The following is a 56166-nucleotide window of genomic DNA, read 5'->3' on the forward strand; positions in this document are numbered from 1 at the left end:
TCACGGCTTGGAGAGTAGAATTGCTCATGGCGTATCCGTCCTATGTTGGTTGTGATCTGGCGAGATCAATCAACAGGATACGCCACCCTCTCTACTGCCCTCCATACACAAGAACTGAGCTTAACTCGGAAATCAGCGCGGCGAACAGCACGCGGGTTTCTCTTAGGGCTGAGACCATTTCAAGAGGGGCGTAGGCCATCGCCCATCCCCGCACTCGCCAGTATGCCCGGCAGCCCATAGCAGTGGTCGCCGTGTACGTGGGTAATCAAGATGGCCTTCAGCGAATGAAACGACAGCTTGGTGTGCAACACCTGATGCTGAGTGCCCTCCCCGCAATCGATCAGGTACCAACCCTTGCCTTTGCTTTCACGTAAAGCGACGCCAGAGACGTTTCTTGTTTTGGTTGGGACTCCGGCGGAGGTGCCGAGGAAGAGTAGGTTCATGGTGTTGCTCAGGTAGGTAGCGGTGACGCATATCGTCCACTTGAGGACGAGTGGGTACCATTATTATGGTTTATTATCTTGCTCTGCGGCATATTGAGCGTAAAGCAAATCAGCAAAATCTGACTCATCAATGGCTCCGATCACCAGATCTTTGACTGCGTCAGCAAATAACTCATTATCAGCAGTAAGCTCAAAATCATTAAGAGACAAATATTCCAAGCCAACTGCTAAACCAGTGCGCTTGTTTGCATCAGGCAAAGAGTGGGAAAGAGCAATGGAAGCTACATATTTTGCCGCAATCTCGAAAACATCATCCAGGCCAGAATATGCAATAGCATTGCCTACTCTGCCTAAAGCGCCTTGAAGCTTTTTTATATCGGCAGCTCCCTTCATTCCTGGCTCATGCTCCAGGATGAAGACATTTATCTCCACAACACGCTCGAAAGGAAAGTAAATAAGGTTCATCACATATCAGCTAGCTTTTTGAAAGTCTGCTTATGCGTTCTGAGGACCAATTTCGTTTCAGACTTGACGATCTGCTGCCCAGACTCACCAGAGAGGTCAAGCTGCTTGCTAGCAACAATTCTGGGACGTTTAACAGCCTTAACGCCATACACTTCAATCTTTGTGTTCATGAGCACCTCTGAGCAATTGATTCAGATTATACACCTGGCCCCGCATAAAAAAAGCGACGCCCTACCCTGCACCCGCTCTGCGCTGCCGCTTTGAAATCCCAGACGCGTCACAGCGTCATCACAGCCCATGACGCACCACAGAACCGCAGAAAGGGGATGAGCGCACTGGTCAGAATGCGCGGCTTTGGAATGGAGGCGCAACCGCAATGAAAAAGGTGTCGCATGACTGGCTTTGTTAGGACACTTCGGCACGCCGCTGAAAATTAAGACTTTCTTGCATCAAAAGCCCAAAAACAGCATGTCCAACGCTGCAGAGATTTCGTCCTGCTGCTCAGCAAGGTTACCAACACAAGAACGCAATTCGCCCTTGGGTACAGCCGCCATGTATTGAGTGGCTATGACGAAATCCTGACCTTCAATACTAAAGACAGGATTCAGCCGCTGGGCTGGGGACGGCGCAGAAGATTGGGGCAACAGAGGCACGACAACCCGGGTGTTCAAGCCGCCGAGAAGGTCTGATTGAACGTCCAGCAGATAGCCGCCCCCACCCTCATTGTCGACGATATCGAAGCGGGCCATCAGAATTGACGGTGCCGCGCGAGAGGCAAACCGTTAGCTTCAACGTATGCGTTCGAGCTTGCCAGAGCTTTGGCATTCTCTTTTAGCCACTTCTCCTATTTATGCCGTTTCACAGCCTCCGCGATCCCCGCCTCTGCGGACCGTGAGACATTGATACCCAGAGCTTTTGCCTCTTTCAGAAGCGCACTATCTAGCGATAGGTTCGTTGGCTTTCGGAGAGGTTTCGTCACTTCAGGAGCAGGCATGGCTCAGTCCTCGCGGGGAATGATGTGCCTAAAATATGCGCATGCTACTTGCACATCAATCCTGAGCGACGGTAAGACTTTTCGCGCTATAGACTCCATGATTCAGCGGCATAACGCGAAGCTAAGCGGTGCCCTGACAAGGGCATCCGGTGGACGGCCGTCAGGCCGGGAACGTACTTGAGCGACTGGTTAGCACTGCTCAACTAAATACCTGTGACCCAAATCAAAATGGTATTCCGTTCTCATCTTCTGTTTCACTTGATTCCGTAGACGGCTCAGAACCAAAAAGATCGTCTTCAATCGGCATCAGCTCCCATAGCTCGTTCTGGTGGAGCCATACCGGATCAGCATTCTCCTCAATGAACTGGTCTACAGGCATGCCATCCATGGTTGGTGGCCGCTTTATTCTGGCTTGCTTACCGTTCATAAAGACCCACTGGTACTTCCTTTGCCGATCTGCTTGCGCGGCTTTCTTTGCACTCTTTTGGGCCGGAGTGAGCTGTTTCTTAACTTTTGCCATAGCTAAACTTTTTGGTGCTAACTGTGCTTATACGGAACGCTGTATAACCCCAATAAACGCGCGCGCTCATTCATTGAGGTTATGTAGCCTGCTCCATTGACTCTATCCCAGTGATTCGCCTGAAAGCAAAGGAAAAATAGGCAGCACAGTCCAAGTCCAAAGTTGCATGCTGGCGCGTTTTGCTTTCCCCCCTGCGTACCGCAAGAAAAGCACTGCACGGTTGATTCTCTCAGCCAACCCCAGCCAAGAAGCAATCCGCTAACCAACCCCCACCGCCACCAATTCCCCCTCAAACCACTGCTGTTTGAGGCCGCGCTGTTTTTCCAGCAGCGTGAGGTAGGGCCTGAGCGGGTGTTGGGGTGGTAGGCTGACGTGGAGTTGACGCAGCCGCCGTTGGTAGGGGAGCTGCCCGGCGGGCTGGTGCAGGGGGGTGGCGTATTGGCTGAGCCACGCCATATCGGGGAGCAGCAGGTGCGTGGCGCCGCTGTCCAGCGCGAGGGTCACGCCCTTGGCGTCGAAGTCGCCTGCGTAGAGGTGCGGCCTGCGGGTTTTGCGCCATACCTCGGCCAGATGGGCGAAGCCGCCGCCGTAGTGGCTGTCGCCTCGGTAGGCGATGAGCGGCTGGGCGTAGCCGCTGAGGGCGCTGATGTTCGGGTTGAAAGTGTAGAAGCTGTCGAGGTTTTCCACCTGTACCAGCGCGCCGAAGGCTCCTAGCGTGAGGTGGCGAACGTCCACGTCGCGACTGCAGCGCGGCTCGCTTGCAAGCCCTGGGGTAGGTTGCGGCGGCAGGCTGAGCAGTATGCGCCAGGCGCGGGGGCTTTCGCGGGTGGCTTTGTCTTCCTCCATGCCCTCCTTCGCTTGGGCGCTGCTGGTTAGGCCGCTGAGCGAGCAGCCTAGCGGTGCTAGGCGGGCGCTATCTAACACGTCGTTGATCTGCGCCAGCAAGGCGGTGTCAAAGCGCAGCGCTTTACTGTTGATTCGTGTGGCCAGGTCAATATCGTGCTGGCGGCACCAGGCCACTACGTCGTCTACCCACTGGCGGCGGGGCTTCTCCACCGTGGGCTGGCGGAGTAGTTCGCGGGCGACGCCGTTAAGGCCGTTGCGTGCGCGGCTGGGCAGGTTCATACCGCCACCGCCAGGGCCACATCGTGAATCAGCCGCAGGTCATTAAAGGCGCTGGCCTTGCTCTCCTCTTGCTGCAGGCGGAAGGCCTGCTGTTCGCTGCGCGGCAGCCCTTGGTACTCGGCGATTACCTGGAACAGCCAGATTTCATCTGCCCACTCTAGGCCGCTCTGTTGTAGGTAGGCCAGGGCGCTGACCGGTTCGGCGGGCGGCTGGTCGAGCACCGCGAGGTAGAAGTGTTCGACGTCCAGCTTGAGCGCCTGCTGGCGGGCGGCGGCCAGGCTCTCTTCGGCGGGTTGAACGGGGTTGGCGACCGCGACGTTTTGTGCGGCGTGGCGTGGGGCGGGCAGCTCGTGCAACAGCTCGGCCAAAACGCGGGTATCCAGGGCGTGGTCCAGCGCGGGGGCGGCGGCGGGGTTGAGCGGTGCGGCGCGGTTGAACAGCGCGGGCACCTCGCTGCGCTGGGCGTAGTTGCCGGGCACGAAGCCCGGGTGTTCGCGCATGAAGGCGGCCATGCCGGTCATCAGGCGGCTGCGGGCCTGCTGCTTGCGGAAGCGGGCCATGAGTTCGATCAGCCGCCGCTGCACTTCCCGCAGGCTGGTGTAGTGGTGGCTCAGGCGGTTCTGGAGCTGGCTGATGAGCAGCTTGCGCAGGCTGCCGTCGCTGCCCACCAGGGCGATCAGCTCGTCGAAGTCGATCAGCGCGAGGCCATCGAGCAGGCGCACGATCTGCTTCTGGGCGCGGTCGTTCTCGCGGATCTTGTCGTTGAGCTGGCTGACGAAGCCGAAATCGCTGTTGAGCCGCTGCCACAGGCTGTCGATGGCGTCGGCAAAGCGGCCGTTGAGGTCGTCTACCTCCTGGCGCAGGCGCAGTAGCTGCTGCTCCTGGCGCCAGTGTTCGCCCTTGCTGCGGGCTTCCCGGTAGCTGTCTACCTGGGTGCGAATCAGCTCCAGGGTTTCGGCCACGTCGGCATTGACGTGGCGGCGGGTCTCGTCGGCGAGCATTTCGGCGATCAGGTCGCGCACCTTGGGCGAGAGTTTGACGCCACTCTGCTCGTCGGGCCGCCACAGCACCCTGGCGGCCAGCAGCTTGCGCAGCGCGCCGTCGCTCAGGCCTTCCAGCGGTACGTCGTCGCGGGTGTAGGCCTGCATCAGCCGTTCGGCGTGCTTGCCCAGCAGCGCCAGGCGTTCCGCGCCGGTCTTGAGCAGGCGGCTCTCCAGCTCGCCCACGCCACTGCCCGCCCCATTGCCTAAAGCACTGCCCTCACGCCGACTCACAGCAGGGCCTCCTGCGTGCCGGAGTCCTCGTCGGCATCGATGGGCAGGTTCTCTTCGTCGCGGATGAAGCGCACCACATCCACCAGGTAGTCCATCTTGCCGGTCACCACGAACACTTGGCGTTCGCTGTGGGGCTGCATCAGGTAGCCGTGCTCTTTCAGCCGTTTGAAGATCTGCTTCACCTGGGCATCCAGCTGGTCGCTCTGGGAGCCAAAGAAGCTGTCCGTGGCCAGCCGCTCCAGGCGCTCGCGCAGGCTCTGGTTGTCTTCGCACTTGGCGCTGAATTCGGCGGGCTTGAGCACGTCGCCAGGGGCGGCCAGGGCGTCGCGGCCCAGCGCTTCCTGCACCAGTTGCAGCCACTCCAGCATGGGCAGCAGGCTGTTGAGCGTATCGGCGAGCTGGCGAGAGAGCTGCTCCCGGGCGGTGTCGTTGAGCTGCCGCCAAGCCAGGAAGTAGACGCTGGCATCCTCGTTGCTGGCCAGCCGCCGGTTGAGCGGGCGCAGGTAGGCGTCGATGGCCTCGCGGGTCTCTTCGTTGGCCAGGTGGCGGTAGGCGTTCTCTTCACTGACGGCGCAGATGAAGTCGCCGGCCAGCAGGCGTTCGAGCAGGGGGCCGTGTTCGATCATGCGCTCACCTCCTGTTGGCGCTGCTTGATTTTCTGCGCCAGCGCGCTGAGACGCGGCTCGATACGCTTGAGCTGACGCTGTTGCTGGGCGTCCCGTTCGATGAGGTAGCGGTTGGCGAACAGCAGCAGTACGTCGGATTCCGGGTTGGGGAAGGCCCCGACGATATGAATGCGGTTGCTGTCGCAGGCATCGAACAGTTTTTCGACGTTGTGGTAGGCCAGGGTGCCGATCTCGTCGATGGGCCAGTGGATGGCGATCTGCGCATCGCCCCGCAGCAGGCGGGTAAACGCCAGCAGGAATTTGCACAGAATCAGATACGCCATGCCGTGGCTGGAGGACTCCAGCAACTGGCGGTCGTTCTTGATCACCAGGTCCGTGCCGCCTTCGTTCAGGTGCAGCTCCAGGCGCAGCAGGCTTTCGAAGCTGTACTGCTGGTCGCTGCGCAGCAAATCGACCACGTCGGCCAGGGCGTTGAGGTAGTCGTCGCTGGGCAGCGTTTGGCCGGACTCCCGCCACGCCTTGTAGCGCTGGGCGAACAGCTTGAGCGGTTCCCAGAAGCCCAGCTCGTCGATGGTGGATTGAATGCGCACTTCCGCCTTGGTGATGCCTTCCAGGCGCAGGTCGTCGGCGACCTCCTCCGAAAGCCGACGGCTCTGGGCGCTGATGCGCCGGTTCAGGTCGCGGAAGACGATGAAGAACTTGTCCAGGTCGTCACTGAGGTTGCGGCCCTCCTGAATCAGCTGCTGCTGTTGGTCTTCCAGCAGTTTGAGCATGCCGCGCAGCAGCGGCAGCAGTAGCCGGGGGCTGTCGCTGGGCAGCTTGTCGCGCTCGCTTTGCAGGGCATCGGCAAAGCCGCTGCTGGCGTCCTTGATCAGTTGGCTCTCGACGTCCAGGCAGCCTCGGCGCAGTTGCTCCAGCTGCTGGTGGCGGCTGGCCAAGGCCTGGCGGGTGCGCTCGATGCGTTCGTCCACATCGCCCAGGCTGGCTTCCAGCGGCGCGCCTTCGGCCACCAGCTCCAGGCTCTCCAGCTGGTTGAGCAGCGGTGTCAGGGCTTCCAGGGTGCCACGGGCGCTGTCGCGCTGGGCCTTCAGACCGTTCACCGCCTGCTGGTGGGCCTCTCTGGCGGCGTGGAAGGCGTTTTTCAGATGCGCTTTGTCGCGCTTGAGCTGCTGGTCGCGCTGGGCCAGCTCGGCCTCTTCCGCTACCAGCTGGGGTTTGTGCTGGCCCCACTCGATGCGCATGAAGCGCTGGTACTCGGCCAGCTCCTCCTGGCGGGCGGCGGTTTTGCGAATGCGCTCGTTCTGCGCTTCCAGGCGAGTTCGGGTGGCCTTGAGCTGGGCGGGGTCGACGCCCTGCTCGGCCAGCTCCTGGCTGAAGGCCTCTTCCAGCTCGGCGCGCTGGCGCTGGTGTTCGGCGTTGGCATCGCTGAGCTGCTGTTTGTAGGTGCGTAGCTGGGCATCGAGGCTATCGAGCTGGCTTTGGGCATCGGCCTTGAGTTCCAGCAGTTGGCCTTGATGGGTTTCGGCCAGCTCGGCCAGGGCGTCGCGCTTCTCGTCGCGCAGCTCGGTTTGGGCCTGCTCCTGGCGGGCCAGGGCGGCTTCGATGTGGGCACGGCGGGCTTTCTGGCTTTCCGCGTGGCGGGCCTGCTGCTGGCGGCGCGCTTCCAGGGCGTACTCCACCTCCTGCTCGGCGCGCTGGTGGGCCAGGCGGGCGGTGTCCTGGGCGTCATCGGCCTGCTGTACCCGCTCGTTGTGCTGCTTGAGGGTCTTTTCAGCGGCGGTGCAGGCGGTGTGGGCACGGGCCTTGGCGCTCTCGGCTTCCTCGATGGCGGCCAGTAGGCTGGCTTCGTCCTGGGCATAGTCGGGCAGCGCGATGGCGGAAAGATCCAGCGTCAGGCCGAACAGGTCGTCGCTGGCGTTGTCGGCCAGTTGGGGGGCGAGGTCGCGGCGCTCCAGCAGTTCCGGGGCGATCACCTTGCCAAGCTGCTGTTCCCAGCCGGGGCGGTGGTAGCGCAGGAAGTGGCGCAGGCTGCCCTGTTCGGGGGTCTGCTGCTGGTAAAGGGTGTAGCAGTGCTGCTCGGCGCGCTCCCGCTGCTGGCGGCACTGCACGAGATGCTGCTCAGCGATGTCGCGCTCGCGCTTGTGGGCTTCCAGCTCGCGGCGCAGCGCTTCCAGGGTGGCCCCGGCCGCGCTGCGGGCCTGCTGGGCGTCGTCCAGCCGCGCCTGGACCAGCTCAGCCTCCTGGGCTTCTTCGCGGGTTTGGCTGGGCATGGCCAGCTGGGCCTTCAGCTCGGCCAGTTGCTCGACGCCTAGCTCCAGCTGGGCCTGATACTCGCTCTCCAGCCGCTGGCGGGCCTGCTGGTAGCGCTCGTTATGCTGCTGCTCGGTTTGCCACTGCTGCTCGCGGCGCTCGGCTTTCTCCTCCACCAGCGCGTCGATCAGTTCCTGGCTCTCCTGGGTCTGGCGGGCAAGGTTTTCCGAGAGTTCGCGCAGTCGGCCATCCAGGCGCGCCTGGCTTTCCTTTACTGCGTCCTGCATCACTTGCAGGTGTTGCTGCAGCTGGTCGCGCTGCTCGCGCCACTGGGGCAGCGCGTTGATGTCCCGCTCCAGGCCGGGCATGTCGGCATCGGCGTACTGCTCGAAGCGGGTTTGCAGGTCGTTGAGGCGATGCTGGGTGTGCTGCAGCTGGCTTGCCACTTCGCTGTGCTGGTCGTTGAGCGCATCCCGCCGTTCACTGTAGGCCTGCTCTTCGGCCTGAAACTCCCGCTGGTGGCGGTTGAGCTCGCCTTCCAGGTCGGCGACCTGCCGCTGGGCCTGTTCGCGGTCGGCGGCCAGCTGGGGTTTGAGTTGCCACAGGGTAGTGTCGAGCTCGGCCAGCTCACGGTCGATACCGGAGAGTTTGGCCAACGCGGCCTGCAGCGGCTCCAGGCGCATAGATTGGCGCATCTGGTGAATCCACTCGCGGGCCTTGGCACTACGAATGCGAGTAACCGGCAGCTCGACACCGTCCTCTTCGAAAATCGCCGCCAGCATGGTCTTGAGGGTGTCCATCTTGCCCTCTTTGGCGTGCACCGCCGAGACCAGCTTTTCGATATGGCGAATGCGCCGCTCGGGATTGACCAGGCTGAACTGGGCGGCGATCTGGCGCAGCTTCAGGCCATCGCGGCTGTTGCCGTGGAGCTGGGTAAAGTCGTTCTGGATCACCGAGCGGAACTCGGAGGTGGCCCCCAGCTTGGGTGACACCGGCGTGCCGCTGCGGCGCAGCCCGCTGGCCCACTGGATGTAGTCCAGCGCCAGCGGGCCCTGCTCGGTCTCGACCAGGTAGTCTTCCGGGCGGTAAGGCGCGCCGACGAAGCGATACTCCACGCCGCCTTCCTGCTTGCGGGTCAGCACCGCCTGGCACACGTTGCCTGCTTCGCGGCGGTATTCGTATACCAGGTAGCTGTTGCGATGGGGCAAATAGAACGCATCGAATTTCATGCGGGTTTTCGGCACCACCTTGTTGGGCAGCTCGCCGTAAAACACCGGCACCAGCCGCTGGAGCGTGGTTTTACCCGACGCGTTGGTGCCGCAAATATTGGTGTGGCCGTCCACACTGAGTTCGACCACGCCGCTCAGGTGGCCGTGAATCATCACGATGCGTAGCAGATGCGCCATGCCGTGTCCTTGATCGTTTAACGTCCGAAAACGCTATCTTGCCAGACACCTCCAGCGCTTGTCTTACTCTTCTCGGTGAAGCGGCTGGAATGTGGCAGTACGATCAGCGGCGCATCAGCAATCCTTCAAAAAAGCTCACCGCGTTGGCTTCCAGCCCTTCCAGGTAGTAGCCGCCTTCCTGTACCACCAGGGTGGGCACGTTCAGCTCTGCTACCCGTCGGCCAAGTTCCGCAAACCCGGCGGTAGAGACGGCCACTTTGGCTTGAGGATCGCGCTCGTAAATATCGAATCCTAGCGCCAGCACCAGCGCGTCGGGCTCAAATAGACGGATGGCCTGGCAAGCGTCCGCCAAGCGCTCGAAGAACACCGCTTCTTTTGATCCGTGCGGCATGGGCAGGTTGAGGTTGTAACCCAGCCCGGCGCCTTCCCCGCGCTCCTCCTCGAAGCCGGAGACCCCCGGGTAGAAGTTGGTGGTATCACCATGGATGGAGATATAGAGCACATCGTCGCGCTGGTAGAAAATGTTTTGAATGCCCTGGCCGTGGTGCATGTCCGGGTCGAGCACGACGATGCGTGGAAACCGCGAGGTAAGATGTTGTGCTGCAATGGCGGCGTTATTGAGAAAGCAGAAACCACCCGCGGAATCGATGCTCGCGTGGTGACCCGGCGGGCGAGACAAGGCATAGGCGAAAGGCTCTCCGGCCAGTAACGCCTTGGCACCCGCTACGGCACTTTGCGCCGACCAGTACGCCGAGTGCCAGGTGTGCTGCCCCACCGGCGCGCTGCCATCGGCCAGGTAGCGCGCCGCTTCGGCCAGAATGCCGCGCAGTGCGTTGGGCGAACGCACGAAGATATTGGAGATCACCTCCTCCCCCCAATCCTCGCCCATCGCCTGCCAGCGCCGATGGGCGCTTTCCAGAAAACGCAGATAGGGCAGCGAGTGCACGGCCCTGATCGGCCCCGCGCCGTGATCCGCAGGACTCCGAATATCAAAGCCCAGCCGCTTGGCAGCGGCCAGCAAGTGCATGGCGCGTTCGGGCACTTCCTGGGGCGTGCGCATTTTGCCACGGGAGAAGTAGGTCTGCGGATGATGAAGCGCCTGGTCCGCGTGAAAGAACGTCTTCATGGTAAGGGGACTCCGCTGTCGCTCACCCCTTTCACCACGAAATCGCGGGCGACGCCGATGTGGTAATCGATGGCATCGCGGCACGTGGCCGCCTGGCCACTGGCTAGGGCATCCAGCAGCTTGAAATGACTGGTGGCGATGGTGTCGGGGGCTTCGTGGGTCTTGGTGATGAGCGTGATACAGAGCCGCAGCTCGTGGGTCAGGTTATCGAAGGCACGCAGCAGCCGCTCGTTGCCTGCGCAGTGCAACATGAGGCGGTGAAACTGCAGGTCTTCCTCGATACGGCGCGTCCCGTCGTTACTGGCGGCCGCCTCGCACAACACCTCTACTTGTTGCTTCAACGCGCGCTCAGCCTCGGCGCTGTAACGTTCGGCCAAACGCTGGATGGCGTGCCGCTCCAAGCACAGCCGCAGATCGAAGACGTCTTCCAGTTCAACGGCATTCAACGCCCGGACGAAAAACCCCCGCCGCGGTTTCGATATCAGCAGGCCGCGACTCTCCAGCAAACGTGCTGCTTCACGCACAGGTGCACGACTCACGCCCAGGTCCTTGGAAAGCTGGACTTCTGACAGGCGCTCGCCGGGTAAAAAGTGCTGCTGAATAATCGCTTGCGTTAAGTAATCGGCCACCTGCTCGACAAGGTTATGCTGCTGAATGTAGGTATTGGGTGCTGCTAGCGGAGGGGCCATAAAGTGCACTCTCGATCATTCATATACTGCTCAGTATGGCAAAAATGGGCTCTTTGTCGACGGCCGATTGACGACTGTCGACAGTTTAACCAAGCACTGCTATGGTCAAAGAGGACCCCAATAAACATCACAATCGGTCTCTACCGTCACGCCTCGCTCGCCTAACGACGACGTAAACACATTACGTGCTAATAACCGAGGAGCAGGAAACATGAAGACACCACTGGCTTTGGCCATTACCGCTGCAGCGCTTGCCCTTTCCACCGCCGCCACGGCACAAGAGCCCCAATCGGGCGGCACCATCGATACGATCATTCAGCCTGAGCCGCCGGGCCTGGTGCTGGGCATGATTCAAAACGCCCCTACCCGCACCGTCGCGGGCAATATCTATGAGGGGCTACTGCGTTACACCACGGATTTAGAACCCATGCCGCAGTTGGCCGAGTCGTGGGAGGTCAGTGACGATGGGCGAACTTACACGTTTCATCTTCGAGAAGACGTGACCTGGCACGACGGTGAACCCTTCACCGCCGATGACGTAGTGTTCTCCGCCAATGTTTTCCACCGTGAGTTGAATCCCAGCGCGCGGGCCGTGTTACAGCATGTGGAAAGCATCGAGGCCACCGACGACCACGCGGTGGTGTTCACACTGACGGAGCCGTTTGGGCCTTTCCTGATCTCGTTCGAGGCGGGCACATTCACCATGGTGCCCGAGCACCTCTACGCGGGCACCGACTTCCGTAATAACGAGCATAACGACCACCCGATTGGCACGGGCCCGTTCAAGTTTGCCAACTGGGAGCGCGGCACCGTCATCGAGCTGGTCAAAAATGACGACTACTACGAAGAGGGGCTGCCCTATCTGGATGGCGTCAACTGGCACGTGATTCCCGATGGCGGCTCCCGCGCGGTGGCGTTCGAAAACGGTACCATCGACGTCTTGCCCAGCGGCACCGTGGAAAACTTCGATATTCCGCGTCTGTCGGCCATGGATAACGTCTGTATGACCGAAGAGGGCAACGAATACTTCAGCCCCTTCGCCATGCTGTGGATGAATAACCGTGAAGGCCCGACCGCCGACAAACGCTTCCGCCAAGCGGTCATGTACGCCATGGATCGCGAGTTTGCCAAGGACGTGCTGTGGAACGGCCTGGGGAACGTACCGCTCTCAGCGTTTGGCTCTAACGCGCGTTTCCAACACGACGACCTGGAGCCCTACGATCACAACCCTGAGCGTGCCCGCGAGCTGCTCGACGAAATGGGCTACGACGGTGAAGAGATCACCATTTTACCGCTGCCCTACGGTGAGACCTGGACCCGCTGGGCCGAAGCCGTGCAGCAAAACCTGCGTGAAGTGGGTATCAACGTCAGCACCCAAGCCACCGACGTGGGCGGCTGGAACCAGCGCCTGGGCGATTGGGATTACGACCTGGCCTTTACCTACCTTTATCAGTATGGCGACCCGGCACTGGGGATTTCACGCACTTACCTGTCCGACAACATCGCCAAGGGCTCGCCCTGGAATAACGTCGAAGGCTATGAGAACGAGCGCGTCGACGAACTTTTCAACGCGGCCGCCACCGCCTTCCCCGATGAAGAGCGTGAAGCGCTCTACCTCGAAGTTCAGGAAATTTTACATGAGGACGTCCCGGTCGGCTGGTTGATGGAGCTGGGGTTTCCGACGCTGTACCGCTGTGATGTGAAAAACCTCGTCACTTCTGGCGTGGGGGTTAACGACGGCTTTAAAGATGCTTGGTTAGATCGCTAGGCCAGGCTACCCAGGTAGCGCGAGCTGCCTGGGTTTTTTTAGCTATCGCTCGTTAGCTATGTCTCGAAGGTATCCGTCAGGAAACGACTTATGGTTTATGCGCGCCTCGTTCTGATGCGGCTGTTCAAAGCCGTGATTGTGCTGTTTCTCATCGTCATTTTTAACTTTTTACTGATTCAAATGGCCCCCGGGGACCCGGCCGCCATTCTGGCGGGCGAAGCCGGTGCCGCCGACCAGGAGTTTCTCGACCAGCTGCGCGAGCGCTTCGGGCTCGACCAGCCGATGTACGTGCAGCTGTGGCGCTATGTGTCGGGTATCGCCATGCTCGATTTCGGCTACTCCTACCGGCTGGGCGTGCCGGTGTTCGATCTGATCATGGATCGCTTACCTGCCACCCTACTGCTGACCGGCACCGCCTTCGTACTCTCGCTGGTGTTGGGCATCGTGGCCGGCTCCATGGCGGCTGCCCGCGTCAAGAAACCGTCCGGCTCGCTGATCATGGCGTTAGCGCTGGTGTTCTACGCCACACCGCTGTTTTGGGTGGCGCTGATGTCGGTGGTGGTGTTCTCGGTTTACTTGGGCTGGCTGCCCGCCTACGGGCTGTATACCGTGGGCGCGGGCCACACAGGGTTTGCGCTGGTGCTCGATGTGGCTAAGCACTTGGTGCTCCCCGCCACCACGCTGGCGCTATTTTTCATGGCGATTTATACCCGTATGACGCGCACCTCCATGCTGGATGCCGCCCAGCAGGATTATGTCAAAACGGCGCGAGCCAAAGGGCTCAAGCCGGGCATCATTCAGCGCCGCCACGTGCTGCGTAACGCCCTACTGCCCATCATTACGCTGGCGGGCCTGCAGGCCGGGCAAATGGTAGGCGGGGCGATCCTGACCGAAACCGTGTTTGCCTGGCCCGGTATCGGCCGCCTGATGTTCGAAGCGCTTCAGCAGCGGGACTACAACCTGCTGCTGGGCATTTTCTTCTTCTCGGCGGCGCTGGTCATCGTCTTCAACATCATCACCGACGTGGTGTATCGCTTGGCCGATCCGCGTATCAAGGGGGCGTCATGAGCTTTTTCGCACGCTTTGCGCAGAACCGTGGGGCCCTCGTGGGGCTGGTCATTCTGCTGCTGATGATTGCCATGGCGGTGCTGGCCCCCGTGCTGTTTCCTGAATCGCCCTGGCGCATGGTACAGCGGCCTTTTTTGCCGCCGTTCTCCCAAGAGGGCTTTTTGCTGGGCACCGACACCATGGGCCGTAACGTGGCGGCGGGCCTGATGCACGGCGCATGGGTGTCGCTATTGATCGGGCTGGTATCCACCTGCGTTGCACTGTTGATTGGTGTGCCCCTGGGGGCCATTGCCGGTTACTACGGAGGCTTGGTCGATGACGCGTTGATGCGCTTTACCGAGTTCTTCCAGACGATTCCCAACTTTGCCCTGGCCATCGTGCTGGTGGCGATCATGCAGCCCAGCGTCACCTCGATCGTCCTGGCGATTGCGATTGTCAGCTGGCCGCCGGTGGCGCGCTTGGTGCGCGCGGAGTTCATGTCGCTGCGCAACCGCGAGTATGTCGAAGCCGCCCGCTTGGTGGGCCAGTCCAATAGCACGATCATCCTGCGCCAGATTCTGCCCAACACATTATCGCCGATTATCGTGCTGGCCTCGCTGATGGTGGCCACCGCGATCCTACTGGAGTCGGCGCTGTCGTTTCTCGGTTTGGGCGACCCCAACGTGATGTCCTGGGGCTACATGATTGGGGCGGCGCGCACGGTCATTCGTCAGGCGTGGTGGCTAAGCTTCTTCCCCGGTTTGGCCATCCTCCTGACGGTGCTCGCGCTCAACCTGGTGGGCGAAGGGCTCGACGACGCCCTTAACCCGAAACTTTCCCGCGAACGCTAGGAGCTCGCCATGACGGATGTCACTACAGAAACGGTTCTCAGCATTCGCGAACTGAGCATTGCCCTCCCAAAAGGGGCCGACCGCGCACTCGCGGTCGAGGGCGTGAGCTACGAGGTCATGCGCGGTGAAATCATGTGCGTGGTGGGTGAATCGGGCTCTGGAAAATCGATGGCGGCGAACGCCATCATGGGCCTGCTGCCCAAAGGCGTGAACGCCACTCAGGGCGAAGTGCTGTTCGAAGGGCAGGACCTGCTCACTATGACGGAAAAGCAGCACCGCACCCTGCGCGGGTTGAAAATCGGTATGATTTTCCAAGAACCGATGACCGCCCTGAACCCGCTAATGCGCGTCGGCGCACAGATTGCCGAAGTATTCGAAGCCCACGGTCAGCTTACCCCCAAGGAGCGCCAGGCCCGCGCACTGGAACTACTCATCGAAGTCGGTATTCCGCAGCCGGAGAAAGCCATTCGCGCCTACCCGTTCGAGCTTTCCGGCGGCCAGCGCCAGCGAGTGATGATCGCCATGGCGCTGGCGCTGGAGCCCACGCTGCTGATTGCCGATGAGCCCACCACGGCGCTGGATGTCACCACCCAGGCGCAGATTCTGGCGCTGATTCGCGACCTGCAGCAGCGGCGCGGCATGGCCGTTATGTTCATCACCCACGACTTTGGCGTGGTGGCCGAGATTGCCAGCCGCGTGTGTGTGATGCGCCACGGCAAGATCGTCGAGTTGGGCGACGCCCGCTCGGTGCTGGAGAACCCTCAAGACGCCTACACCCAGGCGCTGATTGCGGCCATTCCCAGTAATGCGGTACCGCCCCACCGCGACACCGATCAGGTCGCGCCGCTGCTGGAAATCAAGGGGCTGCAAAAAGTGTTCCGCTCGCGAGGCGGCTGGTTCAAGCCTGCCCGCGAGGTGCATGCGCTGAATGACGTATCGCTCACGCTCGCCCGGGGGGAAACCGTGGGCATCGTGGGGGAATCCGGCTCGGGGAAATCGACTCTGGGCCGCTGCGTGGTGCGCCTGGAGCATCCGGATAGCGGCGAACTGCTGTTGGACGGCGTCAACCTCTCGCAGCTAAAAGGCGACGCGCTGCGCCGCGAACGCCACCGGGTGCAGATGATCTTCCAAGACCCCTACGCCTCGCTCAATCCGCGTACCAAGGTGGGCATGGCGATTGCCCAAGGGCCGATTGCCAACGGCACGCCAAAGGCCGCCGCACTGAAACGGGCGGGCGAGTTGCTCGATATGGTGGGCCTGGGCGCCAGCGCCGTGGAGCGCTACCCCCACGAATTTTCCGGCGGCCAGCGCCAGCGAATCGGCATCGCCCGAGCGCTGGCGCTCGACCCGGAACTGATCGTCGCCGACGAAGCCGTCTCCGCCCTCGACGTCTCCATTCAAGCCCAGGTGCTGGAGCTGCTGGAGGAACTGAAACAGCGCCTGTCGCTTTCGCTGCTGTTCATCACCCACGACCTGCGCGTCGCTGCGCAGCTGTGTGACCGCATCGTGGTGATGCAACACGGCCGTATCATCGAGCAGGGCAGCGCCGAGCAGATTTTTCTCGCCCCGCGTGAGGCGTATACCCAAGACCTGCTCGACGCCATTCCAGGCCGCGAAGCGCCCGTAGCCGCCACCGCGTGATTGACGAAATGGACATGATAGGCGAAGGAACCCACATGCAAATACCCCTGGAAACGCTGCGCTCCATCGTTGGCGCGCCTCATGTATTGACCGGCGACGATGTGAGCAGTCGGCGTGAGGATTGGATGACCGGCGCCCCCTGCCAAGCAGGCGCCATCGTCCGTCCGGCGGATACCGAACAGCTCTCGGCGGTGATGCGCGCCTGCTATGAGGCAAGGCAGCCAATCGTGACTCACGGTGGTTTGACGGGGCTGGTGCATGGCGCCGAAGCTAGTCCTGACGAGCTGGTGATCTCCCTCGAACGCATGACGGCCATCGAAGAGATAGACCGCGTGGGCGGGACGCTGACCGTGCAAGCAGGAGCACCGCTGCAGCGGGTACAGGAAGCCGCCAGAGAGGTGGGCCTACAATTCCCGCTGGATTTGGGCGCGCGGGGCAGTTGCACCATCGGCGGCAATATCGCCACCAACGCTGGGGGCGTGCGGGTGATTCGTTACGGCATGATGCGCCAACAGGTGCTGGGGCTAGAGGCCGTGATGGCCGACGGCCGGGTGGTCAGCTCCATGAACCGGATGCTGAAGAACAACGCCGGGTTCGATTTAAAGCAGCTCTTCATCGGCAGCGAAGGCACGCTGGGTATCGTTACCCGCGCCGTGCTGCGCTTGCAGCCCCCGACGCCTTTTGAACAAACCGCCATGGTGGCCTGCCCCTCCTTCGACGCATTGACGGGGCTGCTCAGCCAGATGGGGAAAGCGCTGGGCGGCAGCTTGGGTGCTTTCGAAGTCATGTGGCAGAATCACTACCGCTTGCTGACGGAAACGCTTGGCCGCCACATGGCGCCGATTGCTCCTGAGCACCCTTTCTATGTGATCACCGAATCGCTAGGCAGCGATGCCGAGCGTAACGCTACCCAGTTCAGTGAAGCCCTGGAAAGCGCGCTAGAGAGCGGGCTGATCGTCGATGCTGTCTTGGCGCAGTCGAGCACCCAGCGCGACGGCCTATGGGCGATACGCGAGGATATCGAAGGCCTGGTCAAAGGCCTTGCCCCCGTATTGACCTTCGATATCAGCCTGCCGATTGCCGAGATGCAGCGCTATACCGATGCGCTGGAAGCGCAGTTAACCAAGCGCTGGCCTGACGCTCGGCTGGTAGTGTTTGGCCACTTAGGCGATGGCAACCTGCATATTTCCGTGAGTACAGGAAGTGCCGAGCTGTCGGTTCGCCGCGAAGTAGAAGCCATGGTTTATCAACCACTGGCCGCACTGGGCGGCTCGATCTCTGCCGAGCACGGTATCGGCCTGGAGAAGCGCCCCTGGCTAAGCACCTGCCGCTCTAGCGCGGAAATCGAACTGATGCAGACGCTAAAGCACGCGCTTGACCCACACCGACTACTGAATCGCGGTAAGATTTTAAGCTAACCACTTTTATATTTAGGATTCGCCCATGTCCTCGCATACAACGCCCCGCTACCCCGCGCACCTTACAGGCGAAGGCCCCGTAAACCCTTTTCCGGGGATCAAAGTGCTAGAGCGTAAACTGGGCCGGGAGCTTCCGCACCGGCTGGGCTCTAACGAGGGGTTAGATATGCCCCATCGCGCCCTGCGGGAGCACTTTGGCGATGCGGTGACGCAGCACGTTTACTGCTATGGCGATGCCGAGGCACTGGGGGTGCGCCAACGCTTGAGCGCACAGCAGAACATCCCCCTGGAGCACCTGCTGGTGGATGCCGGTGCCGATAGCCTGATTGCCCTGGCGCTGCGCACCACCTGCACGGCGGGCGATGCGGTGGTAAGCACCGCAGGCACCTACCCCACCTTCGGTTACTTCGCCCAAGGCCAGGGCTGCCGCTTGGTTGAACCCAGCTACCATGAAGCCCCCGGCGTACTCGCCCCGGATTTAGAAGCGCTGGCGGCGGCGGCTCATCAAGAAGATGCGCGGTTGGTGTACTTAGCGAACCCCGATAACCCCAGCGGCCACCTGCATAGCGATAGCGCGATTCTCAAGCTGCGCGAGGCGCTGCCGGAGGCGTGCTGGCTGCTGCTGGATGAGGCCTACGGCGATTTTCGTGACGACGCGGGCAGCGAGTTTCTCGGCAAAGCGCTGCCGGGGGTGATTCGCCTGCGTACGCTCTCCAAAGCCCACGGCCTTGCCGGGATGCGTATTGGCTACGCGATTGCCGAGGCTGACGTGCTGGCGATGATGATGAAAGTGCGTATTCACTACGCGGTGTCGTCGTTCACCCAGGCCGCGGCTGAAGTCGTGCTCGATCACCCTGAGGAAGTACAGCAGCACATTGAAGCGGTAAAAGCCCGCCGCGAACAGCTGGCGCTGCACTTTATCGGCTTGGGTGCCGACGTGCTCCCCAGCGCGACTAACTTCATCGGCATTCGGCTCTCCAGCGCGGAATTGGCAGCGGCGGTTCATCAAGAGCTGCTGGCTGAGGGCGTATTGGTTGCCCGCCTCGCCCACCCGGAACTGGCCAACGTAATTCGTATTACGGCAGTGGAAGCAGCGCTGGAACCTGGTAGGTTAGCCGCGCTGGAGAAGGCGATTCAGCAGCACGGCTAGCGACGCTTGCCCCGGGGCTATTTCAAGGTTATGCCGGGGTTAACCAGTGCTGGTAAGCCTTTAACTCGCCACGCACCGCTTTGCGGTAGAGATGCTGCAGCTGAGCCGTCACGCTATTAGCCGCAATCGGCTCGCTGGGTGGCGGTGCCCCGGCGCGAGTGCCAACTCTGCGCCCATCCAACTCCCTCAGCGGCAGAATTTCGGCGGCGGTGCCGGTTAAAAAGGCTTCATCAGCGGTGTAGAGCTCATCGCGAGTAATCCGCCGCTCTTTCACCTCAATGCCTAACACATCCCGAGCCAGTTGAATGACGCTATCGCGGGTGATGCCCTGCAGGCAGGAGGTCACTTCTGGGGTGTGTAGCACGCCGTCGCGCAGTAAAAAGACGTTCGCCGCCGAAGCCTCGGCCACATAGCCTTCGGGGTCAAGCATGATGGTTTCATCAAAACCCGCTTTGACTGCCGTGTTGAGCGCCAGCATCGAATTCACGTAGTGGCCGCTGGTTTTAGCGCGGCACAGGCTGATATTGACGTGGTGGCGCGCCCAGGAAGAAGTTAGAGCGCGCAGGCCATGGGACGCCGCGAGAGGGGAAATGTAGGGCCCTAAATCCCAGGCGGCAATCATCACATGGGTGGTTAGCCCTTGGGCGCGCAACCCCAGGCCTTCCGCACCTAGAAAAACGGTGGGCTTTAAATAAGCGCTGCTTAACTCGTTCTTAGTCAGGCTTTCGCGCTGGGCATCAATCAGTTCGGCTTCGCTAAACGGCAGTGGGATATCCAGCGCGTGGGCGCTCTCCACTAGCCTGCGGGTATGTTCCGCCACCCGAAACAGCTGCGAGCCTTGCGCCCCCGCGTAGGCACGCACGCCCTCAAAACAGCCCATGCCGTAGTGCAGCGTATGGGTGAATACATGTACCTTGGCATCCCGCCATGCTAGCCACTGGCCATCCTGCCAGATCCAGCCGTCACGATCATAAAGCGGTGTCATCGGGTTGTTTGCTCCCACTGTTGGTGCCAGCCATCGATTAACGCCTGCTGGTGGGGCTGCAGCGCTTGATAGCCCCAGGCGGCAATTTCGTCGTTTTGCGGATCGAATACAGCAGTGTTGCTGCCCGCGAGGGTTTGGATGACCGCATGGCCGCAGAGCGGCACATAGCCTTCGGAGTAGCCGCCTTCATGCACCACCACCAGCTTTCCGTTGCAGCAGCGCTCTGCCACGGCCTTGACTTGGGCGGTCATGGTGGCGAAGGCTTGGCTGTTGAGCAGCATCTTGCCTAGCGGGTCTTTGGCGCAGGCATCATAGCCACAGGCCACCACGATCAGGTCGGGCTTGAACGCTTCCAGCGCGGGCAGCACCACTGTTTCCATGGCATACGCGTAGGCCCCAAGGCCACAGCCTGGGGGCAGCGGCAGGTTAAGGTTAGCGCCTACCCCAGCCCCTTCGCCCTGCTCGTCGAAACCACCGGTTTCCAGCGGGTAGTTGGCCGCTTGGTGTATCGAAACGGTGAAGACATCGGGGTCGTGATAGAACGCCGCCTGCTGGCCATTGCCGTGGTGAACATCCCAATCGAGTATCGCCACCCGTTTGACTTGGCCTAGCGCGCGGGCACGCATCACCGCGACGGGGATATTGCCTAACAAGCAGAATCCTCGGCCCTGGTCGGCTTCGGCATGGTGGCCCGGCGGGCGGCATAGCGCATAGGCGTTATTCACGTCGCCCAGTGCCACGGCCTCCACAGCGGCGATGGCTAGCCCCGCTGAGTGAGTCGCCGCCGCCCAGCTGCCGGGCATGTATGGTGCGCAGTCGCCGCCGTTGCCGCCCCGTGCTTTATCCCCTGCTTGCAGTTCATCTAAATAACGCGGGGTGTGAAAGCGAAGCAGGTCTGGCGGCGTGGCGGCAGGCGGCTTCACTACGTGAAGCTCATCAATCAGCCCGCTCACTTCCAGAATATTCTTCAGCCGCCGCTTGCTCTCTGGGCTTTCGGAGGCGGCTTGGGGCTGCAAGAACTCGCCGGGCGCAGAAAACACGCCAATAGCCCCCTGGTCGTGCCAAAAGCAGCGTTCGTGCCAGTAAAAGCCGGTGCTGCTCATGCGGTAATCCCTTGCATAAAGGCCGCTAGGTTGGCGCTTAAATGCTCGGTGGGGTAGCCGCCTTCCTGCACAATCACCATGGGTAGCGAGAGCGCTGCCAAGCGTTTGCCTACCTCGATAAACGCCTCGGTTTCCACGTTAAGGCCCGCTAGTGGGTCCTCTTTATGGGCGTCTAGTCCGAGTGCCACCACTACCGCATCCGGCTCAAAGCGCTGCAGATGGTCGATCAGGATCGCCAGCGCATCTAAATAGACCTCGCCATCGCTGCCTACCGGCAGGGGGAGATTGACGTTGGCCCCCACACCTTCGTCACTGCCCTCTTCGTCGGCACCGCCCCAGAAAAACGGGTAAAAATCACTGGGGTCGGCGTGCAGCGAACCGGTCCATACATCGCTTCTGGCGTAGAAAATATCCTGAGTGCCGTTACCGTGGTGTAGGTCTACATCGATAATCGCCACCTTGGCAAAGCGTTCACGCAGCACGGTGGCGGCCAGCGCCGAATTGTTGAGCAAGCAAAAGCCGCCGGCGCGTTCTGGCCCGGCGTGGTGGCCCGGCGGGCGGCACAGCGCATAGGTAATCGCTTCTCCGTCTAGCACCGCTTCTGCTGCCGCCTCTGCGGTGGCGGCCGAGGCCAGCGCGCCTTGAAAACTGGTTGCGCTGAGCGGGCAGGCCATATCGTGCAGGTGCCAGCCCGCTTGCCCAATCGGGTGGCGGGGGTAGTGGTGGCCGCCGCCGCAGGGGTGAATGTTGGGTGCCACGAACTCTGCAGCATTGGGCAGCGCCTGCCAGCGGGTATAGATGGTCTCTAGAAATGTTAAATAACGCGGCGTGTGAATCTGCTCCAGGCGTTTACGCAGCCTGGGAGAGTCCACTTCCTCCGGGGCAGTGAGCACTAAGCCAGCCTTTGCTAACCCCTGCGTCAGTAGCTCGGCACGCACCGGGCCTTCTGGCGAGGCGGCGGGCTGGCCGCGTAGCAGAAACGTGGGGGGCGCATGCAACGCTTGGTCTGGGTGATAAAAACACTTCATGAGTCGCAGTCCTTAGCTGGTCACAGCAGTGACGGTATCCAGGTGGAGAGCGCCGGGAAGGCCGCCAGCAGCACAATCACTACCAAAAACGAGATGTAAAACGGCAGCGATGCTACGATGGCCCGTTCGTAGGGCACCTCCGCTATTCGCGCGGCGGTCATTAGCGTCATCCCCACCGGCGGTGTAACGTTAGAGATATTGAGCACCACAATCATCAGAATAGCGAAGTGAAGCGGATCAAAGCCAAGCTGAATCATCGCGGGCACCAGCACCGGCGCGATAACCACCAGCGCGGGCAGTACGTCCATCACCGTTCCCACCACTAGCAGCAGCAGGCAGACCAGCATTAGCTGCACAAAGGCCGCGTCGCTAAAGGTGGTGATGATACTGGCTGCATCCCGTGCGATGCCTGAACGGGTCACAAACCAGCCTAGCACCGCCGAGGTGGCCAGTAGGAAAAACACCACCCCGGAAAAGCGCACCGTCGTGACGAGCGCATCCCATATTTTTCGCCAGGTCAGGTTCCGGTAGAACACCACGCCGATCACGATGGCGTACACCGCCGCAAACCCCGACGCTTCGGTGATGGTGGTTAGGCCTGAGAGAATGCCGCCTAGAATAATCATCGGCACCACCAACGCGGGCAGCGCCAGCACAAACGACATGATCGCCATCTTAAACGGCGTGGGTGCTTGTTTTGGGTAGTTGCGCTTCCAGGCTAAAAAGAAGCTGACACCCAACAATGCTGCGGCCATCAGCAAGCCAGGAATAATGCCACCGGCAAACAGGTCGATGACCGAAATATCCCGCAGCAGCGTGGCGTAAACCACCATCACCACGCTGGGGGGAATAATCGGCCCAATGATCGAAGAGCACGCGGTCACCGCTGCGGCATACTCCGCATCGTAGCCCTGCTTTTTCATCTCGGGGATCATGATTTTGCCGATGGCCACCGTATCGGTCACCGCTGCCCCCGTTAGGCCCGCAAAAAACACCGACACCGAGATATTTACATGGGAGAGCGAGCCCCGCACCCGTCCAAACAGCGCATTGTTGAAGGCGATCAGTTTGTGGGTCAGCCCACCCTGGTTCATTAGCTCTGCGGTGAAAATAAAGTAGGGCACGGCAATCAGCAGAAAGCCGGAGACGCCAGAGAACATGCGGTCGGCGATGATGCCGAGCATGCGCTCGCCGCCAATCGCAAAACCGCCCGCCAACCCAGACATCGCCATCACAACCGCCACCGGCGCGCCAATAAACAGCAGTACAACAAACGCAATAATCGCAGGCGTCATGAGCGGTGCTCCCCATCAGCGGTGTCGATAAGCTCGCCAATCACGTCCTGCTCATCAATAAAATGTTCCAGCAGTGCAAACCCATGTACCAAGTGCAGCAGCATTATCACACCGCTTATTGGCACCACAATGGCAGTGACCTTGCTAGGAATGCGGATTTGGTCGGACACCATGTACACCTGGGTGGCGCTGGTAAAATAGTCCCAGCCGTACCAGGTGAGCATGAGCGCAAATAGGCCAATAACGCCCAAACTCAGCCCGGCGGCCACCTGTACCATCACTTTAGGCAGGCTGCGCACCAGCAGCGTCATGGCGACGTGTTCGCCGTAGCGCAGTGAAATCGTCATGGAAAGAAAACCAATCCAGGGCAAAAACAGCCGCGCCAGCGAGTAGGTCCAGCTCAGCGTACTGCCCGTGATCAGTTTGTACAAAAATGCGGTAAAAGAGATGCCTAGCATCGCCAAAATACAGCCTACACACACCACGATAGCGGCCTGATTCACCAGGTCGCTTAAGCGGCGCAAAGGAGTTAAAACGCCCATGGCTTTTTCCTCACGCTGGGGCGCATGACCCCAGCGTTGATCAATCGCTTACCGTTATTGTCCGTAAATCCGCAGGTCATCTTCCGCTAGCTGCTGGCCCACGCGCTCCACTTCATCCAACAGGCCCTGCACCCGCGCCTCGTCCATCCCGAAGTCATTCACGATCCACGCCTGCCAAGCGGGGCGGGCCACTTCGGCCATGCGCTCACGTTCGGCATCGGGCATCAGGTAGCAGGCTTCAAAGCGTTCGCAGGATTCGACCCAGCTTGCGGTGGCTAACGCGCCCGACATGCCGTGGCTGAGCTGAATGGCCTCACGCGCCGAGCTAATCACCGCCTGCTGATGCGTTTCCGGCAGCGATTGGTACCAGGACTCGCTCACCACCCAAGGCGCGCTGTTGTACACATGCCCGGTGAGGGTGGTGTAGTCGGTCACTGCATCGAAATTGAAGGTGGTATTAAGGACCGGCGCGTTGAACTGACCATCGGCTAAGCCGGTTTCCAGCGCGGTGATCAGCTCGCCCCAGGGCAGCGGCGTCGCGGAGGCCCCTAACGAGCGCATGATGGCGACGTGGGCCGGGTTCTCTTCGGTGCGGATATTGAGCCCTTCTAGATCTTCCAGGGTTTCGATCAAACGGACGTTATTGGTAAAGGCTACGAAGCCGCCGCCATCATCGAAGGTGCCTAGGTAGCGCATGCTCGCGGCATCCACGGTGCCCGACATAAAGTCAGCAAACCACTCACTATCAAAGAACGTCCACGCTTGCCGCCAGCTGGTAAATAGGAACGGTGCGGTCACCGCTTGGTAGTCGCCATAGAACGACGACATGGCCCCTGCGGACATGATGGTGGACTGCAACGTACGGCCGCCCTGCACTTCCGAGCCATTTTCTACTTCAGAGCCGAGCTGGCCGCCGCCGAAGATAGTGACTTCAAGATCCCCATCGGTACGGGCTTCGACGAGATTTTTAAAATGCACCAGCGCCGGATAGATTTCGTTATTGCTCATATCCTCCGGTAGCTGGGTGGCGATCACCATTTCATAGGATTGGGCTTGGGCTGTGGCGCTAGCCACTGCCAGCGGAAGTGCCGCGAGGGCAGTGAAGAGCAAAGAGCGATTAGCGTTCATAACACACCTCGTTTTGGTTATTAATGGTCTTCGTTATGACTGGCGTTGCAGTGCTACGGGCGTGGTGGCCTTTATTGTTGTTGTACGGCCAGACCTGTAGCGTGATTTATCAGTGATGTTTAGGCAGTGATTCCCATAGTTCAATCGCGGCTGCGAGATCCTCCAGGGAGGCCCCTACCGATTTAAACAGCGTGATAGCGTCTTTATCCGAGCGCCCAGGTTTAGCACCGGTTAACACCTCAGCAAGCTCCGCTTGGATGTGCTCAAACTGGAACTCACCCTCATCAATCGCTTGCAGAATATCTCCTGCCTCACCTTTTGCACCGGCGTAGGTATCCACAAATACTTGTGAGCGACGCAAGCAAAGCGCATCGGTTTCTCGCATTTGCGGCCGAAACGCGCCAATTAAATCGACGTGAGTTCCGGGGGTTAGCCACTCCCCTTTGATGATGGGTTGGGTGGAGAGCGTCACGCAACTGACAATATCTGCCTCCGCCACGGCGGCGGGTAATGCTTCTACTACTTGGGTATCAAAACGGCTTGCGTACTCCTCAGCAATCTCCGTTGCCTTGCTGGGGTTACGTCCCCAGATCAGCACGCGCTTGATCGGCCGCACGCTGGCGTGGGCTTCGATCACCATAGGGGCCAGCTTGCCTGTGCCCACGACCAACAGCGTTTCGGCGTCTTCATTGGCTAACGCTTGGGCGGCCAGCGCAGAGGCAGCGGCGGTACGGCGGCGGGTTAATTCACTGCCATCGATACAGGCCAGCGGCTGGCCGTGCTTGCCTTCACTGAGCAGGTAAAGCCCGGAAATAGCGGGAATACCGTGCTCGGCGTTTTGCGGAAACACGTTGACCATTTTCACACCAATATAGCCAGCGGCTTCCCAGGCGGGCATCAGCAGCATGGTGGCTTCACCATCTGGCCGGTACATGGCGTGATGGTGGCGAGGAGGCGACTCTACCCCGTTCACAAAGGTGTGCCGTAAGCGGTCAATGACTCCCTGCCAAGTTAAGTATTGCGCGACTTCCGCTGCCGAGACGACCTGCATATCAAGCCTCCAGCAGCGCAGCGATGACCATGATTTCCACCTTCCACTCAGGCTTGGCCAGCTTGGCTTCCACGGCGGCGCGCACCGGCGGGCGGCCAGGCACTACCCAGGCATCCCAAGCTTGGTTCATTTGATCGAACTCCGCCATGCTGGTGACCCACACTTGAGCAGAAATTAGGTGCTCTTTGGATGTCCCCGCTTGCACCAGCAGTTGGTCGATACGTGCAAGCACTTGCTCAGTTTGCCCACGCATATCGGCGGTGGTATCCGTTGGCACTTGGCCTGCGAGGTATACCGTGCCGTTATGAATCGCCACTTGGCTCATGCGAGTATTGCTGTCTTGATAGGTCACGCCCATGGGGTCTCTCCAAGGAAGGTGGGGATCCTCTTGAGACTACGACGATGCAAAAGGGTGTGCTTGCCCGAAACTCTGGCAAATTTGCCCGCAAGTCAGGCAGGCAGCGTGTTCAGGCGTTATCTGTCAGAAGAGGGGGAAATCTCAAAGTAACGACGATAGGCGCGGGAGAAGCTGCCTTGGTCGCGAAAGCCCACCAGCATGGCAATGTGGCCAAGACTCAGCGCGCTATGGCGAACCATCGTGCGCGCATGATCTAACCGCCTGCGCTGTACATAGGCCAGCGGCGTCACCCCGGTTAATTCACGAAAGCAGCTATAAAAGTGCCCAGGGCTTAATGCACACAGGGCCGCTAGCTGCTCAACGCGCACTTCATCCGCCAAATGTTGGTCTAGCCAGGCATCCAACCGCTCTAGATCAAGCCGCTCACTGATACAGCGCACCCCGAGCTGGTCGGCCGTCTGTTTTGGCGCGTCTTGCAGGTACATATAGAGCGCCCGCAGTAGCAACACAGCGATCTCATTTTGCAGTGCTGGGCATTGGTCAAGCTGATGCGCAAGCGCATGGGTGAGCTGATTTAAAGCAGGTGGAACGGTAAAGAAACGCGGCTTATCGAATAAGCGCTCAATCTCACTACCCTTTTCCAAGGTGGCTAAGTGCTGCACAGGGATATCCAGCACCAGCGTTCGATTGCTGCCATCGCCTTGATACTCGTGATGGCGCGACGAAGGGATCAAACAGCCACGGCGAGCGGTGACCCGCCCCCCTTGGCCTTCCATGGCAAGCTCGGTAACGCCACACGTCGCCAGGATTAGCTGGTGGAAATCGTGGGAGTGCGCCACCTGCTCTGGGGCCAAATTGCGGCTATGCAGCTCAAACTGGGCCATGGGCATACCGTTAAATGGATACTAGAAATAAGCCTTCACTATAAAACGGCTAAACGCATAATAACCAGCACCACACCAACTAAAAACTAACGCAAGGCGCTAGCAACCAAGCTCCTACCGCGACTAGCCTGTAGAAAAACAAGATCATCGCGCATAAAAAAAGGGCCTAGCGATAAACACTAGGCCCTTGAATTTGGTGCCGGTGGCCAGACTCGAACTGGCACACCCGTAAAGGCGGCGGATTTTGAATCCGCTGCGTCTACCAATTCCGCCACACCGGCAATGGAGGCGAATTATACGCAGATCGCCCGTCAAGTCAATCATATCGCTGACTTTATCGACCTAAAGCGCTATCCTAGGCGGCTTGTTTGACCACTGAAAAGAGCTTATTCACATGCAGCGTGCGGACTTCCATTTCGAGCTACCCGATGAGCTAATTGCCCGCTATCCGTCCGAGCAGCGCAGTGATTGCCGCTTACTGTGTGTGGATGGTCAAAGCGGCGCGCTGGCTCATCGCCGCTTTCCTGACCTGCTGGACCTACTTGAGCCGGGCGACCTGCTGGTGTTTAACGATACCCGCGTGATTCCCGCCCGCCTGCATGGCCATAAGGCCAGCGGCGGCAAGGTAGAAATGCTGCTGGAGCGCCCGCTGGATAGCCACCGGGGGCTGGCGCATATCCGCTCAAGCAAGTCGCCCAAGCCGGGCACTGAGCTGATTTTCGAAGGCGACATCCACGCCGTGGTCGAAGGCCGCCGCGACGCCCTATTCGAGCTGCGCTTTTTAGGCGACACGCCAATGATCGCGCTGCTGGAAAAGCACGGCCATATGCCGCTGCCGCCCTATATCACCCGGGAAGACGAGCTGAGCGACCGCGAGCGCTACCAAACCGTCTACGCCCGCCGCGATGGTGCCGTTGCGGCACCTACCGCTGGCCTTCACTTCGACCAGCCGCTGCTGGACGCCCTAGCCGAAAAAGGCATCAACAGTGCTTTCGTGACGCTGCACGTTGGTGCGGGCACCTTCCAGCCGGTGCGGGTGGACAACATCCTCGAACACCACATGCACAGCGAGTGGATCGAGGTGACCGACTCGACCTGCCAACAGATTCGCGAGACGCAAGCCGCCGGTAAACGCGTGATCGCCGTGGGAACGACGAGCGTTCGCTGCCTGGAGAGCGCTTGCATGAAAAGTAGCGATGGCCAGATAGCGCCGTTCAGTGGCGATACCGACATCTTCATTTACCCCGGCTACGAGTGGCGCTGCGTGGATGCTCTGATTACCAATTTCCATCTACCCGAATCCACCCTATTGATGCTGGTATCGGCGTTCGCGGGCTATGAGCACATCATGCAGGCCTACCGCACGGCAGTTGAAGAGCGCTACGCCTTCTTCAGCTACGGCGATGCGATGCTGCTGACCCGCTAACCGACGCGCTTACCGATTGAACAACGAGTTATTGTGATGCGAAACGAATGCTTTATGCGCTTTGAGCGCCTAGCCGAGGATGGCCGCGCGCGTCGTGGCCGTTTGCACTTCCCCCGTGGCACGGTGGAAACCCCTGCGTTCATGCCGGTCGGCACCTACGGCACGGTCAAGGGCATGACGCCCGAGTCGGTCAAAGAGATTGGCGCCGAGATCATCCTGGGCAACACCTTTCACCTCTGGCTGCGCCCCGGCACCGATGTGATCGAAGCCCACGGCGACCTCCACGACTTTGCCCAGTGGGATAAACCAATCCTCACCGACTCCGGCGGCTTCCAAGTGTTCTCACTGGGCGAAATGCGCAAGATTACCGAGCAGGGCGTGCATTTTCGCTCGCCGGTGGATGGCAGCAAAGTGTTCATGGGGCCGGAAGAGTCCATGGCGGTTCAGCGCTCGCTGGGCTCTGACGTGGTGATGATCTTTGACGAGTGCACCCCCTACCCGGCCACCTTTGAGGAGGCCGAAAAATCCATGGAGCTGTCGCTGCGCTGGGCCAAGCGCTCCCGCGATGCCCACGGCGACTCGCCCTCTGCCCTGTTCGGCATCATCCAGGGCGGCATGCACCCAGAGCTGCGTGAGCGCTCGCTCAAGGGGCTTTTGGAGATCGGCTTCGATGGCTTGGCCATTGGCGGCCTCTCGGTGGGCGAGCCCAAAGAGGAGATGATCAAGGTCCTCGACTACCTACCCACTTGGATGCCCGACGACACGCCCCGTTACTTGATGGGCGTGGGCAAGCCAGAAGACCTCGTCGAAGGCGTACGTCGCGGGGTGGACATGTTCGACTGTGTGATGCCCACGCGTAACGCGCGTAACGGCCACCTGTTCACCTCCGAAGGCACCGTCAAGATCCGCAACGCCAAGCACCGTTTCGATACCCGTCCGCTGGATGAAGAGTGCGATTGCCACACCTGTCAGAACTTCTCCCGTGGCTATCTGCACCACCTGGATCGCTGCAATGAAATGCTCGGTTCCATGCTCAATACCATCCATAACTTGCGCTACTACCAGCGGGTGATGGCTGATTTGCGCGCGGCAATCGAAGCGGGTACATTGACGACCTTTGTGGAAAGCTTCTACGCAAGGCGCGGCCTCCCGGTGCCACCCCTTGCGGGCGCTGAGTCCTAATCCTTTTATGGCCGCCCGCCGTTGCGGGTGGCATGACCCACTCACCCATTGAGTGTTCTAACCCAGGAGTTCCCTGCAATGCTGGATTTCTTCATCTCACCAGCCCATGCCCAAGAAGCCGCCGCTGGCGGTGGCATCGCGCAAATCGTCATGCTGGTCGGCTTCGTGCTGATCTTTTACTTCCTGCTGTGGCGTCCGCAAGCCAAACGTGCCAAGCAGCACAAGCAGTTGGTATCGGGTCTAGCCAAGGGCGATGAAGTCGTGATTGGCGGCGGTTTGGTTGGCCGCGTGACCAAAGTCAGCGACGAGTTCCTGACCCTGGAAGTCTCTGAAGGTACCGAAGTCAACGTGCAGAAGAACGCCGTGGCTGCCGTACTGCCTAAAGGCACCATTAAGTCCATCTAACGCTTGCACTCCCCCCCTGCCGACCCAGTGCCAGCCACCCCGGCAGGGGTGACATGGTAGCGTCGATGGTGAACGTTGCTGTGCCCAGCCTGTCTGTGCACAGCGATTCCGTTTGTAATTGAAGGCAGGGCTTGCATGCTCAACCGTTACCCCCTGTGGAAGTATCTGCTGATACTGGTCGTCCTGGTGGCTGGCCTTATCTACTCGCTTCCCAATCTATTCCCCGCAGATCCCGCCATTCAGGTTAGCGATGCCCAAGGCAACGCCCTGGATGAACGGCAAATTACCCGCGTTGAAGAAGCGCTCAGCGAGCGCGATATCGCCGTCAAAGCCGTTGAAGAGAACAATGGTCAATGGCTGATTCGTCTGCAAAGCGACGATGACCAGCTCGACGCGCGGGATATTGCCGCCGAAGTGCTTGGCCCCAACGCGACCGTGGCGCTCAACCTTGCCGATGCGACACCTGGCTGGCTGCAAGCTTTTTCTGCTTCCCCGATGACGCTGGGCCTTGATTTACGCGGTGGCGTTCACTTCCTACTGGAAGTGGATATGGACGCCGCGCTGGCCCAGCGCCTTGAGGTGAACGCCAGCGCCATCCGCGAACTGCTGCGCAGCGAGCGTATTCGCTACCGCAACACCACCATCGACGACCGCTCGCTGTCGATCGACTTCGCCAGCAGCGAAGACCGCGACGCCGCCCGCCGTTTGATCAGTCGCGACTTCCCCAACTTCGAATACACCAGCGAAGGGGATGGCCGCGCTTCGAGCCTGGTCATGACGCTGAGCGATGTCACGGTCAACGAAATTCAGGATTACGCGATCAACCAGAACTTGACCACGCTGCGCAACCGCGTGAACGAGCTAGGCGTGGCCGAGCCCATGGTACAGCGCCAAGGGCCGAGCCAAATCGTGGTCGAGCTACCCGGCGTACAGGACACCGTGGCCGCCAAGCGGATCGTCGGTGCGACGGCCAACCTCGAGTTTCGTCTCGAGGCGCGCCACGATACACCGGATGCCGAAACCGAACGCTTCGAGTTTCGTAACGACCCGGCCCGCTCAGCGGAGCTGATGCGCGATGTGATCATTACTGGTGACAGCGTTTCCAGCGCCAGCAACAGCTTCGACGAAAACGGTCGCCCTCAGGTCAACATCAACCTGGACGGCACCGGCGGTACGCTGATGAACCGCGCCACGCGCACCAACATTGGCCGCAATATGGCGGTGCTGTTTATCGAGCATAAGAGCGAAGACCGCATCGAAGTCGATCCGGAAACCGGCGAAGAGACCATTGTTCGCGAACCGTATACCGAGCGCGGCCTGATCAGCTTGGCGACCATTCAAAGTGCACTGGGCAACAGCTTCCGCATCACCGGCCTTGATTCCCCCACCGAAGCCGCCGAACTCGCTCTGCTGCTGCGTTCCGGCTCGCTCGCCGCGCCGATTTACTTCGTGCAAGAGCGCACCATTGGACCAAGCCTAGGCGCTGAAAACATCGAGCGCGGCTTGCTATCGGTGCAGATCGGCCTGCTGCTAGTCGTGCTGTTTATGCTGGTGCGCTACAAGGTATTCGGCGTTTTTGCCAACATCGCCCTGGCGCTCAACCTCACACTGCTAGTCGCCGTGATGTCGATGCTGGGCGCTACGCTCACGCTACCCGGTATTGCCGGTATCGTGTTGACGCTGGGCATGGCGGTGGACGCCAACGTGCTTATCTTTGAGCGGATACGCGAAGAACTGCGCAACGGCATGTCGATTCAGCAAGCTATTTACGCGGGTTATGAACGGGCGTTCACCTCGATTGTGGATGCCAACATCACCACGCTGCTGGTGGCGGTGATTCTGTTCTCGATTGGCACCGGCCCGGTAAAAGGCTTTGCCGTTACGCTCTCTATCGGCATTTTGACGTCGATGTTCACTGCGCTGCTGGTCACGCGCGCCATGGTCAATCTGGCCTACGGTGGCAAGCACGTCAAAAAGCTGTGGATCTGATATCGATGAGATCACAACACGCGCTCAGCACAGAATTTAAGAGGTGGTAATGAAACCCCTATCACAACTGCGCATCGACTTTATGGGACGGCGCAACCTTGCGTTTATCGTCTCGGCGGTGATGCTGATTGTCTCTATTGGCGCCATTGTTTTCCAACAGCTCAACCTGGGCCTGGACTTTACTGGCGGCACGCTGATTGAGGTACGCTATGGCGCGGCTCCGTCGCTGGACGCCATTCGCCAACTGCTGGAAAACAGTGGTTTCCAAGACGTATCGGTACAGACCTTTGGTGCCTCTACAGAAGTATTGATTCGCCTACAGCAAGCATTTGATGGCGATGTGGGTAATGAAGTCGTCAAACTACTACGTGCCAATGGTGACAGCGTTAACCTCGTGCGCGCTGAGTTTGTTGGCGCTCAGGTAGGCGACCAGCTTCGCGACCAGAGCGGTCTGGGGCTGCTCGTGGCACTGGGCGTGGTCATGCTCTATGTGGCCCTACGCTTCCAGTACAAGTTCGCCATCGGTGCCCTGCTTGCCCTGCTGCACGACGTAATCATCGTCGTAGGCGTGTTCGCGCTGTTCCAGCTCGACTTCGACCTAACGGTGCTGGCAGCCATTCTGGCGGTCATCGGCTACTCGCTGAACGACACCATCGTCGTGTATGACCGCATCCGCGAGACGATCCGCACCTCGCGTATCGACGATATGCCGCAGATTTTCAACGAGGCGATTAACGCTACGTTGTCGCGCACATTAGCCACCTCAGGCACAACCGTGCTGGTACTGCTAGCGCTGCTGCTGCTCGGTGGCGATATGATCGAGAACTTCGCGATTGCCCTGCTGGTGGGTATCGTGGTGGGTACGTTCTCGTCTATCTATATCTCCGGTGCCCTGTTGATTCCGCTGAAACTCTCTCGGGAAGACCTGATTCCCACCAAGAAAGAAGTGGATGAAGAGGAGGAAGAGCTGCCGTAAGCACGCAAAAGCAGCCAACGAAAAGGCCCTGCCGGGATTACCCGGCAGGGCCTTTTTACTACCATTTTAGTGACTACTCACCACTCACCACTCACCACTCACTACTCACTACGCAGCGCGACCGCGCCGCCAGTGATTAAAAGTGCGGCGCCAGCTGTTTAATCAGCGCTTTGTAGAGACGCGGGCCAGCGGCCATCAGTTGGCTTTCGGCATTCACGGTCGGCTTGCCGTCCGGGGTACCCATCAGCGCGCCCGCTTCTTTTAGCAGCAGCGTACCTACCTGCATATCCTGCTCTTCTAGGCCCAGCACAAAGACGCTGTCTACACGTCCTGCGGCCAGCTCGCACATATCCAGCAGGCCGCTGCCGGTCGCTACCAGGGTTTCTACCTGCGGCGCAAGCTGCTGGGTAATGGTTAAGTAAGCAGGCAGATGACTCGGGCGCAGCCAGGTTTCTGGCAGGCTCATCGCCATGCGTGTGGCAGGAATAGCGGTTGGTTTGCTAACCCGCATGCGCTTGTCGTTGTGCTGAGCGCCGCGGCCGCGACTGGCGATATATTCGTCATCACCAAAGGGAGAGATCACCACCGCGTGTTCGGGGCGACCTTTAACGAGACACACCACTGAGAGTGCAAAGCCCTTACCTGCTACCGCCAAGTTGGAGTAGCCGTGCAGCGGTTCAATTTTCCATACGGTATCTTCACCTTCGCCTTCACCCGCTTTATAGGGCGTATAGCGGCCAGAGAAGCCGTGCAGAGGGTAGCCACGCTGCAGTTGTTGAATGATGGTCGCCTCGGCTTTACGCGCTGTGTCTTCCAGCAAGCGGTCGAGGTTAAATTCTTCATGGGCGTTTTCGATACGTTCGCGAACGCGTAAAAAGTGTTCAACAGCGCCACGCGCGGCGCGCAGCGTAAATTGGACCATCGGATTCATGATCGGGCCTTGTCACAGTGATGTTAAAGAACGGTTCAGGCGCAATACGCCTTTTGGCGGGCAATTCTAACAGAGGCCCCTCGGGCATGCCATCGACTCATGCTAAACTGCGCGTTTTACGCACATGAACCGGGCCTACTATGCTTGAGCGCATCCGAATTGTTTTAATTGGCACCAGCCACCCTGGCAACATTGGCGGCGTGGCACGCGCCATGCACAACATGGGCTTAGCTGATTTAGCCCTGGTCGCTCCTCGCTGCGATGTGATCACCCAAGACAGTATTTCTCGCGCCTCAGGTGCCGACCATCTACTTCACCAAGCTACAGTGCATGCCACACTTGAAGAAGCCGTGGCCGATTGCACGCTAGCTGTTGGCGCCAGCGCCCGCTCGCGCACGCTGCCCTGGCCGATGATCTCGCCTCGGGAACTTGCCGAGCGCCTACCCGGCGAATGCCAGCCAGAAAATGCCCGTGTGGCGCTGGTGTTTGGCCGTGAAGACAGCGGCTTAACCAACGCCGAGCTGCAGCGCTGCCATGCCCATGTGCATATTCCGACCAACGCTGATTTTAGCTCGCTCAACCTTGCCGCGGCGGTTCAAGTGGTGGCCTACGAGTGTCGCATGGCGTGGCTAAGCCAGGCAGATGCCCCAACTGCTGCCGATGATAATGACGAGCTAGCAACCCACGAAGAGCTTGAGCGCTACTTCGAGCACTTAGAGCGCACGCTAATCGCCATCGAGTTTCACGACCCTGCCCTGCCGCGCCAGCTCATGGCACGCCTGCGACGCCTCTATTTACGGGCACGGCCTGAAAAGATGGAGATGAACATTCTGCGCGGCATCCTCTCGGCGACTGAAAAATCCGCTAAAAAGAGTGGAACCGGTAGTGTGAACCAAGAGAACGCCGACACATCCGCGTAGCACATAACGGCGTACTAATCACAAGAGGCGCCAGCAAAGCGGCAATGGCCTAAACTTGAAGTTACAACAACGCGCCCCAACATCGTCTTTTCGACTGCCGCTTTGCACTCACCATATTCCAATACTGTATTACTGCTGCCTCCCTTAACGCCCAAGGATCACCCATGTTTCAACGCCTGCGTGAAGACATCAATAGCGTATTTGACCGCGACCCGGCGGCACGTAATTTTCTTGAGGTGCTGACCAACTATCCCGGCCTGCACGCCCTGTTGCTGCACCGCTGCGGCCACTGGCTGTGGAAAAAGAACTTTAAGTGGCTAGCACGAACGCTATCGACCTTCTCCCGCTGGCTCACTGGCATTGAAATCCACCCAGGCGCAACCATTGGGCGGCGCTTTTTTATCGACCATGGCATGGGCGTGGTGATTGGTGAAACCGCACAGGTGGGCGATAACGTCACGCTCTACCAAGGCGTGACGCTAGGCGGCACCAGTTGGAACAAAGGCAAACGTCACCCTACGCTGGAAGATGGTGTGATTGTTGGTGCCGGCGCCAAGATACTGGGGCCGTTTACCGTGGGCGCAGGTGCCAAAATTGGCTCTAACGCGGTAGTTACAAAAGAGGTGCCAGCGGGAGCAACGGTGGTCGGCATCCCCGGCAAAATCGTCAAACGCGCCGCCCCGGATATGGAAGAGGCGCTGGATATCGACCCGGCCCGCCGGGAAGCCATCTGCCAGAAGTTTGGTTTCGATGCCTATGGCGTCAGCCAAGACATGCCCGACCCGGTGGCGCGTTCGATGCAGGCCATGCTCGATCACATGCACGCCGTGGACGAGCGTATCGAGCGCATGTGCTCAACGCTTCGCAAGCTCGATGCCAACTACCGCGATGGCCAGTTACCGGCTCTGCGAGATGAGGACTTTGCCGATATTCTGGATGAAAACGATACCGGCTGCCCTAGCCTTGGTCATACTGCCCAGGAACGCAGCAGCCCATCACCGGAAAGCAGCACCACGCGCAATAGTTGACCAAAGCACTCAGGATTTCCATAATGGCGCAACATTTGCTGCCAGCGCGCTGAAAGCTCAGCGACGAGGGGTACCTGCTATGCGCTTGACGACAAAAGGCCGTTACGCCGTTACGGCCATGCTGGATTTGGCGCTTAACGCCCCCAGCGGCCCTACCAGCCTGGGAGATATCTCCCTGCGACAGGAGATCTCGCTCTCTTACCTGGAGCAACTCTTCGCAAGGCTGCGCCGGGCGGGGCTAGTTAGCAGCGTGCGCGGGCCGGGTGGCGGTTACCTACTGGCCAAAGCACCCGAGGAGATCAGCGTCTCTCTGGTGATTGATGCAGTCAACGAAACCGTCGATGCGACCCGCTGCCAGGGGCTATCCGACTGCCAGCAGGGCGACACCTGTTTAACGCACCATTTATGGTGCGAGCTATCCGGGCAAATTCGCAGTTTTCTCGACGATATTACGCTGGCGCAGTTGATACAGCGCCCAGATGTGATCCGCATCGCTACCCGGCAAAAACAGCGGGTCGATGCTGGCATCCTCGCGTCTTCCCCCTGAAGGTATTTACTGCACGCTGGAATCTATGACGATGACCTCCACTCCCTCTCTGCCCATTTATCTCGATTATGCCGCCACGACGCCGGTCGATGGTCGTGTGGCTGAGGTGATGCAGCGCTACCTCACGGTAGACCAGCTGTTCGCCAACCCCGCTTCCCGCAGCCATATGCTGGGCTGGCAGGCCGAGCAGGCGGTGGAACAGGCGCGCCGCCAAGTGGCCGATATGATCGGCGCTGACCCGCGTGAAATCGTCTGGACCAGTGGTGCCACCGAAGCCAATAACCTAGCGCTGATTGGCTTTATGCGTGCTAACCGCGAACGTGGCATGCACCTTGTCACTTCCAGCATTGAGCATAAAGCGGTGGTAGACACCGCCAAGGCACTGGAGAACGAAGGCTTCGAGATCACCTGGCTAACCCCAGGGCGCGATGGACGCATCACCCCTGAGCAACTGCGTGCCGCCATGCGCGACGACACGGCACTGGTATCGCTAATGGCGGTGAATAATGAGCTAGGCAGCATTCATGATATTGCCGCCCTAGCGGAAGTCACCCATGAGTTCGGGGCGGCGTTCCACACCGATGCCGCCCAGGCGGTGGGGCGTATTCCGCTCGACGTGGTCGCTCAGCATATTGATTTGATGTCGCTATCAGGCCACAAAGCCTACGGGCCTAAAGGGGTCGGCGCTCTGTATGTGAAACGCCACCCAGATATTCGCGTCGAGGCACTCATTCATGGTGGCGGCCACGAGCGCGGCATGCGCTCCGGCACGCTGCCGACTCATCAGATTGCCGGGATGGGTGAAGCGTTTAACGTCATGCAACAGCAGCAGGACGCGGATCAGGCCCATATTGCGGCGCTACGCGAACGCTTTCTAAGCGGCTTATCAAACCTGGAAGGCATCATCCCCAACTCCCCACTGGAGAACGCCGTTCCCAACATCTTGAACTTGGCGTTTGAAGGCGTGGATGGCGAGGCACTGCTGATGGCGCTACGGGATGTAGCCGTGTCTACCGGCTCTGCCTGCAACTCGGCAAGCGTTGACCCGTCTTATGTACTATTGGGCATTGGTACGCCCCGTCGGCTCGCGCTCTCATCGCTGCGTATTAGCTTTGGGCGCTTTACCCAAGAGGCCGATATCGACCACGCATTAACCCTACTGCGCCACGCGGTGAGCGGCTTACGTGCGACCGCACGTTAGGCGGCTGACGCTCTCCTGACGCACTGCTAACGACTTCTTAAAGGAGAACGCTCCATGGCAACACTAAACATTACGCCCGCTGCAGCTGAACAAATTCAGCGTGTGCTCGACGAGCGCGGCCAGGGGCTAGGCCTGCGGGTATCCGTTAAACCCAGCGGCTGTTCTGGCTACAGCTATGTGCTTGATTTTGCCGATGAAGCACGGGATGACGATGTGCGTTTCGAAGATCACGGCGCAAGCGTCTACGTGGCTCCTGATGCCGTCGAGATGCTAGACGGCAGCGAAGTGGATTACGTCAACGAAGGCTTGAATCGCTTTTTCCGCTTCAACAACCCCAATGTAAAAGATCAGTGCGGCTGCGGTGAAAGCTTCACAGTCTAAGCTATCCGCCGTGGCTGTTGCGTATATCACCGGTATTCATCCCCACCGGGAGGCGCTATAATCGCGGCCACTCGGCAGCCGACGCAACATACGGCCCTAGCCGACCACTTTTTTCCTGCGCCGCCCCGGCTTTCCGGGGCGGCAATTTCTGCTTTATCCCTTTTAAGGAGATTTCTGCATGGCGACTGAACGTACTCTTTCCATCATCAAGCCCGATGCCGTTGCTAAAAATGCCATTGGCGAGATCATTGCACGCTTTGAAAAAGCGGGCCTGAAGGTCGTTGCCGCTAAAATGATGCACCTCTCCGAAGAGAAGGCTGGTGGCTTCTACGCCGAGCACAAAGAGCGTCCCTTCTTCAAAGACCTAGTTGGCTTCATGACCTCTGGCCCGGTCGTGGTACAAGTGCTGGAAGGCGAAGGCGCCATCGCTAAAAACCGTGAGCTGATGGGTGCTACCAACCCGAAAGAAGCCGCTCCGGGCACCATTCGCGCTGACTTTGCGGAAACAATCGACGCCAACGCTGTCCATGGCTCTGATTCTCCGGAAAGCGCTGAGCGCGAAATTAGCTACTTCTTCGGTAACGACGAAATCTGCCCGCGCTAAACCAAGCGCCGCCGTTTCAACCTTCGTTGCCGGCCATTTTCGCGGGGGCTTTGCCCCCGCCTCTTTCTGAACGCTGACCGCCATGACCACCACCGTAGCTCAACATACGCCTGCTCCCAACACGACTCCTGACAGCGCGACTGCTCAACAAGCGGCACCGGCACGCCAGAACCTGCTGGGGCTTTCCCGCGAGCAGATGGAAGCTTTCTTTTTATCAATTGGCGAAAAGAAATTCCGCGCCACTCAGGTAATGAAGTGGATTCACCAGGAAGGCATCGACGACTTCACGGCGATGACCAACCTGTCGAAACCGCTGCGCGACAAGCTCTCCCAAGTCGCTGAAATTCGCGGCCCGGGCGTTGTCTACGAAGGCACTTCCAGCGACGGCACCCGTAAATGGGTGTTAGAGGTTGAGGATGGCAGCTACGTAGAAACGGTGCTGATTCCCGCTGAAAACGGTAAGCGGCGCACGCTGTGTGTCTCTTCCCAAGTGGGTTGTTCGCTGGACTGTAGCTTCTGCTCTACCGGTAAACAGGGTTTCCAGCGTAACTTAACCGCCGCCGAGATTATCGGCCAGGTGTGGGTTGCCCAACGCAGTGTTGGCCCGCGCCGTGATACCGCCAATCGCCCGGTGACCAACGTGGTCATGATGGGTATGGGCGAACCGCTGCTCAATTTCGATAACGTCGTGCCCGCCATGAAGCTGATGCTCGACGATAACGGTTACGGGCTCTCCAAGCGCCGCGTCACGCTCTCTACATCGGGTGTTGTACCGATGATTGACAAGTTGGGCGATGAGATAGATGTGAGCCTTGCTATCTCGCTGCACGCCTCCACCGATGAGCTGCGCAACGAGCTAGTACCGATCAACCGTAAGTACAATATTCGTGCGCTGCTGGATGCCTGCCACCGTTATCTGGCCAAGTGCCCAGATAACCGTCAGGTCACGATTGAGTACACGCTGATCAAAGACGTCAACGATCAGCAAGAGCACGCCGAACAACTGGCCGCTTTGCTCAAAGAGCTGCCGTGTAAAATCAACCTGATTCCGTTTAACCCTTTCCCGAACTCAGGTTACGAGAAGCCATCGCGTAACCAAGTGATGCGCTTCCAACAGTGGCTGTACGACTTAGAGTACAACGCTACCGTGCGCATGACCCGTGGCGACGATATTGATGCCGCCTGTGGTCAGCTAGTGGGCCGCGTAAAAGACCGTACCAAGCGTAGCGCACGCTATATTCAGTCCGTTCAGCTTGACGCTGACTAATCGCTGCTGTCTTGACATCCACCTGACACAGCGCTTTGATGGACACGCTTTTGCCGGGTGCTTACAAAGCATCCACCTTGCAGCACTGGCTCAATAGTTTCGACTTAAGAGGGCGTAGATGATCGGTCACCGCAGGCGCATTACCCTTTTTAGGATGCCCATGCTGTCCGTGCTTGCTGGCAGCCTGCTGCTGGCGGGCTGCGCCACCTCTGGCCAAGGGATCAGTGACGACGCCAACCCCGACGCGGCAGAAGCCTACACCCAGCTTGGCGTCGCCTACCTAGAGCGTGATAACCTGCCCCGCGCGTTGAATGCCCTTGATCGTGCTCTTGAACTGGACCCGCGCCACCCTGAGGCACTTCAGGCGCTCGCGCTGGTCTATCAACAGCAGGGAGAGAGTGATCTAGCCAACCGCTACTTCCAGCAGGCGTTGAATGCAGCGCCCTCGTTTACTCGCGCGCGTAACAACTACGCCGCGTTTTTGTATCAGCAGGCACAGTTTTCACAGGCCTGCGAACAGTTAGAAATAGCATCTCAGGATGCCCAGTACGCCAATCGTGCCCAGCTATTTACCAACCTGGGGCAGTGCTATTTGGCAATAGATGAATTTGATAAAGCGCGCGAACGTTTGCAACGCGCGCAAAGTATCGACCCGCGCAACCCACGCGGGTATTTAATGTTAGCCGAACTGGAAGTTTCACAGGGCAATTATGATCAGGCCTGGGCACCGCTGCAGAACTATCTGCAGTTAGCCGGCCCAGACCCAGCGGCACTGGAACTGGCGATTGATGTCGCCCTCGCCCGCGGTGACGACGCCGCGGCTGCCGACTACCAGCGCTTGCTAAACAACTGATTGCCGCCCTGATCACCACATTATTGAAGGATGCTCAGCTATGAGCGACACACAGTTACAAGATAGTGTTACTACGGCCCACAGCACAGCAACCCCCGGTGAGTTGCTTTCTCGTCAACGCGAATCGCTGGGCGTCCCGCTGACGGATGCCGCCCGAGCACTGAACCTGCGCCCTGCTGTGGTGGATGGCCTAGAGCGCGATAATTACGAAGAGATTCCCGTCGCTGCGTATCGTCGCGGCTACTTGCGCGCCTATGCCAAATATTTAGGCATGGACGAACGTGTGGTGCTTGAGGCTTACCAGGCTCGCCACGGCACCCGTGATGCCGAACGCAAGGTGGCCCCGGTTACCGTGACTAAGCCGCCATCCAAAGTAGGCGCATGGCTCTTTAAGTTAGTCACTCTGCTGGTGATTGCCGGGCTGATTGCCGTGACGGTTGCTTGGTGGCAAAGCAGAGGTGGCAGCGAGCCGCCGAGCATCGGCGCCTCACCCGCTATGGAAGAGAACGAAGCGTCCATCAGCGAACCCGAGCCAGCTCCAGAGCCTACTCCGGTGGTCACACCTGATGAGCCCGCCGCAACGGAGGAGTTGACTAACGATGTGGTCAGCGGCGAGCCCGCCGACAGCGATATTAGCGATAGCAGTGCGCCCGCTGCTGACAACGATGAGCCAACCGCTGCCGCTAGCGACGAACCTGCGGCCCCGGCGGTTGACGCCGACGCAGCGACCGATGTAGCTGAGGCGCCTGCTGAAGAGGTGGCCAATGCCGCCCCCGCTGCTAACCCCAACTTGCTGGAGCTGACGTTTAACGAGCAGTCCTGGACAGAGATTTTCGATGCCAACAACCAGCGTGTGTTTGTCGGTCTACAAACCCCCGGCACCACCGCGAGCGTTGAGGGCGAACCGCCTTTTCGTTTAACCGTCGGCAACGCCACCGGTGTAGAACTGCGCTACCAAGGTGAGCTCGTCAACCTTGCCGAGCGCGCCGGTACCAATAACGTTGCCCGCTTTACCCTGGGAGAGTGACTCGTCTTATGCACGCCCCTTCTCCGATTAAACGCCGTCTGTCACGCCAAATTCATGTTGGCAATGTGGCCGTGGGCGGCGATGCGCCGATTTCCGTACAGAGCATGACCAACACCAATACCCTGGATGTGGACGCCACCGTCGGCCAGATCCAGCAGTTGGAAAAAGCCGGAGCAGATATCGTACGCGTCTCTGTGCCGGATATGGACGCCGCTGAAGCCTTCGGCAAAATCAAGCAGCGCGTAGCCATCCCCCTCGTTGCCGACATTCATTTCGATTACAAAATCGCCCTGCGCGTCGCTGAGCTAGGCGTTGACTGTCTGCGCATCAATCCCGGCAATATTGGCCGGGAAGATCGCGTACGCGCTGTGGTAAGCGCCGCCCGCGATTACGGCATTCCAATCCGTATCGGGGTGAACGCCGGGTCGCTGGAAAAAGATCTGCAAAAGAAGTACGGCGAGCCTACGCCCGCCGCGCTGGTTGAGTCTGCCATGCGCCATATTGACCACCTGGACCGCCTCGATTTCCAGGAGTTTAAAGTCAGCGTGAAAGCGTCTGATGTGTTTATGGCGGTGGCCGCTTATCGCGACCTTGCCACCCGCATCGAGCAGCCGCTGCACCTGGGTATCACCGAAGCAGGCGGCCTGCGTTCGGGCACAGTGAAGTCCTCCATTGGCCTAGGCATGCTGTTGATGGACGGTATCGGCGACACCATCCGCGTCTCGCTGGCTGCCGACCCGGTGGAAGAGATCAAGGTCGGGTTCGACATGCTCAAGAGCCTGAAGCTGCGCGCCAAGGGCATTAACTTTATCGCCTGCCCCAGCTGCTCGCGACAGAACTTTGACGTCATCAGCACCATGAACCAGCTTGAAGAGCGCCTGGAAGATGTGATGACGCCGCTGGATGTCTCGGTGATTGGCTGTGTGGTCAACGGCCCCGGCGAAGCTAAAGAGACCGATATCGGCCTAACCGGCGGCTCACCCGCCAACTTGGTCTACATCGATGGCAAACCGGCGAGTAAGCTGCGCAACGATCATCTGGTAGATGACCTGGAAAAGCTGATCCGCGACAAGGTACGCCAGAAAGAGCAGCAGCAAGAGAACATGATTGCACGCAGCGTTTGACACCTGCGTTGCCTGCAACAGGCGGCACGCCTTGCGCCTCGCGCTGCCGCCCAGACAAGGAGTTTTCATTGAGCAAGTCCGCCGCTAAAAAGATTCAAGCCATCCGTGGTATGAACGACCTATTGCCCAGCGACAGCCCTCGCTGGCAATTTTTTGAGGGCAAAGTACGCCAATTGATGCACCGCTACGGCTTCGATGAAATTCGTACGCCAATCGTGGAGCAAACCGCGCTGTTTGCCCGCTCGATTGGCGAAGTCACCGATATCGTCGAGAAAGAGATGTACACCTTCGACGACCGCAACGGTGACAGCCTGACGCTGCGCCCTGAAGGCACCGCCAGCTGCGTGCGGGCGGCAATGGAACACGGCTTGCTGCATAACCAAACCCAGCGGCTTTGGTACCAAGGGCCGATGTTCCGCCACGAACGGCCTCAGAAAGGGCGTTATCGCCAGTTCCATCAGGTCGGCGTAGAGACCTACGGCTTTGAAGGCCCGGATATCGATGCCGAAGTCATACTGCTCTCGGCACGGCTATGGCAAGAGCTTGGCTTGATGGAGCACGTCACCCTGGAGCTGAACTCCCTGGGTTCCGCCGAAGCACGGGCGGCCTACCGAGACAAACTGGTGGCCTACTTTGAGCAGCACCAAGACGTTCTCGATGAAGACTCCAAACGACGCTTAACCAGCAATCCGCTGCGCATTCTGGACTCCAAAAACCCGGATATGGCCGAGATGCTCAACGCGGCCCCGCAGTTGATGGATCATCTGGACGATGAGTCCCGCGCGCATTTCGAGCAGCTCAAAGCGATGCTGGATGCCGCCGACATTCCATACGTGGTCAACCCGCGTTTGGTGCGCGGCCTGGACTACTACTGCCGCACGGTGTTCGAGTGGACCACCACTGCGCTGGGCAGCCAGGGCACCGTCTGTGCCGGTGGCCGCTACGATGGTCTGGTCGAGCAGCTTGGTGGCAAACCCACGCCTGCGGTGGGCTTCGCCATGGGGATCGAGCGCCTGGTACTACTGCTGGAAACGCTCAACTTGGTACCTGATGAGGCCCTAGGCGGCTGCGACGCTTATCTAGTGCCGATGGATGACAGCGCCACCGTGGCAGCTCTCACCCTGGCAGAACAGCTGCGCAGCGCACTGCCCGACCTGCGCCTGCAGCTGCACTGCGGCGGCGGCAGCTTCAAGAGTCGCATGAAAAAGGCCGACAAGAGCGCCGCGCCGGTGGCAATTCTGCTGGGTGAGGATGAGCTCGCCAACCAAACCGCCACACTGAAGTTTCTGCGCGATGACCGCGAGCAGCAGCAGGTGGCCCAGGCAGCGTTGGCCGAGACGCTTCGCGAGTTACTGCCTAACCTACCGTCTCATTAACGTAACTGCCCCCAGCGATGCCTGGGGCGGATGAACACTCGTTAGCCGCAAAAGCGGCTGACCCATGAAACAGGAGGCCGCCCGTGGCGGAGCTGAGAAGCGAAGAAGAGCAGCTAGAAGTCGTCAAACGCTGGTGGAAAGAGAACGGGACCTCGCTGATTGCCGGTGCCGTTCTCGCTGCGGCGGGCGTCTTTGGTTGGAACGCATGGCAGAACTACCAAGAGGGTAAGTCAGAGGCAGCTTCTGCCCGATACCAGCAGCTCATCAACATGACCGCTGGCACCACCTTGGAAGGGGATCAGTTAAGCGCGGCACAAACGCTGATTGATGAGCTCACCGACGACTACGGCAACACCCTGTATGCCGAACTGGCACAGCTGCTGGAGGCCCGCCTGGCCGTGCAGGAAGGCGATCTGGCCGCGGCCAAAGCAGCCCTTGAAAGCGTCGCCGACGGCTCGTCACGCCGTTATGTTCAAAGCCTGGCCTGGCTGCGGCTGGCGCGTATCGAATTAGCCGAAGGCAACCCCGAGGCGGCACTGGAGCTATTGGACCAGCCGATCACCGACACGCTGGCCGCCCAACAGGCCAACGTACGCGGCGATGCTCACCTGGCGCTTGGCCAGCCCGAGCAGGCTCGCGAAGCATGGCAAGCCGCGCTGGAGATTGCCCAAACGCAGAACCAGCCGCTTTATGGCGTGCAGCTCAAGCTCGACGATATCGGCGCCGAGGAGGCGAATCAGTGATGACCAACAGCCTGTTAAAACCACGTTTTTCCACTTCGCTGATGCGTGCCACACTGGGCGCCGTTGCGCTGGCCTTGCTGGCGGGTTGCGCCAGCAAGGGTGAGCCTGCCTACACCCCCAAAGAGCTGCGTAGCTTCAATGAAACCTCATCACTGGATAGCCAGTGGCGGCGCAGCGTTGGCGACGGTTTTGGCCGTGCCCGCTACCCGATTGCACCGGCACGCGAGGGTAATACCGTGTTTGCCGCCGATGCCAACGGCCTGGTAGCCGCCTTCAATGCCCAGAGCGGTGAGCGTGAGTGGCAAGTCGAGCTGGATACTCCCATCTCCAGTGCACTCAACGCCATTGCCGGCCAAGTTTATCTCGGCACCCGCAACGGTGAAGTGATTGCCCTCGACCAGCGCGACGGTAGCGTTGCCTGGCGTTCGCGGGTCACCAGCGAAGTACTGGCAGCTCCGCAAGCCAACCAGCAGCTACTGCTGGTTCAGAGCGTGGACGGCCAAATTACCGCTCTGGACCGCGCCAGCGGCGAAGAGCGCTGGGTCTACACCAGCTCTCAGCCTGCTTTAACGCTGCGCGGCACCGGAACGCCAATGGTCATCGACCCGGTCACCTTCGTGGGTACGGCCAACGGACGCCTGGCGACGCTGGACAACCGCAGCGGCCAGCCCCTTTGGGAAATGCAGATTGCCACACCACGTGGCCGTAGCGACGTTGAGCGCCTAGTGGACCTGTCTGGCCAGCCAGTACTTAGCCCCGATGGCCTCCTGTTCGTGACTAGCTACAACGGCCGTGTGGTTGCGCTGGAAGCGACCCGTGGCGGTGTGCTGTGGGAAACCAACCTCTCCAGCCGCCACACGCCGATTCTGGTGGGCGACTTCTTATTTGTGGTCAGCGACGACAGCCACATCGTTGCCTTGGACGCCAACAGCGGCCAAGAGATCTGGCGTAACGATGACCTGGAAGATCGCTGGCTCACCGCCCCCGCCTTTGCCGATGGCCGCATCGTCGTGGGTGATTTTGAGGGTTATGTCCACCTCATCGACGCCCGCGAAGGCAACCTGGTCGGCCGCACCCGTATCGATGATTCGGGTATTAGCGTGCGCCCGGTGACTGAAGGCAGCACCATTCATGTCCAGGCCAACAATGGTCGCCTGGAAACCCTGGAAGTAACTCCATGACACCCGTCATTGCATTAGTCGGTCGCCCCAATGTGGGCAAATCGACGCTGTTTAACCGTCTGACCCGCTCGCGCGATGCGCTGGTGGCAGACTTTCCTGGCCTGACCCGTGACCGTAAATACGGTAACGGCATGCTGGGTGGAAAGGCGTACACCGTCATCGATACCGGCGGTATCAGCGGTGACGAAGAAGGCATCGATGCCGCGATGGCCGAGCAGTCCCTCGCGGCCATCGACGAAGCCGATATCGTGCTGTTCCTGGTCGATGCCCGCGCCGGGTTGAACGTCGCCGACGAAGCGATTGCCAACCACCTGCGCGTCAACCAGAAAAAGACCTGGCTGGTGGTCAACAAGACCGACGGCCTGGAAGAGCACTCGGCCATGGCCGATTTCTGGAAACTGGGCCTGGGTGACCCGTGGCCGATTGCCGCCGCTCATGGCCGCAACGTATCGCTGTTGATCGATACGGTCCTCGAACCTTTCCCTGAGCGGGATGCCAGTATCCCTGCCGATACAGGCAGCAAAGGCATTCGCATTGGCGTGATTGGCCGCCCGAACGTGGGTAAATCTACGCTGGTCAACCGCCTGCTCGGTGAAGAGCGCGTGGTAGTATTCGATGAAGCGGGCACCACCCGCGACGCTATCGAAATCCCTTTCGAGCGCAACGGCAAGCCGTACGTGCTGATCGACACCGCCGGCATTCGGCGGCGTAAGAACGTGCGTGAAATCGCCGAAAAGTTCTCGATCATCAAAACGCTGGATGCGATCAAAGAGAGCCACGTGGCCGTCATGGTATTGGACGCCCGCAGCGGCTTGGTTGAGCAGGACCTGCACCTGCTGGATTATGTGCTCACCACAGGGCGTGCGTTGGTACTGGCGGTCAACAAGTGGGACGGGCTGGAGAGCGAAGCCAAAGAGAAGATGCGCGCCGACATCAAGCACCGTCTGGGCTTTGCCGACTACGCCGAGCTGCACTTTATTTCCGCGCTGCATGGCACCGCAGTGGGCGACTTGTACCCCTCCATTGAGCGGGCGTTTAACGCCGCCAACGCGCACTGGTCGACCAACCGTCTCACCACGCTGCTGCAGGATGCGGTCAGCCAGCATCCGCCCCCCATGGTCAACGGCCGCCGCATCAAGCTGCGTATGGCTCACCAGGGTGGCAGCAACCCGCCGATTATCGTGGTACACGGCAACCAGACATCGTCGCTACCCGAGGCTTATCGTCGCTACCTGACCAATACCTTCCGTAAAGTGTTGAAGGTGCGCGGCACGCCGATGCGCTTTGAGTTCCGGTCGGGCAACAACCCGTTCGATAACATGGCGGGCGCCAGCGATAAAGAGAAAGCCAAAAAGCGCGAGCTTAACCGTACCAAAGAGGCGCGCAAAAGCCGCCGTTAAGCGCGGCACTTTGCTTCCCCGCCCGTTGTATACGCAGCGGGCGTTTTTGTTGGCACTACCACCGAATCTACTTGACAGAGCCCCCCTCCCGCCCTCAAATAGCGACGCTTTTCGTCACCTGCTCGACCGATCCTTTCTTATCAACACTTGCCCTTCTTAGGAGGGACGTACATGCACTACGCTTTTCGTCGCGGACGCGGCTTGGTTTTACTGCTGCTGGCGAGCCTGCTAACCGGCTGCTTGGCGTTGCCTCAAACAGGGTTGTTTGCGTTTCGTCTGGCGGTCACATCGCTGGGGATTGAGGACGTACGCATTGGCCCTTACAGCGTCAATGCCGGGTTGGACACCAGCGATCTATCGAGCTTTCTGGCCTCTAGCCTGGGTGCTGGCAGCTTGCCGGTGCAAGCCACCCTGGCGATGGGGCTTGGCCTGCCCGCTGGCATGCCTCCGGTGGAGATGTCGGGCTTTCGCTGGACGCTGGACATGCCTGGCGTAGACCCAGTGCAAGGCAATTATGGGCAGAACGTTACCCTCACGTCTGGGCAAGACGCCAATCTCCGCCTGCCGGTGGCCTTTGATGTTCTAGCTGCAGACCACCAGCAAATGACGCCAATGCTAGAGCTGGCCAGCCAACTCGCCAGCCAAGGGGAGCTGCCTGCAGGCAGTGAACTGGCCATTACCCCAGGGGATTTGCGCGGCCTGGGCATGACACTGCCCGCTGGCCTGCTCACCCCGACCATTCGCTTGAACGTGGGCGCCGACGGGCAGCTCATCCCCCAACGCTAAGTCTTGCCAAGCGCGCTACTCACCGCGCTCATGAAGGCGTTTGCGGCCTACGTAGTGGGCCGCAAACTGCCACGCTGTCCGGCCGCTGCGCCCACCGCGTAGCGTGGCAAAACGTACCGCCTCCGCACGGGCGGCCTCATCCCACTCTTGCTGTCCACCAATACGACTCACCCAGTGTTCGCACACTTCAAGATAGGTGGCTTGGCTAAACGGATGAAAGCCTAACCACAGGCCGAAACGGTCTGACAGCGAGATTTTCTCTTCCACCGCATCGCCGTGGTGCAGCTCCTCGCCCACCAACCGTGAACCGCTATTGTCATCCATCGACTCCGGCAGCAGGTGACGACGGTTCGAGGTGGCATAGAGCAGTACGTTATCTGGTGGCCCGGTCAGCGCGCCATCCAGCACACTCTTCAGCGCTTTGTAGGCATCGTCATTGCCTTCGAACGAGAGGTCGTCGCAATACACCACAAAGCGGTGCGGCTGATGACGCAGTTGTTCCACCAGCAGCGGCAGGCTTGCCAGGTCATGGCGGTCGACCTGAATCAGCCGTAGGCCTTCATCGGCTAGTGAATTGAGCAGCGCGCGTATCACAGACGATTTCCCGCTACCTCGTGAGCCCCAGAGCAGCGCATGGTTAGCTGGCAGCCCCTGCAAAAATGCCCGGGTGTTATCGACCAACGCCAGCTTTTGGCGCTCAATGCCCAGCAGGTCGTCCAGCGTCATGGTGTCTCTCGGGGGTACCGGCACCAACCGCCCGCCCAGTGGGTGGCGCTGCCAGATGGCCGCTACATGGGTGTCCCACTCAACCGGCGTGGGCGCTGGCGGCAGCCAGTGGTCGACATGATCGAGTAACCGCGCTAGGCGCTGGCTTAATTCAGTATCCATCGTCATCCTCAGAGTGCGTTATGATAAGGGTTGATTTACCACTGCCAGTGGTTATCTTGTGTGCAAGGATCCCCACTCGTCTATAAGGAAACTATCTATGCGTTGGCTTCGCCCATTAGCGGTTACGGCGCTCTGCGCCTCAATCGCCGCCTGTACGACCTCCCCCACCGGTCGCTCGCAGCTATTGCTGCTCTCTGATAGCGAGCTGAACGAGATGGGCCGTCAGGCGTTCACCCAGTACCAGCAGGAGCTGCCCACTGCGAGCCAGGCAAGCCAGCGCTATGTGCAGTGTATTGCGGATGCCATTGTGTCGGAACTGCCTGCCGAGCAGCAGCAGTTAGACTGGCAAATCCGGGTGTTTGAATCCGAGCAGCCCAACGCCTTTGCCCTTCCTGGCGGCTACATGGGTGTGAACACGGGCATGCTGGATATTGCCACAACCCAGGACCAATTAGCCTCTGTGATTGGTCATGAGATTGGTCACGTGCTGGCCAACCACGCCAATGAGCGCGCCTCAACCGAGAGCGCCACGTCATTAGGCCTATCGGTACTCTCCAGCACCTCCGGCATGCAGTCCGCCGGTGGCCAGCAGCTGATGGGGGTACTCGGCATGGGCGCTCAGTACGGCATCGTACTACCATTCTCCCGCGCCCATGAGAGCGAGGCCGATGTGATTGGCCTAGACCTCATGGCCCAAGCAGGCTTCAACCCACGTGAAAGCGTCACTCTGTGGGAGAACATGCAGGCAGCCACCGGCGGCGGCGCGCCCCCCGTATGGATGTCGACCCACCCCGGGCAAGGCCAGCGCATTCAGGGCCTCCAAGCCAACATGGATCGGGCACTGACGAGTTATGAGCAGGCCCGCAACAACGGCCGCACTCCCAACTGCCCGCGTCCATAGCGGCGCTTAGAGGTTTCGATGATCCGTTTGGGTTTACTGCTGTTAGTCCTGCCGATTTTAGTACTGCTGGGCGTCTATTTTTGGGAGCTGGGCGACGTTCGCGCCTGCCAGCTTGAGGGCGGCTACTGGAACTATCTGGAAGGAGCTTGCTACGATACGCCACAACCTTTTGTGTCGTGGCTGCAGCGCTCGCCGCTGCTGGTGAATGGCGGCATGCTGTTATCCGTGGTGGGGCTGGTGATGTGTATGGTGGGGTTTTATACCAAACCGCGTTAGCCCAAGCACAACCTGAATGGGGGCGTTCGCCCCCATTGCCTCAACTATCTCCTATCCCCCTACCGGCTAATAGTTGAGCGATTGCCGCAGCAGCGTGCGCACGCTGGCCGTTTCAGGCCGCACGTTGCGCCATAGAAAAAACGACTCGGCGGCTTGCTCGACCAGCATTCCCAAACCATCCAGCAGCTTGGCGCCTCGCGGCCCTGCCCACTGTAGAAACACCGTCGGCTCTGAACCGTACATCATATCGTAGGCCCAGGCACCTTTGGCAAACAGCGTCTCCGGCAGCGGCGGCAGCTCGCCTGATAGGCTGGCACTGGTACCGTTAATCACCAGATCAAACTGCCCGTCGATGGATGCTAAACCGCCGCCCTGGATATTGCCCAAGTCGGCAAACGCTTGGGCCAACTGCTCGGCTTTCTCTGCCGTGCGGTTGACGATAACGACCTCACTGGGCTGCTCCGCCAGCAGCGGTTCCAATACGCCACGCACCGCGCCGCCTGCGCCGATGACCAGCACACGCTTACCCGCCAGAGGGACGCGGTGATAGGCCAAATCCCGCACTAACCCGATACCGTCGGTGGTATCGCCATAGGTACGCCCGTTACCGCCCACAATCAGCGTATTCACCGCCTGCGCGCGCTTGGCGCGGTGGCTCAGGGTATCGCAAAGCGCAAAGGCATCGCCTTTGAAGGGAACGGTCACGTTGGCACCACGGCCACCATCGGCGATAAACGCCCGCCATGCGTCGGCAAACCCCTCTACCGGCGCCAGCTCGGCGGTGTAACTCATGGCCTGATGAGTCTGGCTGGCAAACTCACCGTGGATCAGCGGCGATTTAGAGTGTTTGATTGGGTTACCAAACACACAGTAGCGGTCAGTCATCGAAGCTCCTTAGGCGTTGTTCTGCTGGGTGGCCTCGGCCAACCAATCGCGTGGCACCAAATAGTCGTGCAGTTGCGCTTCACGGCTGCCCGGCTCGGGAGTGAAAGCGTACTCCCAACGGGCCAGCGGCGGCATGGACATCAGAATGGACTCCGTGCGCCCGCCACTTTGCAGGCCAAACAGCGTACCCCGGTCCCACACCAGATTGAACTCCACGTAGCGGCCGCGGCGGTAAAGCTGGAAATCACGCTCGCGTTCGCCCCACGCGTCCTGCTTGCGGCGCTCGACAATGGGAAGGTAAGCATCCAGAAAGCTATCACCCACCGCGCGCTGAAACGCAAAACACTCTTCAAAGCTGCCTTCGTTCAAGTCATCAAAAAAGAGTCCGCCGACGCCGCGGGTCTCCTCGCGGTGCTTCAGATAAAAGTAGTCGTCGCACCACGCTTTGTAGCGCTCGTAAACGCCCTCACCAAAGGGCGCGCAGGCCTCGCGGGCCACTTGGTGCCAGTGCACCACATCTTCAAACACCGGATAGTAGGGGGTTAGGTCAAAACCGCCACCAAACCACCACACCGGCGGCTCACCCTCTTTTGCGGCAATAAAGAAGCGAACGTTGCCGTGGCTTGTCGGCACATTGGGGTTTTCAGGATGCATCACCCAGGAGACTCCCACCGCGTGGAAGCTGCGCCCGGCTAGCTCGGGCCGGGCAGCAGTCGCAGACGGCGGCAGCTGCGCACCGTGGACATGGGAAAAGTTGACGCCGCCTTTTTCGAAAATAGCGCCCGACTCCATCACCCGCGAGCGGCCTCCGCCGCCCTCTTCGCGCTGCCAGCTATCCTCTTTGAACGCGGCCCGCCCATCGGCGGCAGCAAGCCCTTCACAGAGCCGCTCCTGAAGGTCGAGAAGGTACGCTTTAACATCGTCTAGGTGCTCGTGGGCCACGGTAACTCCTGGTGAGGTGAATCGTGAATCGTGAATCGTGAATCGTGAATCGTGAATCGTGAATCGCTGACAGTGTGACGAAGCCGAGCGGCTAGTCACGCATCACTTTGCCGGTCACTAAATCGCGGATGGTGCTGGGTTTGGCATTGCCGCCCAATTCGCCCGCCACGATGGCGGCTACGTCATCGCCAAAGATCGTGGCGACTTCTTCCGCGCTCATAGCGGGCGGATCGCCTGCACGGTTAGCGGAAGTGGAGACGAGCGGCCCGCCAAAGGCTTCGCACAGTGCTTTCATCAGCGGATGGTCGGTGACGCGTAGCGCCACGCTTTGATGAGCGCCGCGTACTAGGCCGTGGCTGCGACCATTGTCCGGCACCAGCCAAGTATTCGGGCCTGGCCAACTGGCCGCCAACGGCGCATGGAGTTCCAACGGCAACTGGTTCAACCAGGGCTGAAATTGCGCGATACTCGCCGCCACCAAAATCACGCCCTTGGCCGGGTCGCGCTCCTTCATACGCATGAGATGCGCCAGCGCTTCGTCGTTATCGGGGTCACAGCTTAACCCCCATACCGCTTCGGTGGGGCAGGCAATCACACCGCCTTTACGCAGCGCGCTCACCGCCGCTTTCACGTCAACCGCCGGTTTCATAGACGCTCCTGATAAGCTCTCAGCCAATCACAAAATTGAGTTTGCATCTTACCATGGCGCTGCCAGCCGCACCCAACCACCCGCCTGCTGCGTCACTTTGCCATCCAGCTCCAGCATCAATAGCCGCTGCTGGCACTCGCTGACCGAGATACCGGTGCTCTGCACCAACACATCAATGGGGGTAGGCGATGGGCCTAAGGCGTTTAACAGATTATCCGCCGACGGTACTTCAACACTCGGTTGATGAGCCAACGGCTCATCGGCTGCAACTGCTAGCGGCGCAGGCACAAAGCGCGACACCCAATGCTGTAACTCTTCGAGAATATCGTCCACATGGCGCACCAGGGTGGCGCCGCTACGCAACAGTTGCAGGCAGCCACGAGCCTGGACATTGTGTAGCGAACCCGGCAGCGCAAACAGCTCGCGACCCTGCTCTAGGGCGAGGCGGGCGCTGACGAGCGAGCCACTCTTCTCGGCTGCTTCAACCACTAAGGTGCCTAGCGAAAGGCCCGTTACAATTCGGTTGCGCCGGGGGAAGAAGGCCGGACGGGCCACGGTGCCTGGTGGATGCTCAGAGAGCAGCAAACCGCCGGGTAGCGTACTGAGCTGTTCATACAAATCACGATGGCGGGCGGGGTAGATGACATCAATACCACAGCCAAGCACGGCAATGGAGCTTCCACCTGCGGCGAGCGCCGCACGCTGAGCCACCCCATCCACACCCAGCGCCATCCCGCTGACAATGCACCAGCCTCGGTTGGCCAACTCCCGGGCAAACGCCTGGGCATGTCCACTCCCTTCCGACGTTGGGCGACGAGTACCTACCATGGCAAGGCCTGGGGCCTCTAACGCGCGAAGATCGCCCTGGGCCCATAGTACTGCTGGCGGGTCAGGAAGTTGGTTTAAAAGGTCTGGCCATGCAGGATGGTCGCGGTGAAGCAGATGGCGGTTGGGGCCTTCTTGTAACCAGGAGAGGGTGTCATTGACCGTTTGTTGCAGCGGGCTGCGTTCTGGCTGCGCCAGCCACAATCGCAGGGCATTGGCGGCATTGCTGGGCAAAGTCGCTAGCCACCCTTGTGGCCATTGAGGCTTGCGCGCCACCATTTGCGCAATCCGCGCAGCGCCCATACCGGGCAAAGCATTTACCGCCAGCCACTCCTTAGCGTCCATAGAGCTCCCCTTATATCAAATCTTGCACACCTTTAGCGCGTCGGCGCGCGTACACTATCTCCCACTGCCAGCACCTTTGAGGCCTGCATGACCAAGGCGTAACTCATATGGTTATAGGGCCTGAACACCATCACCAATCCTGCCTCGGTATTGGGCAACCGCAGCAGTTCTTGGGTACGTGGGTCAGTTACCAACTCCCCTTGCTGGTCTACGCGCAATACATGGCCCGGCTGTAGGCCGTCTTGCGTTCCCAGGTCCAGTGCCACCACTTGCAGCCGCCCAATAAATCGTACTCCGCCCGGTACCGCAACAATCTGGCCCGACACGTTATTCAACGGTGCACGGGGAGCAAAGGCATCGCTTAGCTCACGATCTTCTAGAGGCAGCAGGATGTCGTTATTACGCACTTCTTGGTAGGCGCTAAGCACTTCGATGCGAGCAATATCGCCCTCGCTGCCCAGGTAGCGCGCCTCGCCAATATTGATCAACTCATCGCCCAACAGTGCGCCATTGGCTGATACATAGGGCTCGCCTGGACGGTAGATGCCCAGGCGCGTTCTGGCGGGTACGCTGCCACGCACGTACAGGGTATCGCCTGCGCCGCTAATCAAGCGCTGGTTATCGCCGCCCACCACATACGCAAGCTCCTGCGGGCTCTCTCCTGGCTCCACCACGCGATGCTCCCGTAGAAAGGCGCGCACCACCTCCATCGGAATAGGAGTAATCGCCTCTCGTTTAGGCACTGTACGCATCTGCGGCGAGAGCTTTACGACCCCTTGGCCCCGCTCCACAGAAAGGCATGGTTGGCCTTGGCATGTCCCCAATACCAGCACATCGCCGGGGTAGATAAGGTGCGGGTTACGAACTTGCGGATTCGCCTGCCATAGCGAAGGCCACTGCCAGGGCGAGCGTAAATAACGGGCGGAGATATCCCACAGCGTGTCGCCAGGCACTACTTCATAGCGCTGTGGCGCATCGTTGCGCAGCCCTTCCACGGCTAAGGCTGGCTGGCTGACCGACAGCACCCACATTAAGAGCACGCCAAAGACGCTATAATAAAGAGGTTTTAGAGCCACCATCCGATTCTCCCCGGGCAGTCGTTGGTGAAGCGGTTTAAGGGGCTGCACGGTGTCGCGCGTGCCCAGGATCGCTATCAGCATGATATAGTGGTCAATAGTAAAGTAGTTAGGCTCGCCGACACAGGTGGCAGCCAGCTCATCTTAAAGACTCAGCATAACGGTGATTGTAACGCCATGGCCAAACTTCCTATTCTCGAATTCCCCGACGAGCGCCTGCGCACCAAGGCGGTACCGGTGGAAACCGTTGACGACGAGGTCCGCCAGCTCGTCGACGATATGTTGGAGACCATGTACGACGCACGCGGCATCGGCCTTGCCGCAACGCAAGTCGATGTCCATCGCCGCGTGGTCGTCATGGATGTCAGCGACGATAACTCCCAGCCGCTGGTGCTGATCAACCCGCGCTACGAGCCCATCGATGATGCCAAAGAGCCGCTCTCCGAGGGCTGTTTGTCGATCCCTGAATACTACGCCGAAGTACCGCGCTACCTGAAAGTGAGACTCAACGCGCTGGATCGTAACGGTGAGCCCTACGAGCTGGAAGCAGATGGCCTACTGGCCCACTGCATTCAACATGAGTACGACCATCTGGAAGGCGTGCTATTTGTGGATTACCTCTCACCGCTCAAGCGCGACCGGGTGATGAAAAAAATGCAAAAGCGCCACAAGCTGATGAACGACGCCTAATCCGCGCTTTTCCATCAGGCCACTGGCCGAGCTGACACGCTGCCCGCAGGCACTCGCCTGTAACAACAGCGCTGCCTCTCGGCCTTTATGCGTTTCATACACGGCATCTTTCTCTCGTCATCCTCTCCGTCACTTAAGGGCACACCACCATGTCACCGTTACGCGTTGTTTTTGC

Annotated in this window: 55 protein-coding genes, 1 tRNA gene and 2 pseudogenes (1 of these 58 only partly in view); 30 read left to right on the top strand and 28 right to left on the bottom strand. The window is 59.8% G+C overall.

What is annotated here, in order from left to right; translation table 11 throughout:
• Positions 1-200: 200 nt before the first annotated feature.
• The 11 genes and pseudogenes from NH344_RS08965 to NH344_RS09015 all read right to left on the bottom strand — a co-directional run.
• Positions 201-443: pseudogene (locus NH344_RS08965) on the bottom strand (MBL fold metallo-hydrolase); the annotation flags it as partial.
• Positions 444-506: 63 nt separating this feature from the next.
• A complete protein-coding gene (locus tag NH344_RS08970; RefSeq protein WP_253027801.1) occupies positions 507-908 on the bottom strand; it encodes a type II toxin-antitoxin system death-on-curing family toxin in 402 nt (133 codons plus the stop codon).
• 449 nt (positions 909-1357) lie between these two features.
• Positions 1358-1657 carry a CcdB family protein gene (locus NH344_RS08975; RefSeq protein ID WP_044628906.1) on the bottom strand — a complete coding sequence of 100 codons (300 nt, stop codon included), beginning with the start codon at positions 1655-1657 and terminating at the stop codon, positions 1358-1360.
• A pseudogene (locus tag NH344_RS08980) lies at positions 1657-1902 on the bottom strand (type II toxin-antitoxin system CcdA family antitoxin). Before NH344_RS08980 ends, NH344_RS08975 begins: the two are co-directional and overlap by 1 nt.
• A 223-nt stretch (positions 1903-2125) precedes the next feature.
• Positions 2126-2422 (bottom strand): hypothetical protein, encoded by a 297-nt coding sequence (locus NH344_RS08985; RefSeq protein ID WP_044628907.1) that lies wholly within the window; start codon positions 2420-2422, stop codon positions 2126-2128.
• A 258-nt stretch (positions 2423-2680) separates the two neighbouring features.
• The gene (locus NH344_RS08990) at positions 2681-3547 is read right to left on the bottom strand and encodes a hypothetical protein (RefSeq protein ID WP_044628908.1); all 867 of its coding nucleotides are present in this window, start codon (positions 3545-3547) and stop codon (positions 2681-2683) included.
• Positions 3544-4821 (bottom strand): hypothetical protein, encoded by a 1278-nt coding sequence (locus NH344_RS08995; protein ID WP_253027802.1) that lies wholly within the window; start codon positions 4819-4821, stop codon positions 3544-3546. The genes NH344_RS08990 and NH344_RS08995 overlap by 4 nt, the downstream gene beginning before the upstream one ends.
• Positions 4818-5447: a hypothetical protein gene (locus NH344_RS09000; protein WP_058579897.1), complete on the bottom strand. Its 630-nt coding sequence runs from the start codon at positions 5445-5447 to the stop codon at positions 4818-4820. Before NH344_RS09000 ends, NH344_RS08995 begins: the two co-directional genes overlap by 4 nt.
• A complete protein-coding gene (locus tag NH344_RS09005; protein WP_253027803.1) occupies positions 5444-9103 on the bottom strand; it encodes an ATP-binding protein in 3660 nt (1219 codons plus the stop codon). The genes NH344_RS09000 and NH344_RS09005 overlap by 4 nt, the downstream gene beginning before the upstream one ends.
• A gap of 103 nt (positions 9104-9206) precedes the next feature.
• A complete protein-coding gene (locus NH344_RS09010; RefSeq protein ID WP_058579895.1) occupies positions 9207-10229 on the bottom strand; it encodes a histone deacetylase family protein in 1023 nt (340 codons plus the stop codon).
• Positions 10226-10918, bottom strand: coding sequence for a GntR family transcriptional regulator (locus NH344_RS09015; protein WP_058579894.1), 693 nt, complete (start codon positions 10916-10918; stop codon positions 10226-10228). The genes NH344_RS09010 and NH344_RS09015 overlap by 4 nt, the downstream gene beginning before the upstream one ends.
• A gap of 211 nt (positions 10919-11129) precedes the next feature.
• Between NH344_RS09015 and NH344_RS09020 the strand changes: the two genes are divergently transcribed.
• From NH344_RS09020 to NH344_RS09045, 6 genes are all read left to right on the top strand, one after another.
• Positions 11130-12686: an ABC transporter substrate-binding protein gene (locus NH344_RS09020; RefSeq protein WP_058579893.1), complete on the top strand. Its 1557-nt coding sequence runs from the start codon at positions 11130-11132 to the stop codon at positions 12684-12686.
• A gap of 90 nt (positions 12687-12776) precedes the next feature.
• Positions 12777-13754 (top strand): ABC transporter permease, encoded by a 978-nt coding sequence (locus NH344_RS09025; protein ID WP_253027804.1) that lies wholly within the window; start codon positions 12777-12779, stop codon positions 13752-13754.
• A complete protein-coding gene (locus tag NH344_RS09030) occupies positions 13751-14584 on the top strand; it encodes an ABC transporter permease (protein WP_058579887.1) in 834 nt (277 codons plus the stop codon). The genes NH344_RS09025 and NH344_RS09030 overlap by 4 nt, the downstream gene beginning before the upstream one ends.
• Before the next feature lie 9 nt (positions 14585-14593).
• The gene (locus NH344_RS09035) at positions 14594-16225 is read left to right on the top strand and encodes an ABC transporter ATP-binding protein (RefSeq protein WP_058579886.1); all 1632 of its coding nucleotides are present in this window, start codon (positions 14594-14596) and stop codon (positions 16223-16225) included.
• A 35-nt stretch (positions 16226-16260) separates the two neighbouring features.
• Complete coding sequence (locus tag NH344_RS09040) at positions 16261-17643, top strand: FAD-binding oxidoreductase (protein ID WP_058579885.1); 1383 nt, start codon at positions 16261-16263, stop codon at positions 17641-17643.
• 25 nt (positions 17644-17668) lie between these two features.
• Positions 17669-18793: an aminotransferase class I/II-fold pyridoxal phosphate-dependent enzyme gene (locus NH344_RS09045; RefSeq protein ID WP_253027805.1), complete on the top strand. Its 1125-nt coding sequence runs from the start codon at positions 17669-17671 to the stop codon at positions 18791-18793.
• A 28-nt stretch (positions 18794-18821) separates the two neighbouring features.
• Here NH344_RS09045 and NH344_RS09050 read toward each other — a convergent pair whose 3' ends face one another.
• From NH344_RS09050 to NH344_RS09095, 10 genes are all read right to left on the bottom strand, one after another.
• Positions 18822-19778, bottom strand: coding sequence for a branched-chain amino acid transaminase (locus NH344_RS09050; RefSeq protein WP_253027806.1), 957 nt, complete (start codon positions 19776-19778; stop codon positions 18822-18824).
• The gene (locus tag NH344_RS09055) at positions 19775-20881 is read right to left on the bottom strand and encodes a class II histone deacetylase (RefSeq protein ID WP_253027807.1); all 1107 of its coding nucleotides are present in this window, start codon (positions 20879-20881) and stop codon (positions 19775-19777) included. The genes NH344_RS09050 and NH344_RS09055 overlap by 4 nt, the downstream gene beginning before the upstream one ends.
• Positions 20878-21909 carry a histone deacetylase family protein gene (locus NH344_RS09060; RefSeq protein WP_253027808.1) on the bottom strand — a complete coding sequence of 344 codons (1032 nt, stop codon included), beginning with the start codon at positions 21907-21909 and terminating at the stop codon, positions 20878-20880. Before NH344_RS09060 ends, NH344_RS09055 begins: the two co-directional genes overlap by 4 nt.
• 20 nt (positions 21910-21929) lie before the next feature.
• The gene (locus NH344_RS09065; RefSeq protein WP_253027809.1) at positions 21930-23204 is read right to left on the bottom strand and encodes a TRAP transporter large permease; all 1275 of its coding nucleotides are present in this window, start codon (positions 23202-23204) and stop codon (positions 21930-21932) included.
• A complete protein-coding gene (locus tag NH344_RS09070) occupies positions 23201-23746 on the bottom strand; it encodes a TRAP transporter small permease subunit (protein ID WP_253027810.1) in 546 nt (181 codons plus the stop codon). The genes NH344_RS09065 and NH344_RS09070 overlap by 4 nt, the downstream gene beginning before the upstream one ends.
• 54 nt (positions 23747-23800) lie before the next feature.
• Entirely contained in the window at positions 23801-24874 is a 1074-nt protein-coding gene (gene dctP / locus NH344_RS09075) for a TRAP transporter substrate-binding protein DctP (protein ID WP_253027811.1), read from the bottom strand.
• 109 nt (positions 24875-24983) lie between these two features.
• Positions 24984-25925, bottom strand: coding sequence for an ornithine cyclodeaminase family protein (locus tag NH344_RS09080; RefSeq protein WP_089675748.1), 942 nt, complete (start codon positions 25923-25925; stop codon positions 24984-24986).
• 1 nt (position 25926) lies between these two features.
• The gene (locus NH344_RS09085; RefSeq protein ID WP_054641707.1) at positions 25927-26283 is read right to left on the bottom strand and encodes a RidA family protein; all 357 of its coding nucleotides are present in this window, start codon (positions 26281-26283) and stop codon (positions 25927-25929) included.
• A gap of 116 nt (positions 26284-26399) precedes the next feature.
• A complete protein-coding gene (locus NH344_RS09090; RefSeq protein WP_054641706.1) occupies positions 26400-27167 on the bottom strand; it encodes an AraC family transcriptional regulator in 768 nt (255 codons plus the stop codon).
• 194 nt (positions 27168-27361) lie between these two features.
• A tRNA-Leu gene (locus NH344_RS09095) sits at positions 27362-27448 on the bottom strand.
• A gap of 113 nt (positions 27449-27561) precedes the next feature.
• On the opposite strand from NH344_RS09095, the gene queA reads away from it, so the two are divergent.
• The 5 genes from queA (at position 27562) to secF (ending at position 33145) form a co-directional block, all read left to right on the top strand.
• Positions 27562-28593, top strand: coding sequence for a tRNA preQ1(34) S-adenosylmethionine ribosyltransferase-isomerase QueA (gene queA / locus NH344_RS09100; RefSeq protein ID WP_137093022.1), 1032 nt, complete (start codon positions 27562-27564; stop codon positions 28591-28593).
• A gap of 36 nt (positions 28594-28629) precedes the next feature.
• A complete protein-coding gene (tgt, locus tag NH344_RS09105; RefSeq protein WP_044628914.1) occupies positions 28630-29775 on the top strand; it encodes a tRNA guanosine(34) transglycosylase Tgt in 1146 nt (381 codons plus the stop codon).
• Between the two features lie 78 nt (positions 29776-29853).
• Positions 29854-30180 (top strand): preprotein translocase subunit YajC, encoded by a 327-nt coding sequence (gene yajC / locus NH344_RS09110; RefSeq protein ID WP_044628915.1) that lies wholly within the window; start codon positions 29854-29856, stop codon positions 30178-30180.
• Positions 30181-30315: 135 nt separating this feature from the next.
• Entirely contained in the window at positions 30316-32169 is a 1854-nt protein-coding gene (gene secD / locus NH344_RS09115; protein ID WP_253027812.1) for a protein translocase subunit SecD, read from the top strand.
• Positions 32170-32218: 49 nt separating this feature from the next.
• A complete protein-coding gene (gene secF, locus NH344_RS09120; RefSeq protein WP_044628917.1) occupies positions 32219-33145 on the top strand; it encodes a protein translocase subunit SecF in 927 nt (308 codons plus the stop codon).
• 136 nt (positions 33146-33281) lie between these two features.
• Here secF and NH344_RS09125 read toward each other — a convergent pair whose 3' ends face one another.
• The gene (locus NH344_RS09125) at positions 33282-34076 is read right to left on the bottom strand and encodes an inositol monophosphatase family protein (protein WP_044628918.1); all 795 of its coding nucleotides are present in this window, start codon (positions 34074-34076) and stop codon (positions 33282-33284) included.
• A 140-nt stretch (positions 34077-34216) separates the two neighbouring features.
• Here NH344_RS09125 and trmJ point away from each other — a divergent pair, with 140 nt between their 5' ends.
• From trmJ to NH344_RS09200, 15 genes are all read left to right on the top strand, one after another.
• Entirely contained in the window at positions 34217-34996 is a 780-nt protein-coding gene (gene trmJ, locus NH344_RS09130; RefSeq protein WP_054641571.1) for a tRNA (cytosine(32)/uridine(32)-2'-O)-methyltransferase TrmJ, read from the top strand.
• Positions 34997-35160: 164 nt separating this feature from the next.
• Complete coding sequence (cysE, locus tag NH344_RS09135) at positions 35161-36024, top strand: serine O-acetyltransferase (protein WP_137093019.1); 864 nt, start codon at positions 35161-35163, stop codon at positions 36022-36024.
• A 79-nt stretch (positions 36025-36103) separates the two neighbouring features.
• On the top strand, positions 36104-36571 hold the full coding sequence (locus NH344_RS09140) for a Fe-S cluster assembly transcription factor (protein ID WP_044628921.1): 468 nt from the start codon (positions 36104-36106) through the stop codon (positions 36569-36571).
• Positions 36572-36602: 31 nt separating this feature from the next.
• Positions 36603-37772, top strand: coding sequence for an aminotransferase class V-fold PLP-dependent enzyme (locus NH344_RS09145; protein ID WP_058579868.1), 1170 nt, complete (start codon positions 36603-36605; stop codon positions 37770-37772).
• Between the two features lie 54 nt (positions 37773-37826).
• Positions 37827-38153 carry an iron-sulfur cluster assembly accessory protein gene (locus tag NH344_RS09150; RefSeq protein WP_044628923.1) on the top strand — a complete coding sequence of 109 codons (327 nt, stop codon included), beginning with the start codon at positions 37827-37829 and terminating at the stop codon, positions 38151-38153.
• Between the two features lie 178 nt (positions 38154-38331).
• Entirely contained in the window at positions 38332-38757 is a 426-nt protein-coding gene (gene ndk / locus NH344_RS09155) for a nucleoside-diphosphate kinase (protein WP_044628924.1), read from the top strand.
• 82 nt (positions 38758-38839) lie between these two features.
• Positions 38840-40024 (top strand): 23S rRNA (adenine(2503)-C(2))-methyltransferase RlmN, encoded by a 1185-nt coding sequence (rlmN, locus tag NH344_RS09160; protein ID WP_044628925.1) that lies wholly within the window; start codon positions 38840-38842, stop codon positions 40022-40024.
• 118 nt (positions 40025-40142) lie between these two features.
• The gene (gene pilW, locus NH344_RS09165; RefSeq protein WP_044628926.1) at positions 40143-40877 is read left to right on the top strand and encodes a type IV pilus biogenesis/stability protein PilW; all 735 of its coding nucleotides are present in this window, start codon (positions 40143-40145) and stop codon (positions 40875-40877) included.
• Between the two features lie 40 nt (positions 40878-40917).
• The gene (locus NH344_RS09170; RefSeq protein WP_058579865.1) at positions 40918-41904 is read left to right on the top strand and encodes a RodZ domain-containing protein; all 987 of its coding nucleotides are present in this window, start codon (positions 40918-40920) and stop codon (positions 41902-41904) included.
• A gap of 8 nt (positions 41905-41912) precedes the next feature.
• Positions 41913-43028, top strand: coding sequence for a flavodoxin-dependent (E)-4-hydroxy-3-methylbut-2-enyl-diphosphate synthase (gene ispG / locus NH344_RS09175; protein ID WP_044628928.1), 1116 nt, complete (start codon positions 41913-41915; stop codon positions 43026-43028).
• Between the two features lie 68 nt (positions 43029-43096).
• Positions 43097-44404 carry a histidine--tRNA ligase gene (gene hisS, locus NH344_RS09180; RefSeq protein WP_213262765.1) on the top strand — a complete coding sequence of 436 codons (1308 nt, stop codon included), beginning with the start codon at positions 43097-43099 and terminating at the stop codon, positions 44402-44404.
• Positions 44405-44487: 83 nt separating this feature from the next.
• Entirely contained in the window at positions 44488-45147 is a 660-nt protein-coding gene (locus tag NH344_RS09185) for a tetratricopeptide repeat protein (protein ID WP_253027813.1), read from the top strand.
• Complete coding sequence (gene bamB, locus NH344_RS09190; protein ID WP_253027814.1) at positions 45147-46328, top strand: outer membrane protein assembly factor BamB; 1182 nt, start codon at positions 45147-45149, stop codon at positions 46326-46328. The genes NH344_RS09185 and bamB overlap by 1 nt, the downstream gene beginning before the upstream one ends.
• Complete coding sequence (gene der, locus NH344_RS09195) at positions 46325-47728, top strand: ribosome biogenesis GTPase Der (protein ID WP_253027815.1); 1404 nt, start codon at positions 46325-46327, stop codon at positions 47726-47728. The genes bamB and der overlap by 4 nt, the downstream gene beginning before the upstream one ends.
• 171 nt (positions 47729-47899) lie before the next feature.
• Positions 47900-48514, top strand: a complete 615-nt coding sequence (locus NH344_RS09200) for a hypothetical protein (RefSeq protein WP_253027816.1) — start codon at positions 47900-47902, stop codon at positions 48512-48514.
• Positions 48515-48529: 15 nt separating this feature from the next.
• Here NH344_RS09200 and NH344_RS09205 read toward each other — a convergent pair whose 3' ends face one another.
• A complete protein-coding gene (locus NH344_RS09205) occupies positions 48530-49402 on the bottom strand; it encodes an ATP-binding protein (protein ID WP_137093011.1) in 873 nt (290 codons plus the stop codon).
• Positions 49403-49499: 97 nt separating this feature from the next.
• Here NH344_RS09205 and NH344_RS09210 point away from each other — a divergent pair, with 97 nt between their 5' ends.
• Both NH344_RS09210 and NH344_RS09215 read left to right on the top strand, forming a co-directional pair.
• Complete coding sequence (locus tag NH344_RS09210; RefSeq protein ID WP_074211028.1) at positions 49500-50303, top strand: M48 family metallopeptidase; 804 nt, start codon at positions 49500-49502, stop codon at positions 50301-50303.
• Positions 50304-50321: 18 nt separating this feature from the next.
• Entirely contained in the window at positions 50322-50579 is a 258-nt protein-coding gene (locus NH344_RS09215; RefSeq protein ID WP_044628936.1) for a hypothetical protein, read from the top strand.
• Between the two features lie 66 nt (positions 50580-50645).
• On the opposite strand, the gene aroE is transcribed toward NH344_RS09215, so the two are convergent.
• The 5 genes from aroE to NH344_RS09240 all read right to left on the bottom strand — a co-directional run bounded on the left by aroE (position 50646) and on the right by NH344_RS09240 (position 55304).
• Positions 50646-51464, bottom strand: a complete 819-nt coding sequence (gene aroE / locus NH344_RS09220) for a shikimate dehydrogenase (RefSeq protein ID WP_044628937.1) — start codon at positions 51462-51464, stop codon at positions 50646-50648.
• Between the two features lie 9 nt (positions 51465-51473).
• Positions 51474-52406, bottom strand: a complete 933-nt coding sequence (gene hemF, locus NH344_RS09225) for an oxygen-dependent coproporphyrinogen oxidase (RefSeq protein WP_044628938.1) — start codon at positions 52404-52406, stop codon at positions 51474-51476.
• Positions 52407-52497: 91 nt separating this feature from the next.
• Positions 52498-53055, bottom strand: a complete 558-nt coding sequence (locus tag NH344_RS09230; RefSeq protein WP_044628939.1) for a Sua5/YciO/YrdC/YwlC family protein — start codon at positions 53053-53055, stop codon at positions 52498-52500.
• Positions 53056-53103: 48 nt separating this feature from the next.
• A complete protein-coding gene (gene dprA / locus NH344_RS09235; protein ID WP_089675176.1) occupies positions 53104-54225 on the bottom strand; it encodes a DNA-processing protein DprA in 1122 nt (373 codons plus the stop codon).
• Between the two features lie 32 nt (positions 54226-54257).
• Positions 54258-55304, bottom strand: coding sequence for a LysM domain-containing protein (locus NH344_RS09240; RefSeq protein ID WP_253027817.1), 1047 nt, complete (start codon positions 55302-55304; stop codon positions 54258-54260).
• 174 nt (positions 55305-55478) lie between these two features.
• Between NH344_RS09240 and def the strand changes: the two genes are divergently transcribed.
• Complete coding sequence (def, locus tag NH344_RS09245; RefSeq protein WP_137093002.1) at positions 55479-55991, top strand: peptide deformylase; 513 nt, start codon at positions 55479-55481, stop codon at positions 55989-55991.
• 149 nt (positions 55992-56140) lie between these two features.
• Positions 56141-56166, top strand: the 5' portion of a protein-coding gene (gene fmt / locus NH344_RS09250; protein ID WP_228219056.1) for a methionyl-tRNA formyltransferase. It continues 955 nt past the right edge of the window; the window shows 26 of its 981 coding nt (coding positions 1-26); its start codon is at positions 56141-56143; its stop codon lies off the right edge, out of view.

The sequence above is a fragment of the Halomonas sp. Ps84H-12 genome (assembly GCF_024124725.1).
GTDB classification, from domain to species: domain Bacteria; phylum Pseudomonadota; class Gammaproteobacteria; order Pseudomonadales; family Halomonadaceae; genus Vreelandella; species Vreelandella aquamarina.

Excerpts from the sequence above, each read along its gene's own strand:
- NH344_RS08970 (WP_253027801.1), bottom strand. The coding sequence starts at position 908 with ATGAACCTTATTTACTTTCCTTTCGAGCGTGTTGTGGAGATAAATGTC.
- NH344_RS08975 (WP_044628906.1), bottom strand. The coding sequence starts at position 1,657 with ATGGCCCGCTTCGATATCGTCGACAATGAGGGTGGGGGCGGCTATCTG.
- NH344_RS08985 (WP_044628907.1), bottom strand. The coding sequence starts at position 2,422 with ATGGCAAAAGTTAAGAAACAGCTCACTCCGGCCCAAAAGAGTGCAAAG.
- NH344_RS08990 (WP_044628908.1), bottom strand. The coding sequence starts at position 3,547 with ATGAACCTGCCCAGCCGCGCACGCAACGGCCTTAACGGCGTCGCCCGC.
- NH344_RS09000 (WP_058579897.1), bottom strand. The coding sequence starts at position 5,447 with ATGATCGAACACGGCCCCCTGCTCGAACGCCTGCTGGCCGGCGACTTC.
- NH344_RS09005 (WP_253027803.1), bottom strand. The coding sequence starts at position 9,103 with ATGGCGCATCTGCTACGCATCGTGATGATTCACGGCCACCTGAGCGGC.
- NH344_RS09010 (WP_058579895.1), bottom strand. The coding sequence starts at position 10,229 with ATGAAGACGTTCTTTCACGCGGACCAGGCGCTTCATCATCCGCAGACC.
- NH344_RS09015 (WP_058579894.1), bottom strand. The coding sequence starts at position 10,918 with ATGGCCCCTCCGCTAGCAGCACCCAATACCTACATTCAGCAGCATAAC.
- NH344_RS09020 (WP_058579893.1), top strand. The coding sequence starts at position 11,130 with ATGAAGACACCACTGGCTTTGGCCATTACCGCTGCAGCGCTTGCCCTT.
- NH344_RS09025 (WP_253027804.1), top strand. The coding sequence starts at position 12,777 with ATGGTTTATGCGCGCCTCGTTCTGATGCGGCTGTTCAAAGCCGTGATT.
- NH344_RS09030 (WP_058579887.1), top strand. The coding sequence starts at position 13,751 with ATGAGCTTTTTCGCACGCTTTGCGCAGAACCGTGGGGCCCTCGTGGGG.
- NH344_RS09035 (WP_058579886.1), top strand. The coding sequence starts at position 14,594 with ATGACGGATGTCACTACAGAAACGGTTCTCAGCATTCGCGAACTGAGC.
- NH344_RS09040 (WP_058579885.1), top strand. The coding sequence starts at position 16,261 with ATGCAAATACCCCTGGAAACGCTGCGCTCCATCGTTGGCGCGCCTCAT.
- NH344_RS09045 (WP_253027805.1), top strand. The coding sequence starts at position 17,669 with ATGTCCTCGCATACAACGCCCCGCTACCCCGCGCACCTTACAGGCGAA.
- NH344_RS09050 (WP_253027806.1), bottom strand. The coding sequence starts at position 19,778 with ATGACACCGCTTTATGATCGTGACGGCTGGATCTGGCAGGATGGCCAG.
- NH344_RS09055 (WP_253027807.1), bottom strand. The coding sequence starts at position 20,881 with ATGAGCAGCACCGGCTTTTACTGGCACGAACGCTGCTTTTGGCACGAC.
- NH344_RS09060 (WP_253027808.1), bottom strand. The coding sequence starts at position 21,909 with ATGAAGTGTTTTTATCACCCAGACCAAGCGTTGCATGCGCCCCCCACG.
- NH344_RS09065 (WP_253027809.1), bottom strand. The coding sequence starts at position 23,204 with ATGACGCCTGCGATTATTGCGTTTGTTGTACTGCTGTTTATTGGCGCG.
- NH344_RS09070 (WP_253027810.1), bottom strand. The coding sequence starts at position 23,746 with ATGGGCGTTTTAACTCCTTTGCGCCGCTTAAGCGACCTGGTGAATCAG.
- dctP (WP_253027811.1), bottom strand. The coding sequence starts at position 24,874 with ATGAACGCTAATCGCTCTTTGCTCTTCACTGCCCTCGCGGCACTTCCG.
- NH344_RS09080 (WP_089675748.1), bottom strand. The coding sequence starts at position 25,925 with ATGCAGGTCGTCTCGGCAGCGGAAGTCGCGCAATACTTAACTTGGCAG.
- NH344_RS09085 (WP_054641707.1), bottom strand. The coding sequence starts at position 26,283 with ATGGGCGTGACCTATCAAGACAGCAATACTCGCATGAGCCAAGTGGCG.
- NH344_RS09090 (WP_054641706.1), bottom strand. The coding sequence starts at position 27,167 with ATGGCCCAGTTTGAGCTGCATAGCCGCAATTTGGCCCCAGAGCAGGTG.
- queA (WP_137093022.1), top strand. The coding sequence starts at position 27,562 with ATGCAGCGTGCGGACTTCCATTTCGAGCTACCCGATGAGCTAATTGCC.
- tgt (WP_044628914.1), top strand. The coding sequence starts at position 28,630 with ATGCGAAACGAATGCTTTATGCGCTTTGAGCGCCTAGCCGAGGATGGC.
- yajC (WP_044628915.1), top strand. The coding sequence starts at position 29,854 with ATGCTGGATTTCTTCATCTCACCAGCCCATGCCCAAGAAGCCGCCGCT.
- secD (WP_253027812.1), top strand. The coding sequence starts at position 30,316 with ATGCTCAACCGTTACCCCCTGTGGAAGTATCTGCTGATACTGGTCGTC.
- secF (WP_044628917.1), top strand. The coding sequence starts at position 32,219 with ATGAAACCCCTATCACAACTGCGCATCGACTTTATGGGACGGCGCAAC.
- NH344_RS09125 (WP_044628918.1), bottom strand. The coding sequence starts at position 34,076 with ATGAATCCGATGGTCCAATTTACGCTGCGCGCCGCGCGTGGCGCTGTT.
- trmJ (WP_054641571.1), top strand. The coding sequence starts at position 34,217 with ATGCTTGAGCGCATCCGAATTGTTTTAATTGGCACCAGCCACCCTGGC.
- cysE (WP_137093019.1), top strand. The coding sequence starts at position 35,161 with ATGTTTCAACGCCTGCGTGAAGACATCAATAGCGTATTTGACCGCGAC.
- NH344_RS09140 (WP_044628921.1), top strand. The coding sequence starts at position 36,104 with ATGCGCTTGACGACAAAAGGCCGTTACGCCGTTACGGCCATGCTGGAT.
- NH344_RS09145 (WP_058579868.1), top strand. The coding sequence starts at position 36,603 with ATGACCTCCACTCCCTCTCTGCCCATTTATCTCGATTATGCCGCCACG.
- NH344_RS09150 (WP_044628923.1), top strand. The coding sequence starts at position 37,827 with ATGGCAACACTAAACATTACGCCCGCTGCAGCTGAACAAATTCAGCGT.
- ndk (WP_044628924.1), top strand. The coding sequence starts at position 38,332 with ATGGCGACTGAACGTACTCTTTCCATCATCAAGCCCGATGCCGTTGCT.
- rlmN (WP_044628925.1), top strand. The coding sequence starts at position 38,840 with ATGACCACCACCGTAGCTCAACATACGCCTGCTCCCAACACGACTCCT.
- pilW (WP_044628926.1), top strand. The coding sequence starts at position 40,143 with ATGATCGGTCACCGCAGGCGCATTACCCTTTTTAGGATGCCCATGCTG.
- NH344_RS09170 (WP_058579865.1), top strand. The coding sequence starts at position 40,918 with ATGAGCGACACACAGTTACAAGATAGTGTTACTACGGCCCACAGCACA.
- ispG (WP_044628928.1), top strand. The coding sequence starts at position 41,913 with ATGCACGCCCCTTCTCCGATTAAACGCCGTCTGTCACGCCAAATTCAT.
- bamB (WP_253027814.1), top strand. The coding sequence starts at position 45,147 with ATGACCAACAGCCTGTTAAAACCACGTTTTTCCACTTCGCTGATGCGT.
- der (WP_253027815.1), top strand. The coding sequence starts at position 46,325 with ATGACACCCGTCATTGCATTAGTCGGTCGCCCCAATGTGGGCAAATCG.
- NH344_RS09200 (WP_253027816.1), top strand. The coding sequence starts at position 47,900 with ATGCACTACGCTTTTCGTCGCGGACGCGGCTTGGTTTTACTGCTGCTG.
- NH344_RS09205 (WP_137093011.1), bottom strand. The coding sequence starts at position 49,402 with ATGGATACTGAATTAAGCCAGCGCCTAGCGCGGTTACTCGATCATGTC.
- NH344_RS09210 (WP_074211028.1), top strand. The coding sequence starts at position 49,500 with ATGCGTTGGCTTCGCCCATTAGCGGTTACGGCGCTCTGCGCCTCAATC.
- NH344_RS09215 (WP_044628936.1), top strand. The coding sequence starts at position 50,322 with ATGATCCGTTTGGGTTTACTGCTGTTAGTCCTGCCGATTTTAGTACTG.
- aroE (WP_044628937.1), bottom strand. The coding sequence starts at position 51,464 with ATGACTGACCGCTACTGTGTGTTTGGTAACCCAATCAAACACTCTAAA.
- NH344_RS09230 (WP_044628939.1), bottom strand. The coding sequence starts at position 53,055 with ATGAAACCGGCGGTTGACGTGAAAGCGGCGGTGAGCGCGCTGCGTAAA.
- dprA (WP_089675176.1), bottom strand. The coding sequence starts at position 54,225 with ATGGACGCTAAGGAGTGGCTGGCGGTAAATGCTTTGCCCGGTATGGGC.
- NH344_RS09240 (WP_253027817.1), bottom strand. The coding sequence starts at position 55,304 with ATGGTGGCTCTAAAACCTCTTTATTATAGCGTCTTTGGCGTGCTCTTA.
- def (WP_137093002.1), top strand. The coding sequence starts at position 55,479 with ATGGCCAAACTTCCTATTCTCGAATTCCCCGACGAGCGCCTGCGCACC.